General features: G+C 71.7%; 49 protein-coding genes and 3 pseudogenes. 6 read left to right on the top strand and 46 right to left on the bottom strand.

Features of this window, described 5'->3' with window-relative positions; translation table 11 throughout:
- Window positions 1-22: 22 nt before the first annotated feature.
- The 4 genes from JK361_RS32380 to fmt all read right to left on the bottom strand — a co-directional run bounded on the left by JK361_RS32380 (window position 23) and on the right by fmt (window position 4,476).
- Window positions 23-1,066 (bottom strand): sugar-binding transcriptional regulator, encoded by a 1,044-nt coding sequence (locus JK361_RS32380; protein ID WP_201825187.1) that lies wholly within the window; start codon window positions 1,064-1,066, stop codon window positions 23-25.
- A 90-nt stretch (window positions 1,067-1,156) separates the two neighbouring features.
- A complete protein-coding gene (gene rpe, locus JK361_RS32375) occupies window positions 1,157-1,843 on the bottom strand; it encodes a ribulose-phosphate 3-epimerase (protein WP_201825185.1) in 687 nt (228 codons plus the stop codon).
- A gap of 130 nt (window positions 1,844-1,973) precedes the next feature.
- Window positions 1,974-3,392, bottom strand: a complete 1,419-nt coding sequence (locus JK361_RS32370; protein ID WP_201825183.1) for an RsmB/NOP family class I SAM-dependent RNA methyltransferase — start codon at window positions 3,390-3,392, stop codon at window positions 1,974-1,976.
- A gap of 151 nt (window positions 3,393-3,543) precedes the next feature.
- On the bottom strand, window positions 3,544-4,476 hold the full coding sequence (gene fmt, locus JK361_RS32365) for a methionyl-tRNA formyltransferase (RefSeq protein ID WP_201825182.1): 933 nt from the start codon (window positions 4,474-4,476) through the stop codon (window positions 3,544-3,546).
- 279 nt (window positions 4,477-4,755) lie between these two features.
- Here fmt and JK361_RS32360 point away from each other — a divergent pair, with 279 nt between their 5' ends.
- Window positions 4,756-5,298, top strand: coding sequence for a hypothetical protein (locus JK361_RS32360; RefSeq protein ID WP_201825180.1), 543 nt, complete (start codon window positions 4,756-4,758; stop codon window positions 5,296-5,298).
- A 269-nt stretch (window positions 5,299-5,567) separates the two neighbouring features.
- Here JK361_RS32360 and JK361_RS32355 read toward each other — a convergent pair whose 3' ends face one another.
- The 14 genes and pseudogenes from JK361_RS32355 to pyrR form a co-directional block, all read right to left on the bottom strand.
- Window positions 5,568-7,727, bottom strand: coding sequence for a primosomal protein N' (locus JK361_RS32355; RefSeq protein WP_201825178.1), 2,160 nt, complete (start codon window positions 7,725-7,727; stop codon window positions 5,568-5,570).
- 304 nt (window positions 7,728-8,031) lie between these two features.
- Entirely contained in the window at window positions 8,032-9,240 is a 1,209-nt protein-coding gene (metK, locus tag JK361_RS32350) for a methionine adenosyltransferase (protein ID WP_201825176.1), read from the bottom strand.
- Window positions 9,241-9,489: 249 nt separating this feature from the next.
- Window positions 9,490-10,692, bottom strand: coding sequence for a bifunctional phosphopantothenoylcysteine decarboxylase/phosphopantothenate--cysteine ligase CoaBC (gene coaBC / locus JK361_RS32345; RefSeq protein ID WP_201825174.1), 1,203 nt, complete (start codon window positions 10,690-10,692; stop codon window positions 9,490-9,492).
- A gap of 115 nt (window positions 10,693-10,807) precedes the next feature.
- Window positions 10,808-11,080 (bottom strand): DNA-directed RNA polymerase subunit omega, encoded by a 273-nt coding sequence (gene rpoZ, locus JK361_RS32340; RefSeq protein ID WP_005319902.1) that lies wholly within the window; start codon window positions 11,078-11,080, stop codon window positions 10,808-10,810.
- 53 nt (window positions 11,081-11,133) lie between these two features.
- Window positions 11,134-11,724 (bottom strand): annotated as a pseudogene (gene gmk, locus JK361_RS32335) (guanylate kinase); the annotation flags it as partial.
- Between the two features lie 39 nt (window positions 11,725-11,763).
- Complete coding sequence (locus tag JK361_RS32330) at window positions 11,764-12,087, bottom strand: integration host factor (RefSeq protein WP_003977346.1); 324 nt, start codon at window positions 12,085-12,087, stop codon at window positions 11,764-11,766.
- 298 nt (window positions 12,088-12,385) lie between these two features.
- Window positions 12,386-13,240, bottom strand: coding sequence for an orotidine-5'-phosphate decarboxylase (gene pyrF, locus JK361_RS32325; RefSeq protein ID WP_201825170.1), 855 nt, complete (start codon window positions 13,238-13,240; stop codon window positions 12,386-12,388).
- On the bottom strand, window positions 13,237-14,343 hold the full coding sequence (locus JK361_RS32320) for a quinone-dependent dihydroorotate dehydrogenase (RefSeq protein ID WP_201825169.1): 1,107 nt from the start codon (window positions 14,341-14,343) through the stop codon (window positions 13,237-13,239). The genes pyrF and JK361_RS32320 overlap by 4 nt, the downstream gene beginning before the upstream one ends.
- A 52-nt stretch (window positions 14,344-14,395) precedes the next feature.
- Entirely contained in the window at window positions 14,396-17,704 is a 3,309-nt protein-coding gene (gene carB / locus JK361_RS32315; protein WP_201825167.1) for a carbamoyl-phosphate synthase large subunit, read from the bottom strand.
- Entirely contained in the window at window positions 17,697-18,839 is a 1,143-nt protein-coding gene (carA, locus tag JK361_RS32310) for a glutamine-hydrolyzing carbamoyl-phosphate synthase small subunit (protein ID WP_201825165.1), read from the bottom strand. The genes carB and carA overlap by 8 nt, the downstream gene beginning before the upstream one ends.
- Window positions 18,836-19,396: a PH-like domain-containing protein gene (locus JK361_RS32305; RefSeq protein WP_201825163.1), complete on the bottom strand. Its 561-nt coding sequence runs from the start codon at window positions 19,394-19,396 to the stop codon at window positions 18,836-18,838. The genes carA and JK361_RS32305 overlap by 4 nt, the downstream gene beginning before the upstream one ends.
- Window positions 19,393-20,679 (bottom strand): dihydroorotase, encoded by a 1,287-nt coding sequence (locus tag JK361_RS32300; RefSeq protein ID WP_201825161.1) that lies wholly within the window; start codon window positions 20,677-20,679, stop codon window positions 19,393-19,395. The genes JK361_RS32305 and JK361_RS32300 overlap by 4 nt, the downstream gene beginning before the upstream one ends.
- A 5-nt stretch (window positions 20,680-20,684) precedes the next feature.
- Entirely contained in the window at window positions 20,685-21,665 is a 981-nt protein-coding gene (locus JK361_RS32295) for an aspartate carbamoyltransferase catalytic subunit (protein WP_201825159.1), read from the bottom strand.
- 87 nt (window positions 21,666-21,752) lie between these two features.
- Window positions 21,753-22,334, bottom strand: coding sequence for a bifunctional pyr operon transcriptional regulator/uracil phosphoribosyltransferase PyrR (gene pyrR, locus JK361_RS32290; RefSeq protein ID WP_201825157.1), 582 nt, complete (start codon window positions 22,332-22,334; stop codon window positions 21,753-21,755).
- Window positions 22,335-22,608: 274 nt separating this feature from the next.
- On the opposite strand from pyrR, the gene bldD reads away from it, so the two are divergent.
- The gene (bldD, locus tag JK361_RS32285) at window positions 22,609-23,112 is read left to right on the top strand and encodes a transcriptional regulator BldD (protein WP_014671524.1); all 504 of its coding nucleotides are present in this window, start codon (window positions 22,609-22,611) and stop codon (window positions 23,110-23,112) included.
- 212 nt (window positions 23,113-23,324) lie between these two features.
- Here bldD and nusB read toward each other — a convergent pair whose 3' ends face one another.
- The 13 genes from nusB to JK361_RS32220 form a co-directional block, all read right to left on the bottom strand.
- Window positions 23,325-23,753 carry a transcription antitermination factor NusB gene (gene nusB, locus JK361_RS32280; protein ID WP_201825155.1) on the bottom strand — a complete coding sequence of 143 codons (429 nt, stop codon included), beginning with the start codon at window positions 23,751-23,753 and terminating at the stop codon, window positions 23,325-23,327.
- Window positions 23,754-23,755: 2 nt separating this feature from the next.
- Window positions 23,756-24,322: an elongation factor P gene (efp, locus tag JK361_RS32275; protein ID WP_031486831.1), complete on the bottom strand. Its 567-nt coding sequence runs from the start codon at window positions 24,320-24,322 to the stop codon at window positions 23,756-23,758.
- 58 nt (window positions 24,323-24,380) lie between these two features.
- Window positions 24,381-25,487 carry an aminopeptidase P family protein gene (locus tag JK361_RS32270; RefSeq protein WP_201825153.1) on the bottom strand — a complete coding sequence of 369 codons (1,107 nt, stop codon included), beginning with the start codon at window positions 25,485-25,487 and terminating at the stop codon, window positions 24,381-24,383.
- Window positions 25,488-25,983: 496 nt separating this feature from the next.
- Complete coding sequence (locus JK361_RS32265; protein WP_201825151.1) at window positions 25,984-26,895, bottom strand: Pro-rich N-terminal domain-containing protein; 912 nt, start codon at window positions 26,893-26,895, stop codon at window positions 25,984-25,986.
- 311 nt (window positions 26,896-27,206) lie between these two features.
- Entirely contained in the window at window positions 27,207-28,298 is a 1,092-nt protein-coding gene (gene aroB / locus JK361_RS32260; RefSeq protein ID WP_201825149.1) for a 3-dehydroquinate synthase, read from the bottom strand.
- A complete protein-coding gene (locus JK361_RS32255) occupies window positions 28,295-28,777 on the bottom strand; it encodes a shikimate kinase (protein ID WP_201825343.1) in 483 nt (160 codons plus the stop codon). The genes aroB and JK361_RS32255 overlap by 4 nt, the downstream gene beginning before the upstream one ends.
- Before the next feature lie 32 nt (window positions 28,778-28,809).
- Window positions 28,810-29,994, bottom strand: a complete 1,185-nt coding sequence (aroC, locus tag JK361_RS32250; protein WP_201825148.1) for a chorismate synthase — start codon at window positions 29,992-29,994, stop codon at window positions 28,810-28,812.
- Window positions 29,995-30,306: 312 nt separating this feature from the next.
- The gene (locus JK361_RS32245) at window positions 30,307-31,146 is read right to left on the bottom strand and encodes a shikimate dehydrogenase (RefSeq protein ID WP_201825146.1); all 840 of its coding nucleotides are present in this window, start codon (window positions 31,144-31,146) and stop codon (window positions 30,307-30,309) included.
- Window positions 31,127-32,782, bottom strand: coding sequence for an endolytic transglycosylase MltG (gene mltG, locus JK361_RS32240; protein ID WP_236053900.1), 1,656 nt, complete (start codon window positions 32,780-32,782; stop codon window positions 31,127-31,129). Before mltG ends, JK361_RS32245 begins: the two co-directional genes overlap by 20 nt.
- A gap of 122 nt (window positions 32,783-32,904) precedes the next feature.
- Entirely contained in the window at window positions 32,905-33,369 is a 465-nt protein-coding gene (gene ruvX, locus JK361_RS32235; protein ID WP_201825144.1) for a Holliday junction resolvase RuvX, read from the bottom strand.
- A 17-nt stretch (window positions 33,370-33,386) separates the two neighbouring features.
- On the bottom strand, window positions 33,387-36,059 hold the full coding sequence (gene alaS, locus JK361_RS32230; RefSeq protein WP_201825142.1) for an alanine--tRNA ligase: 2,673 nt from the start codon (window positions 36,057-36,059) through the stop codon (window positions 33,387-33,389).
- Window positions 36,059-36,421 (bottom strand): hypothetical protein, encoded by a 363-nt coding sequence (locus JK361_RS32225; RefSeq protein ID WP_201825141.1) that lies wholly within the window; start codon window positions 36,419-36,421, stop codon window positions 36,059-36,061. The genes alaS and JK361_RS32225 overlap by 1 nt, the downstream gene beginning before the upstream one ends.
- Window positions 36,422-36,437: 16 nt before the next feature.
- On the bottom strand, window positions 36,438-36,866 hold the full coding sequence (locus JK361_RS32220; protein ID WP_201825339.1) for a DUF948 domain-containing protein: 429 nt from the start codon (window positions 36,864-36,866) through the stop codon (window positions 36,438-36,440).
- 161 nt (window positions 36,867-37,027) lie between these two features.
- On the opposite strand from JK361_RS32220, the gene JK361_RS32215 reads away from it, so the two are divergent.
- Window positions 37,028-39,253, top strand: coding sequence for an ATP-binding protein (locus JK361_RS32215; protein ID WP_201825138.1), 2,226 nt, complete (start codon window positions 37,028-37,030; stop codon window positions 39,251-39,253).
- Window positions 39,254-39,274: 21 nt separating this feature from the next.
- Here the strand turns inward: JK361_RS32215 and rpsD are convergent, their stop codons facing one another.
- The 3 genes from rpsD to JK361_RS32200 all read right to left on the bottom strand — a co-directional run bounded on the left by rpsD (window position 39,275) and on the right by JK361_RS32200 (window position 42,244).
- Window positions 39,275-39,889, bottom strand: a complete 615-nt coding sequence (rpsD, locus tag JK361_RS32210) for a 30S ribosomal protein S4 (RefSeq protein WP_018570215.1) — start codon at window positions 39,887-39,889, stop codon at window positions 39,275-39,277.
- A 300-nt stretch (window positions 39,890-40,189) separates the two neighbouring features.
- Window positions 40,190-41,545, bottom strand: coding sequence for a replication-associated recombination protein A (locus JK361_RS32205; protein WP_201825136.1), 1,356 nt, complete (start codon window positions 41,543-41,545; stop codon window positions 40,190-40,192).
- A gap of 42 nt (window positions 41,546-41,587) precedes the next feature.
- On the bottom strand, window positions 41,588-42,244 hold the full coding sequence (locus JK361_RS32200) for a vitamin K epoxide reductase family protein (protein WP_201825134.1): 657 nt from the start codon (window positions 42,242-42,244) through the stop codon (window positions 41,588-41,590).
- 145 nt (window positions 42,245-42,389) lie between these two features.
- On the opposite strand from JK361_RS32200, the pseudogene JK361_RS32195 reads away from it, so the two are divergent.
- Window positions 42,390-42,716 (top strand): annotated as a pseudogene (locus JK361_RS32195) (ATP-binding cassette domain-containing protein); the annotation flags it as partial.
- A gap of 66 nt (window positions 42,717-42,782) precedes the next feature.
- Here JK361_RS32195 and hisS read toward each other — a convergent pair.
- Window positions 42,783-44,045 (bottom strand): histidine--tRNA ligase, encoded by a 1,263-nt coding sequence (hisS, locus tag JK361_RS32190; RefSeq protein WP_201825132.1) that lies wholly within the window; start codon window positions 44,043-44,045, stop codon window positions 42,783-42,785.
- Between the two features lie 11 nt (window positions 44,046-44,056).
- A complete protein-coding gene (locus JK361_RS32185; RefSeq protein WP_201825130.1) occupies window positions 44,057-44,764 on the bottom strand; it encodes an MBL fold metallo-hydrolase in 708 nt (235 codons plus the stop codon).
- 168 nt (window positions 44,765-44,932) lie between these two features.
- Between JK361_RS32185 and JK361_RS32180 the strand changes: the two genes are divergently transcribed.
- Together JK361_RS32180 and JK361_RS32175 are read left to right on the top strand one after the other, a co-directional pair.
- A complete protein-coding gene (locus JK361_RS32180) occupies window positions 44,933-45,766 on the top strand; it encodes a peptidylprolyl isomerase (RefSeq protein WP_201825128.1) in 834 nt (277 codons plus the stop codon).
- 189 nt (window positions 45,767-45,955) lie between these two features.
- A complete protein-coding gene (locus JK361_RS32175) occupies window positions 45,956-47,185 on the top strand; it encodes a DUF349 domain-containing protein (protein WP_201825126.1) in 1,230 nt (409 codons plus the stop codon).
- Window positions 47,186-47,248: 63 nt separating this feature from the next.
- Here the strand turns inward: JK361_RS32175 and JK361_RS32170 are convergent, their stop codons facing one another.
- The 10 genes and pseudogenes from JK361_RS32170 to JK361_RS32125 all read right to left on the bottom strand — a co-directional run.
- Window positions 47,249-49,783, bottom strand: a complete 2,535-nt coding sequence (locus tag JK361_RS32170) for a RelA/SpoT family protein (protein WP_201825124.1) — start codon at window positions 49,781-49,783, stop codon at window positions 47,249-47,251.
- A 239-nt stretch (window positions 49,784-50,022) separates the two neighbouring features.
- On the bottom strand, window positions 50,023-50,562 hold the full coding sequence (locus JK361_RS32165) for an adenine phosphoribosyltransferase (protein ID WP_201825122.1): 540 nt from the start codon (window positions 50,560-50,562) through the stop codon (window positions 50,023-50,025).
- Window positions 50,559-51,665, bottom strand: coding sequence for a protein translocase subunit SecF (gene secF, locus JK361_RS32160; protein ID WP_201825121.1), 1,107 nt, complete (start codon window positions 51,663-51,665; stop codon window positions 50,559-50,561). Before secF ends, JK361_RS32165 begins: the two co-directional genes overlap by 4 nt.
- A gap of 3 nt (window positions 51,666-51,668) precedes the next feature.
- The gene (gene secD / locus JK361_RS32155) at window positions 51,669-53,453 is read right to left on the bottom strand and encodes a protein translocase subunit SecD (RefSeq protein ID WP_201825119.1); all 1,785 of its coding nucleotides are present in this window, start codon (window positions 53,451-53,453) and stop codon (window positions 51,669-51,671) included.
- A 142-nt stretch (window positions 53,454-53,595) separates the two neighbouring features.
- Window positions 53,596-54,120, bottom strand: coding sequence for a preprotein translocase subunit YajC (gene yajC / locus JK361_RS32150; protein WP_201825117.1), 525 nt, complete (start codon window positions 54,118-54,120; stop codon window positions 53,596-53,598).
- A gap of 180 nt (window positions 54,121-54,300) precedes the next feature.
- Window positions 54,301-55,395, bottom strand: coding sequence for a Holliday junction branch migration DNA helicase RuvB (gene ruvB / locus JK361_RS32145; RefSeq protein WP_201825115.1), 1,095 nt, complete (start codon window positions 55,393-55,395; stop codon window positions 54,301-54,303).
- Window positions 55,396-55,420: 25 nt separating this feature from the next.
- Entirely contained in the window at window positions 55,421-56,026 is a 606-nt protein-coding gene (gene ruvA, locus JK361_RS32140; RefSeq protein ID WP_201825113.1) for a Holliday junction branch migration protein RuvA, read from the bottom strand.
- Window positions 56,023-56,562, bottom strand: a complete 540-nt coding sequence (ruvC, locus tag JK361_RS32135; RefSeq protein WP_201825111.1) for a crossover junction endodeoxyribonuclease RuvC — start codon at window positions 56,560-56,562, stop codon at window positions 56,023-56,025. Before ruvC ends, ruvA begins: the two co-directional genes overlap by 4 nt.
- A gap of 201 nt (window positions 56,563-56,763) precedes the next feature.
- The gene (locus tag JK361_RS32130; protein ID WP_201825109.1) at window positions 56,764-57,516 is read right to left on the bottom strand and encodes a YebC/PmpR family DNA-binding transcriptional regulator; all 753 of its coding nucleotides are present in this window, start codon (window positions 57,514-57,516) and stop codon (window positions 56,764-56,766) included.
- 49 nt (window positions 57,517-57,565) lie between these two features.
- A pseudogene (locus JK361_RS32125) lies at window positions 57,566-57,671 on the bottom strand (pyridoxal 5'-phosphate synthase glutaminase subunit PdxT); the annotation flags it as partial.

Raw genomic sequence — 57,671 nt, 5'->3', positions numbered from 1 at the left:
ACGACGTCCCCGCGACCCGCGGTCAGACCCCGTCCGGGTCCGCGCGGCTCAGCGCCGGCCTGGGCGTCGGACCGGCCGTCATCAGGTAGTCGGCGGCCGAGGTGTCGGTCACCAGGCTGGTGACCAGCCCGGAACGCAGCACCGCGTCGATCGCGGAGGCCTTGCGCTGACCGCCGGCGATCGCCACGACCTCGGGGACACGGCGCAGCTGGTCGGCCTTGACCGTGATGCACCGCTCCCCCAGGTCCCGTCCGACCCGGCGGCCCTCGGCGTCGAAGAGGTGCGCGGCCATCTCGGCGGCGACACCGAGCGAGGCGTAGTGCGCGCGCTCCTCGTCGCTGAGCATGTCGTGCACCGTCGAGATGCCCGGCTCCCAGGAGCCGATGGAGACACAGGCGACCGTGACCTTGTCGAAGTACTCGTAGGCCCGGGCGATACCGGTCTGGTTGCGCAGCGCGGCCGCGGTGGCCGCGTCCGGCAGCAGCATCGGCGCGTAGATGGGGTGCGCGTCACCGCCCGAGACCTGCGCGGCACGCCGCACCGCCTCGACCGAGCCGCGCTCGGACGTCCCGGCGTCGTACACACCCGTCAGCTGCACCACCGTGCAGGGCGGCAGCCGGTCGAGCGCCGCCGCCATGTGGATGGTGGACCGGCCCCAGGCCAGGCCGAGCACGTCCCCTTCGTTGACGAGCTCGCCGAGCAGGTCGGCGGCGACCTCGCCGAGGTTCTCGGGGTCCGGCGTCTCCTCGGCCTCGGCCGGGGATTCGACCACGACGGCGTGCCTCAGGCCGTAGCGGGCGCGGAGCGCGTCCGAGCGCTCGGCGTCCAGCTCGGCCGGCACACGGATCTCGATGCGTACGAGATCCCGTTCGAGGGCCGTCTCCAGGACCCGGGCCACCTTGAAGCGGCTGACGCCGAACTCCTCCGCGATCTGGATCTTGGACTTGCCCTCGAGGTAGAAGCGGCGGGCCATGGCCGCCGCCTGCACCAGCTCAGCGGGTCCCATCCGCATGGCTGACCGGCCCGCCGACATACCCGACACGGCGATCTCCTCACTGCTGTTCACATTCTGGATTCGCCGTTCATCCTTGCAGATTCGGCGCGACTGATCCGCCCAGATGGGCGCCGTTCATTCAAGCGTTCACTTTGCCGTGGCTCAGTGGCCGCATGCCCAGGACGCCTTGGCGGTGGCCGTCTCCGCCTGTGCGCGCAGGGCACGTACCGCCTCAGCCGGGTCCTTCGCCCCGTAGACGGCCGAGCCGGCGACGAACACGTCCGCTCCCGCGTCCGCGCACCGCTCGATCGTCGAGGCCGAGACACCGCCGTCGACCTGGAGCCACAGCTGCAGGCCGTGCTTGCCGATCAGCTCACGGGTGCGGCGGATCTTCGGCAGCATGATGTCGAGGAACGCCTGGCCGCCGAAGCCGGGCTCGACCGTCATGATCAGCAGCATGTCGAGTTCCGGCAGCAGGTCCTCGAACGGTTCGATCGGCGTGGCGGGCTTGAGCGCCATCGAGGCGCGCGCCCCCTTCGCCCGGATCTCCCGGGCGAGCCGCACCGGGGCGGCCGCGGCCTCCACGTGGAAGGTGACGGACGACGCCCCCGCCTCGACGTACTGGGGCGCCCAACGGTCGGGGTCCTCGATCATCAGATGGCAGTCCAGCGGGGTGTCCGTCGCACGGGCCAGGGACTCCACGACCGGCACGCCGAGCGTGAGGTTGGGGACGAAGTGGTTGTCCATGACGTCGACATGGAGCCAGTCGGCGCCTTGAACCGCCTTGGCCTCCTCCGCGAGGCGGGCGAAGTCGGCGGACAGGATGCTGGGGTTGATCTGCACGGCCATGACCCAAGCCTGCCATGCCGCTGCGCTCGGCTGTAGCCGCGGGCCCTGCGGTCGTCGTTCGGCTGCGGGCCGTCGTGGGTTGCTCGCGCGGTTCCCCGCGCCCCTTCCGGGCGCGGGGACCCTTCCGGCGTCAGGCGGTTCTGCGGATCAGGGCCAGGTACATCGCGTCCGTGCCGTGGACGTGGGGCCACAGCTGGATGTCGGGGCCCTCGCCCAGGTCCGGCACGCCGGTCAGGAGCGGGCGGGCGTCGATCAGCTCGGTGTCCGGGCGCTGCTTGAGGACGTCGGAGACGACGGCGCGGGTCTCCGCCAGGTGCGGGGAGCAGGTGGCGTAGCCGACGACTCCGCCCACGCGCACGGAGTCGAGGGCGGTGCGCAGCAGGGAGCGCTGCAGCGGGGCGAAGTTGTCGAGGTCCTCGGGGCGGCGGCGCCAGCGGGCCTCGGGGCGGCGGCGCAGCGCGCCGAGCCCGGTGCACGGCACGTCCACGAGTACCCGGTCGAAGGAGCCGGGCCGCCACGGCGGGCGGGTGCCGTCGGCGGCGATGACCTGGTACGGCCCGGGGTTGCCGTGCAGCGCCTTCTCGACCAGGCCGGCCCGGTGCGGCTGCTTCTCGGAGGCGAGCAGCGCGGCCCCGCGTGCCGCGGCGAGCGCGCCCAGCAGCGCGGCCTTGCCGCCGGGCCCGGCGCAGCCGTCGAGCCACTTCTCGTCCGGCCCGTCCAGCGGTGCGTTCGCGAGCGCGAGGGCGACCAGCTGGCTGCCCTCGTCCTGCACGCCGGCCCGGCCCTCGCGCACGGCTTCGACGGCACCCGGCTCGCCGCCCTCGGCGAGCCGCACGGCGTACGGCGACCAGCGGCCGGGTACGGCGGCGTCCTCGCGGAGCAGCTCCTCGGTGGTGGCCCGGCCGGGCCGCGCGACGAGCGTCACCTCGGGCCGCTCGTTGTCCGCCGCCAGCAGGTCCTCGATGCCGGCCCGGCCGCCGCCGAGGGAGTCCCAGAGTGCGGAGACGACCCAGCGGGGGTGCGAGTGCACGACGGCGAGGTGGTCCTCGGGGTCCTCGTCGTAGGGCGGCGCGACCTTCTCGATCCACCCCTGGAGATCGTCCTGCGCGACCTTGCGGAGCACGGCGTTGACGAACTTGGCCCGCCCGTCACCGAGCACCACCCGGGCCAGCTCCACGGACGCGGAGACGGCGGCGTGCGTCGGGATCCGCGTGCCGAGCAGCTGGTGCACGCCCAGGCTCAGCACGTCGAGGACCGGCGGGTCGACCTCGCGCAGCGGCCGGTCGACGCAGGAGGCGATGACGGCGTCGTACGTGCCCTGCCGGCGCAGCGTGCCGTACACCAGCTCGGTGGCGAGGGCGGCGTCCCGGGTGTCGAAGTCGCCCTTCTCGCGGGCCTTCCGCAGCAGCGGGGGCAGCACGAGATTGGCGTACGCGTCCCGTTCGTCCACCGCGCGCAGCGCCTCGAAGGCCAGGATGCGGACGGGGTCCTTCTGGGGACGGCGGTAGGGCTTGGCGGGCTTGTGGGGCCGCCGGGACTGCTCGCTCACGAAAAAGGTGCTCCGGGTGTGAAGAAGAGGATGCGTCTCCAGCCTACGTCGGTCCGGCCCCACCGCCGCCGCCCGGGGCACCGGCCGGACCACCGTCCGCCGGGACCGGTCACCACCACGTCCGGCAGGGCCGGCCGTCACCGTGCGGGGGTCAGGTGCCGAGCGTCTCGCCCTCGGCGATGCGCATCCCACGGGCCCAGTCGGCGGCGCGCATCGGCTTCTTGCCCTGGGCCTGCACCCACAGCAGCTCGACGGCGTACGAACCGGTGCCCACGTGCACGCTGTTCTTGCCCACGACGAGCCGGCCGGGGGCGAGGTCCGTCCGCTCGGGCACGGGCGTGACCTGGATGAGCTTGAGCCGCTCGCCGCGGAAGGTGGTCCAGGCGCCGGGCGCCGGGGTGCAGCCGCGCACGACCCGGTCCACGCGCAGCGCGGGCGCCGCCCAGTCCACCTGGGCGTCCTCGACGGTGATCTTCGGCGCGACGGTGATGCCGTCGGCGGGCTGCGGTACGGCCTTCAGGGTGCCGTCCTCGATCCCGTCCATGGTCGCGGCGAGCAGCCCGGCGCCGGCGAAGGCGAGCCGGGTCAGCAGGTCACCGCTGGTGTCGCTGGGGCGGACCTGTTCGGTCACGGTCCCGTAGACGGGGCCGGAGTCGAGCCCTTCCTCGATGAGGAAGGTGGAGGCGCCCGTGATCTCGTCCCCCGCCATGATCGAGTGCTGCACGGGCGCGGCGCCCCGCCAGGCGGGCAGGAGGGAGAAGTGCAGGTTGACCCAGCCGTGGGCCGGGATGTCCAGGGCGGCCTTCGGCAGCAGGGCGCCGTAGGCGACGACCGGGCAGCAGTCCGGGGCGATCTCCTTCAGCCGCTCCAGGAACTCCGCATCCCGCGGCTTCAGGGGCTTGAGCACCTCGATGCCGGCCTCCTCCGCCCGCTCGGCCACGGGCGACGCGACCAGCCTGCGCCCGCGCCCGGCCGGTGCGTCGGGCCGCGTGACGACGGCGGCCACCTCGTGCCGCCCGGAGGCGAGCAGAGCGTCCAGAGCGGGAACGGCGACCTCGGGGGTACCGGCGAAGACGAGCTTCATGGGCGGGATCGGGCCTCTCGGGCGGGGGTTGGGCGGGCAGCGCACCAGTCTATGACCACACGCGAAAGGCCGCCGACGGCGAACCACCACCCACCGGCCGCCCCGCGCCCTGCCGACCGCGGGCGGCGGCGCGCGGGTGGGCGGGCGGCGTACGCATATGCCCGCACGCCCCCACCCCGTGACCAGCGGAGCGCAAGCGCGTTGGTCAAGAAAGAGTTGACCACACCGGGCCGCTTTCGCGGCCCGATTCCTTTCAACGCCGGTTCGAGAGGCTTGTTCATGGCCGACCACGCAACCCACGACGCCCAGGCCCGGGCCAGCCTGCACTTGCTGGTGCGGGACATCGAGCGGGTCCGCCGGCAGGTGGACGCGCTCCGCACGCTCACCGCCCAGTTGGGCAACGTCTACCGCCCGCGCCGCTCCGGCCCCTCCACGGGCTTCGTCGTCTACGGACGGGCGCCCGCCCCCACCGTGCGCCTCGCCCAGGAACTCCGGGACAGCGTCGAAACCCTGGTCACGGCCGCCGTGGACTTCGACCGCTCGCTCGGCTTCTCGTGGGATGCGGTGGGCTCGGCGCTCGGGGTCACCAAGCAGGCGGTGCACCGCCGCTACGGCGCCCGCCGCGCCGCGGCCCAGGCGGCCGCCGAGGCGGAGCGGACGACGGAGCCGTCCGGCTCCCGCACGATCAACGTGAACACCGGGCTGCCCACCGTGCCCACGGTCCCCGCGGCCCGCTCCATGCCCACCCAGCCGACCGCCGGCAGCCCCACGCTGCGCGACGACGTCCGGCCGACCGCCTTCCCCGGCCCGCGCAACGGCTGACCGCGCCCGCACCGCCCGCCCTCCCGGACCGCCCGGGAGGGCAGCCGTATGCCGGCGCCCGCGACGGCGACGCCCTCGGCGGCAACTCCCGCGTCGCCGGCGGCAACCTGTCCCGCCCTCCTGGCGGCCGCGCCTCCGGCGCCCCTGCCAGCGGCCCGCCCGGCGCCACCGGCGGGAGAGTCCCGGCACTGCCGCGCGCGAAAAGCACTGCCGCCCGCGGAGGACACCGCCGGCTGCCCAAGGCCCGGCGCACCCACGACGACGGCGGATCAGCCGATGTCCGGCGGGTCGATCCGAATCCGCACCGCCTCACCGCTCCCCCGGGCCATGCGCGCGGCCTGGGCGGTCTTCAGGGCGGTGGCCAGCGCGGCGCCGCTGCCCGGCGGTACCCGGACCAGTGCCCGCTCCCAGTGCTCGCCGGGCGGCGGAGCGCCGGGCCTGCGCGGCCCGCCGGGCGGCGGGGGCGGTACCGGTACCGGCCCCAGCACCTCGGCGTCCGGCGGCAGTCCGGCCGCCGTCAGGAACTCGGCGACGGCCGCGGGCGGACCGGACACGGCCGCCATCCGCGACACCGGCGGGAAGCCCAGCTCGGCCCGCTCCGCCAGTTCCCGCACGGCATGCCCCACGGGGTCCCAGCGCACCAGCGCCTGCACGGGCCGCAGGGTCGGCTCCGCCACCACGACCACGGTGCCCCCCTCGGCCTGGGGCCGCACCAGCGCGCCGGCCGCGATCCACCTGCGCAGCGCGTCCTCACCGGCCCGCAGGTCGGGTCGGACGAGCATGGCCCAGCCGTCCAGCAGCAGGGCCGCCGCGTAACCGCCCTCGGCGACCGGTTCCGCGCCCGGCGTGCTGACGACCAGCGCGGGCGTGTCCGGGACGGTGTCCAGCACATGCTCCCGCCCCGAGGTGCGCACCGGTACGGCGGGGAAGGCCCGCCCCAGTTCCTCGGCGGTGCGGCGCGCGCCCACGACCTGGGCGCGGAGCCGGAAGCCGCCGCACTCCGGGCAGTGCCAGGCGCTCTCCTCACGCCCGCACCACCCGCAGCGCAGCACCCCCCCGTCGTGTCCCGCGAGCGGGCCGGAGCAGTGCCGGCAGCGGGCGGGTGCCCGGCACCGGGCGCAGGCCATGCGGGGCGCGTAACCGCGCCGGGGCACCTGCACCAGCACCGGCCCGTGCCGCAGCCCCTCGCGGGCCGCCTGCCAGGCGAGCGTGGGCAGCCGGGCGGCACGCGCGGCCTCGTCGCGCGCGAGGTCGTCGTCCCCGACCGTCCGGACGAGGGGCGCCGTGCGGCGCACCTGCTCCCGCCCGGCGACCAGGGGCCGGGCCCAGCCGCTCTCCACGAGCTGGGCCGCCTCCACGGTGCAGCTCCAGCCCCCCAGCAGAAAGGCGCACTTGTCCTGCGCGGCCCGCAGCAGGAGCACGTCGCGGGCGTGCGGCTGCGGGGCGTGCAGCTCGCTGTGGCTGTCGTCCCCGTCGTCCCAGACGGCGACGAGTCCCAGATCCTGCACGGGTGCGAACATGGCCGCCCGCGTCCCGACGACGGCTCGGACGGCTCCGCGCCGCACCGCCAGCCACTGTGCGTACCGCTTCTCGGGACCGGCGTCGGCGGTGAGCAGCGCGTGCCGGCCCGGGCCGAGCAGTGCGGTCAGCGCGGCGTCCACGCGCGCGGCGGCCCGCCCGTCCGGTACGACGACGAGGGCGCCGCGTCCGGAGGCGAGGGTGGCGGCCACGGCCCGGGCGAGTTCCTCGCTCCACAGCTGTCCGGGCAGCGCGTTCCACACGGCCCTGGGCGCCCCGTTCGAGGCCAGCGCGTCGAGGAAGGCGCGCCCGTGCTCGTACCGCGCCCAGGAGCCGGGGTCCGGCGCCTTCGGCGGGGGCAGCGGCTCCGGGGACGGCCGTTGCTCGGCGCGGGCGCTGCGCGGCGGGACGGCGAGCTGGAGCACGTCGGCGAGGCTGCCCGCGTACCGGTCGGCGACGGCCCGCGCGAGGCCGAGCAGTTCCTCGCTCAGCACCCGCTCCGGCGACACCACCTGGGCCAGCGCGGCCAGCGGTCCGGAGTAGTCGGACTCGGCCCGCCGCTCGACGAGGAAGCCGTCGATGAGCCCGCCGCCCTCCCGGCGTCCCTCGCGCACCCGGTGCCGCCCGGCGCCGAACCGCACCCGCACCCGGACACCGGGCTGTGCCTCGGCGTCCAGTTCCTCGGGCACGGCGTAGTCGAAGTACCGGTCGAGGTGCAGGACGCCCTTGTCGACCAGCACCCGCGCGACGGGCAGCTCCTTGGCGAGCGCGGCCCCCCGCCAGGTGCGCGGCTTGGCCCGGGGCACCTTGGCCCGGCGCACGCTCTCCCGGATGAGCGCGAGCTGTTCCGGCGGCGCCTCCTCGGCCCCGCCGTCCCCTTCCGCCCGGGGCGACCCGTTCTCGCTGCTCACGCTTGCATTCTTACCAAAGGGCACCGACAACCGGAGTCCGCCCGCGATCGGCCCGGCCGCGGTACGGGTGCCGGCGGACCCGGCCGGGTCACGCAGACGCGAGGGCCGGTGCGGACCGACCGCCACGCCACCGCCTGCTCGGCGCCGAGCGCGGAAGCGCCGTGCCGGGGACGGCGTCCCAGGTGCACCCGTTCGGTGTCCCCGCACCGATCGACGCCGGGCCCCCGCGTCCGGTCTGCCGCACGCCGAGGCCCGGCCTCCCCGTCACGGGGAAGCCGGGCCTCGGCGAGAGGAGTCGGGGGACCTACAGGCCGGCGGCCTTGCGCAGGGCGTCCACGCGGTCCGTGCGCTCCCACGTGAAGTCGGGCAGCTCGCGGCCGAAGTGGCCGTACGCCGCCGTCTGGGAGTAGATCGGGCGCAGCAGGTCGAGGTCGCGGATGATCGCGGCCGGGCGGAGGTCGAAGACCTCGTCGATCGCCTTCTCGATCTTCTCCACGTCGACCTTGGCGGTGCCGAAGGTCTCCACGAACAGACCGACCGGCTCGGCCTTGCCGATCGCGTAGGCGACCTGGACCTCGCAGCGGGAGGCCAGGCCGGCCGCCACGACGTTCTTGGCGACCCAGCGCATCGCGTAGGCGGCCGAGCGGTCCACCTTGGACGGGTCCTTGCCCGAGAAGGCGCCGCCACCGTGGCGGGCCATGCCGCCGTAGGTGTCGATGATGATCTTGCGGCCGGTCAGGCCGGCGTCGCCCATCGGGCCGCCGATCTCGAAGCGGCCGGTCGGGTTGACCAGCAGGCGGTAGCCCTCGGTCTCCAGCTTGATGCCCTCGTCCAGGAGAGCCTTCAGCTCCGGCTCCACGACGAACTCGCGGATGTCGGGAGCGAGCAGCGACTCCAGGTCGATGTCGGAGGCGTGCTGGGAGGAGACGACCACCGTGTCGAGGCGGACGGCCTTGTCGCCGTCGTACTCGATGGTGACCTGCGTCTTGCCGTCGGGGCGCAGGTAGGGGATGGTGCCGTTCTTGCGGACCTCGGAGAGGCGCTTGGACAGCCGGTGCGCCAGGAAGATCGGCAGCGGCATCAGGGTCGGCGTCTCGTCGGAGGCGTACCCGAACATCAGGCCCTGGTCACCCGCGCCCTGCCGGTCCAGCTCGTCCTCGTCGCCCTCGACCCGGGACTCGTACGCCGTGTCGACACCCTGCGCGATGTCCGGGGACTGCGCGCCGATGGACACCGAGACGCCGCAGGAGGCACCGTCGAAGCCCTTCTTGGAGGAGTCGTAGCCGATCTCCAGGATCTTGCCGCGGACGAGCGTCGCGATGTCCGCGTACGCCTTCGTCGTCACCTCGCCGGCCACGTGCACCAGGCCGGTGGTGATGAGCGTCTCCACGGCGACCCGGGAGGTCGGGTCCTCGCGCAGAAGCGCGTCGAGAATGGTGTCGCTGATCTGGTCAGCGATCTTGTCGGGGTGACCCTCGGTCACGGACTCCGAGGTGAACAGGCGACGGGACACAACGCTCCCTGTGGTTGCAGCGGCTGCTGGCTGATCATTTGCGGAGGACACGGGGCTGCGCCCGGCGTCGACCTTGAAACAGTTTATCGGTCGCACTCGGCCGATGGGCCACCGTCTCGCCTCTCGGGAGCGCTGTGACCTGCGGCACGGGCATTCTGCACAATGGCGAGCGGCCTTGGCCAGGGCCGCCACACCCGATTTGAGCCTCGCTCGACCCGATGCCGAGTTCGCCCGATCGCGGGTCGGACGTTAGCCCAGTCGGCCCGCGACCAGATCCCAGACGGTGTCGGCAAGGGCTTCCTTGGGGCCGTGCGGGACGGGGGTCTCGCTGCCGTCGGCACCCAGCACGACGGCCTCGTTCTCCTCGGAACCGAAGGTCTTGCGCTCCCCCACCTCGTTGACCACGAGCAGATCGCAGCCCTTGCGGGCGAGCTTGGCCCGGCCGTTGGCGAGGACGTCGTCGGTCTCGGCGGCGAAGCCGACGACGACCTGTCCGGGGCGGGCCCGGTCGGCGGAGATCTCCGCGAGGATGTCCGGATTTCGCACCAGGACGATCGGGTCCGGGTCCTGGCCGTCCTTCTTCTTGATCTTCCCGCTGGCATAGGCGGCCGGGCGGAAGTCGGCGACGGCGGCGGCCATGACCACGGCGTCGGCGTCCGCGGCGGCCTTCAGGACGGCCTCGCGCAGCTGTACGGCGGTGCCGACCCGGACGACGTCCACGCCCGCCGGGTCGGGCAGGCCGGCGTTGGCCGAGACAAGGGTCACACGGGCGCCGCGGGCGGCGGCGGTGCGTGCGAGGGCGTAGCCCTGCTTGCCGGAGGAGCGGTTGCCGAGGAAGCGGACCGGGTCGAGCGGCTCACGGGTGCCGCCCGCGGAGACGACGACGTGCCGGCCCCGCAGGTCGGGCTCCGCGACGCCGCGGGCCAGCACCCGGCGGCAGACCTCGAAGATCTCCGCCGGGTCGGGCAGCCGCCCCTTGCCGGTGTCGACGCCGGTGAGGCGCCCGACGGCGGGCTCGACGACGACGGCACCGCGGCGGCGCAGCGTGGCCACGTTCTCCTGGGTGGCGGGGTGCTCCCACATCTCGGTGTGCATGGCCGGTGCGAAGACCACCGGGCAGCGGGCGGTGAGCAGGGTGTTGGTCAGCAGGTCGTCGGCGAGGCCGTGGGCGGCCTTGGCGAGCATGTCGGCGGTGGCCGGCGCCACGACCACCAGGTCGGCGTGCTGGCCGATGCGGACGTGCGGGACCTCGTGGACGTCGTCCCAGACCTCGGCGGAGACCGGGTTGCCGGACAGCGCGGACCAGGTGGCGGCGCCGACGAAATGCAGCGCGGAGGCGGTGGGCACCACGCGCACGTCGTGGCCCGACTCCGTGAACCTTCTCAGCAGCTCACAGGCCTTGTAGGCGGCGATGCCACCACTGACCCCCAGCACGATCCTCGGCTTGTCCACCGTGTCTCCCCGGACTCGAAAACGTACGACGAAACCGTACGACTCCATGACACACCACAGGCCCGGCAGCTCGGCTGCCGGGCCTGTGGGTCAAGTCAACCGCAATCTGAAGGCACTACTGCGCCGGGCCCTCGATGGCCTCGGAGGTCAGCAGGCCGGCGTTGATCTCGCGCAGGGCGATGGAGAGCGGCTTCTCGTGGACGTGGGTGTCGACGAGCGGACCGACGTACTCGAGGAGGCCCTCACCGAGCTGCGAGTAGTACGCGTTGATCTGGCGGGCACGCTTGGCCGCGTAGATCACGAGGCTGTACTTCGAGTCGGTGGCCTCGAGAAGCTCGTCGATCGGCGGGTTGATGATGCCCTCGGGCGCGGTGATGGAAGAGGACACGCTCTACCTTCCGATGGATGGGAAAGAATCAGACATCGTGATCACAGTCACGATCACACAACGTCCATCAAGGCTAGCAGCTCGCGGGCCACGTCCTCGACGGAGGTGTTGACCAAGGTCGTATCGAACTCCGGCTCGGCCGCCAGCTCGGTCCTGGCCGCCTTCAGACGGCGTTCGATGACCTCCGGCGGCTCGGTGCCCCGGCCGGTGAGCCTGCGCACCAGCTCCTCCCAGGAGGGCGGAGCCAGGAACACCAGCTGGGCGTCGGACATGGACTCCCGGACCTGGCGGGCGCCCTGGAGGTCGATCTCCAGCAGGACGGGCTCGCCGTTCTCCAGCCGCTCCAGCACGGCCGCGCGGGGCGTGCCGTAGCGGTTGCCGGCGAACTCGGCCCACTCCAGCAGCTCGCCGTTGGCGATCAGCTTGTCCATCTCCTCGTCGGTGACGAAGAAGTAGTGGACTCCGTGCTGCTCGCCGGGGCGCGGCTTGCGGGTGGTCGCCGACACCGAGAGCCAGACCTCGGGGTGTTCCTTGCGCATATGGGCGACGACCGTGCTCTTGCCGACCCCCGAGGGGCCGGAGAGCACGGTCAGCCGCGGACGTTCGCTCATGCAGCGATTATTCCAGCAATCCCGGAGTGCCCGGGACTCCCGGTCCGGCTCCCCTTGTGCGGGGAGGCGGACTCAGGAGCCGGTGCTGCCGAACTCACGCTCCAGGGAAGCGATCTGGTTGGAACCGAGACCGCGCACGCGGCGGCTCTCGGAGATGCCCAGACGCTCCATGATCTGCTTGGCGCGGACCTTGCCCACGCCCGGCAGGGACTCCAGCAGCGCAGAGACCTTCATCTTGCCGATGACGTCGTTTTCCTGGCCCTGCTTGATGACCTCGTGCAGGGAGGCGCCGGAGTGCTTGAGTCGATTCTTGACCTCGGCCCGCTCCCGGCGAGCCGCGGCGGCCTTTTCGAGCGCGGCTGCGCGCTGTTCAGGGGTAAGGGGCGGAAGAGCCACGCCTACGTCACCTCGGATGTCGAACTGTCGGATACGGACCGGTGAGGAACCTAGTCGCCCCACACCTGGGGAGCTACGAGCAACACGCTGCCCGTTCTCCCCCACTGCCTGAAGGGCGTGGGAGGTGCCCCCACTGCTCGGAGACTAGCGGGCAAGTCCGCCAGAGTCAGCGAGAACAGCGGAAAAGTCCTGGTCAGCCTCCGTCAGGCCGGACATTTCAGACATACTGCCCTCGATTTGAGCATGTATTCACGCTCAAGTCGGCGCGAGACCGCTCAGCCGAGCACCTGCCCGGACCTCACGCACCTGCCACGGCCCCCTGGATCTCCTGCGCGAACCGCTCGGCCGCCCCGCGCAGCGCGCTGACGTCGGGACCGTGACGCAGAACACCCCGGCTGACGTTGGGCACGACATTGCGGACGGCCGCGCCGAAGACGCCGGGAAGATCGGCGGGAGTCGCGCCCTGAGCGCCGATGCCGGGGGCGAGGAGCGGGCCGTTGACGTCCAGGTCGTAGGAGGACAGGTCGCCGAGCGTGGCGCCGACCACCGCGCCGAAGGAGCCCAGCGGCTCCTCCCCCGCGTTCTCGGCCGCCAGGTGGGCCAGCATGGTCGCGCCGATGTTCCGGCCGTCCGCGCGGACCGCGTGCTGCACCTCCCCGCCCTCCGGGTTCGAGGTCAGCGCCAGCACGAACAGGCCGGCGCCGCTCTCCCGGGCCAGGGCGACGGCCGGGCTCAGCGAGCCGTAGCCGAGGTACGGCGAGACGGTCAGGGCGTCGGAGAACAGCGGGGCGTCCGGGCGCAGGAACGCCTCGGCGTAGGCGGCCATGGTCGAGCCGATGTCGCCGCGCTTGGCGTCCATCACGACCAGGGCGCCGGCCGCGCGCGCCTCCTGGACCGACTTCTCCAGGACGGCGAGACCGCGCGAGCCGAACCGCTCGAAGAAGGCGCTCTGCGGCTTCAGGACGGCGACCCGGTCGGCCATGGCCTCGACGACCGTGCGGCTGAACCGCTCCAGGCCGGCGATGTCGTCGTCCAGGCCCCACTCGGCGAGCAGGGAGGCGTGCGGGTCGATGCCGACGCACAGCGGCCCGCGCTCGTCCATGGCGCGGCGCAGCCGGGCACCGAAGGGCTCCAACGGGCTGGTGCTGGTCATCGGGGCGTCCTCACGTCGGCGCCGACCGCGTCGGCGAGGGTGGCGTACGGGCTGGTGCGCAGGCGGGCGGCGAGGCCCTTGTGGATCGCGCGGCACCAGAAGGGGCCCTCGTAGACGAAGGCGCTGTAGCCCTGGACCAGCGTGGCACCGGCCAGGATGCGCTGCCAGGCGTCCTCGGCGGTCTCGATGCCGCCGACGCCCACCAGGGTGATCCGGTCGCCCACGCGCGCGTACAGGCGGCGCAGGACCTCCAGGGAGCGCGCCTTGAGCGGGGCCCCGGACAGTCCGCCGGTCTCCTTCACCAGCTCGGCGGCGGACCGCAGGCCGAGGCCCTCGCGGGCGATGGTGGTGTTGGTCGCGATGATGCCGTCCAGGCTCAGCTCCACGGCGAGGTCGGCGACCGCGTCGATGTCCTCGTCGGCGAGGTCCGGGGCGATCTTCACCAGCAGCGGGACGCGCCGGTTCGCCACCGTGCGGTCGGCGGCCTCGCGGACGGCGGTGAGCAGCGGGCGCAGGTGGTCCACGGCCTGGAGGTTGCGCAGGCCGGGCGTGTTCGGCGAGGAGACGTTGACGACCAGGTAGTCCGCGTACGGCGCGAGACGTTCGGCGGACTTCACGTAGTCGGCGACGGCCTCCGCCTCCGGGACGACCTTGGTCTTGCCGATGTTGACGCCGACGACCGTCCGGAAGACCGGCTCCCGGGTGGCCAGGCGGGCCGCCACGGTGAGCGAGCCGTCGTTGTTGAAGCCCATGCGGTTGATCAGGGCGCGGTCCGCGACCAGCCGGAACAGCCGCTTCCTTGGGTTGCCGGGCTGCGGCTCCCCCGTCACCGTGCCGATCTCGACGTGGTCGAAGCCCAGCATCGACATGCCGTCGATCGCGACGGCGTTCTTGTCGAAGCCGGCGGCGAGCCCGAACGGGCCGTGCATCCGCAGCCCGAACGCCTCGGTGCGCAGCTCCTTGTGGCGGGGCGCGAGGGCGGCCGCGGCGAAGGTGCGCAGCACGGGGATCCGGGCGGCGAGGCGGATCCAGCGAAAGGCCAGGTGGTGGGCCTTCTCGGGATCCATGCGCTTGAAGACGAGATTGAAGAAGATCTTGTACATGGGTGTCCTCGTGAAGAGGGGGACACCGTTTCCGGTGTCCCCCTCAGGGCTGCTAGTCGCGGGCCGCGGTCAGGTGTTCCGCGTGTTCCTGGAGCGAACGGACGCCCACGTCACCGTGGTTGAGGGCGTCGATGCCCTGGACGGCCGCCGCGAGCGCCTGGACGGTCGTCAGGCACGGCACGGAGCGGGCCACCGCGGCCGTACGGATGTCGTAGCCGTCGAGGCGGCCGCCGGTGCCGTACGGGGTGTTGACGATGAGGTCGACCTCGCCGTCGTGGATGAGCTGGACGATGGTCCGCTCGCCGTTCGGACCGGTGCCCTCGGACTGCTTGCGCACGATGGTGGCGTTGATGCCGTTGCGCTTGAGGACCTCGGCGGTGCCGGAGGTGGCGAGCAGCTCGAAGCCGTGGGCGACCAGCTCGCGCGCCGGGAAGATCATCGAGCGCTTGTCGCGGTTGGCGACCGAGATGAAGGCGCGGCCCTTGGTGGGCAGCGGGCCGTAGGCACCCGCCTGCGACTTGGCGTACGCCGTGCCGAAGACGGAGTCGATGCCCATGACCTCGCCGGTGGAGCGCATCTCCGGGCCGAGGACGGTGTCGACGCCGCGGCCCTGGATGTCGCGGAACCGCGACCAGGGCATGACGGCCTCCTTGACGGAGATCGGCGCGTCCAGCGGCAGTTCGCCGCCGTCGCCGTCCTTGGGCAGCAGGCCCTCGGCGCGCAGCTCGGCGATGGTCGCGCCCAGCGAGATCCGGGCGGCGGCCTTGGCGAGCGGCACCGCGGTCGCCTTCGAGGTGAAGGGGACCGTACGGGAGGCGCGCGGGTTGGCCTCCAGCACGTAGAGGATGTCGCCGGCCATCGCGAACTGGATGTTGATCAGGCCGCGCACGCCGACGCCCTTGGCGATGGCCTCGGTGGAGGCGCGCAGGCGCTTGATGTCGAAGCCGCCGAGGGTGATCGGGGGCAGGGCGCACGCCGAGTCGCCGGAGTGGATGCCGGCCTCCTCGATGTGCTCCATGACGCCGCCGAGGTACAGCTCCTCGCCGTCGTAGAGGGCGTCGACGTCGATCTCGATGGCGTCGTCGAGGAAGCGGTCGACGAGGACCGGCCGGGAAGGGCTGATCTCGGTCGACTCGGCGATGTAGGCGGCGAGGCGGGTCTCGTCGTAGACGATCTCCATGCCGCGTCCGCCGAGCACGTACGAGGGCCGGACCAGGACCGGGTAGCCGATCTCGTCGGCGATGGCCTTGGCCTCCGCGAAGGTGGTGGCCGTGCCGTGCTTCGGGGCCGGCAGGCCCGCCTCCGCGAGGACCCGGCCGAAGGCGCCGCGGTCCTCGGCCGCGTGGATGGCCTCGGGGGACGTGCCGACGATCGGCACGCCGTTGTCCTTCAGGGCCTGCGAGAGACCGAGCGGGGTCTGGCCGCCGAGCTGGACGATCACACCGGCGACAGGTCCGGCGAGGGACTCCGCGTGGACGATCTCCAGCACGTCCTCCAGCGTCAGCGGCTCGAAGTACAGCCGGTCGGAGGTGTCGTAGTCGGTGGAGACCGTCTCCGGGTTGCAGTTGACCATCACGGTCTCGTACCCGGCGTCGGACAGCGCGAAGGAGGCGTGGACGCAGGAGTAGTCGAACTCGATGCCCTGCCCGATGCGGTTCGGGCCCGAGCCCAGGATGATCACCGCGGGCTTGTCGCGGCGGGCGACCTCGGTCTCCTCGTCGTAGGAGGAGTAGAAGTACGGCGTCCTGGCGGCGAACTCGGCGGCGCAGGTGTCGACCGTCTTGTAGACCGGGCGGACGCCGAGGGCGTGCCGGACCTCGCGGACGACGTCCTCGCGCAGGCCGCGGATCTCACCGATCTGCTGGTCGGAGAAGCCGTGCCGCTTGGCCTCGGCGAGCAGGTCGCCGGTCAGCTCGGACGCCTCGGCCAGCTCGTCCGCGATCTCCTTGATCAGGAAGAGCTGGTCCACGAACCACGGGTCGATCTTCGTGTACTCGAAGACCTCCTCGGGCGTGGCACCCGCGCGGATGGCCTGCATGACGGTGTTGATCCGGCCGTCGGTGGGGCGCACGGCCTCGCGCAGCAGGGTTTCCTTGTCACCGGGGTCGCCGACGAAGGTGAACTGGCTGCCCTTCTTCTCCAGCGAGCGCAGCGCCTTCTGGAAGGCCTCGGGGAAGTTGCGGCCGATGGCCATGGCCTCGCCGACCGACTTCATGGTGGTGGTCAGCGTGGAGTCGGCCTGCGGGAACTTCTCGAAGGCGAAGCGAGGGGCCTTGACGACCACGTAGTCGAGCGTGGGCTCGAAGGAGGCCGGGGTCTCCTGGGTGATGTCGTTCGGGATCTCGTCAAGGGTGTAGCCGACGGCCAGCTTGGCGGCGATCTTGGCGATCGGGAAGCCGGTCGCCTTGGAGGCGAGGGCCGAGGAGCGCGACACGCGCGGGTTCATCTCGATGACGATCACGCGACCGTCGTCGGGGTTCACCGCGAACTGGATGTTGCAGCCGCCGGTGTCGACGCCGACCTCGCGGATGATCGCGATGCCGACGTCGCGCAGCACCTGGTACTCGCGGTCGGTGAGCGTCATCGCCGGGGCGACGGTGATCGAGTCGCCGGTGTGCACGCCCATGGGGTCGAAGTTCTCGATGGAGCAGACGACCACGACGTTGTCGTGCTTGTCGCGCATCAGCTCCAGCTCGTACTCCTTCCAGCCGAGGATGGACTCCTCCAGGAGCACCTCGGTGGTCGGGGAGAGCGTGAGGCCCTGGCCGGCGATACGGCGCAGCTCGTCCTCGTCGTGCGCGAAGCCGGAGCCGGCGCCGCCCATGGTGAAGGACGGGCGGACGACGACCGGGTAGCCGCCGAGGGTCTCGACGCCCTTGAGGACGTCGTCCATGGTGTGGCAGATGACCGAGCGGGCGGACTCGCCGTGCCCGGTCTTGCGGCGGACCTCCTCCACGACGTCCTTGAAGAGGTCGCGGTCCTCGCCCTTGTGGATGGCCTCGGGCTTGGCGCCGATCAGCTCGACGCCGTACTTCTCCAGGACGCCGTTGTCGTGCAGCGCGATGGCGGTGTTCAGGGCCGTCTGGCCGCCCAGGGTGGGCAGCAGGGCGTCGGGGCGCTCCTTGGCGATGATCTTCTCGACGAACTCCGGGGTGATCGGCTCGACGTAGGTGGCGTCGGCGATCTCCGGGTCGGTCATGATCGTCGCCGGGTTGGAGTTGACGAGGACCACGCGCAGGCCCTCGGCCTTGAGCACGCGGCACGCCTGGGTGCCGGAGTAGTCGAACTCGGCGGCCTGGCCGATGACGATCGGGCCGGAGCCGATGACCAGGACGGACTGGATATCGGTGCGCTTAGGCACGCTGGCCCTCCATCAGGGAAACGAAGCGGTCGAACAGGTAGGCGGCGTCGTGCGGGCCCGCTGCCGCTTCGGGGTGGTACTGGACGGAGAAGGCGGGCTGGTCGAGCAGCTGGAGCCCCTCCACGACGTCGTCGTTCAGGCAGACGTGCGAGACCTCGGCGCGGCCGAACTTCGTCTCGCTGACCTTGTCGAGCGGCGCGTCCACGGCGAAGCCGTGGTTGTGCGCGGTGACCTCGACCTTGCCGGTCGTACGGTCCTGGACCGGCTGGTTGATGCCGCGGTGGCCGTACTTCAGCTTGTAGGTGCCGAAGCCGAGGGCGCGGCCGAGGATCTGGTTGCCGAAGCAGATGCCGAACAGCGGCGTCTTGCGCTCCAGGACGGTGCTCATCAGCGCGACCGGGCCGTCGGCGGTGGCCGGGTCGCCGGGGCCGTTGGAGAAGAACACACCGTCGGGGTTGACGGCGTAGACCTCGTCGGCGGTGGCGGTGGCGGGCAGGACGTGCACCTCGATGCCGCGCTCGGCCATGCGGTGCGGGGTCATGCCCTTGATGCCGAGGTCGATGGCGGCGACGGTGAACCGCTTCTCGCCGATCGCCGGGACGACGTACGCCTCCTTGGTCGCGACCTCCTCGTAGAGGCTCGCGCCCTTCATGTGCGGCTGGGCCTGCACGCGCTCCAGCAGCTCCGCCTCGGGGGCGATCGCCTCGCCGGAGAAGATGCCGGCGCGCATCGAGCCGCGCTCGCGCAGGTGGCGGGTGAGGGCGCGGGTGTCGATGCCGGAGATCCCGACCACGCCCTGCCGCTCCAGCTCGTCGTCCAGGGAGCGCCGGGACCGCCAGTTGGACGGCACGCGCGCGGGGTCGCGCACGACGTAGCCGGAGACCCAGATGCGGCCCGACTCGTCGTCCTCGTCGTTCCAGCCGGTGTTGCCGATCTGGGGGGCGGTCGCGACGACGATCTGGCGGTCGTACGACGGGTCGGTGAGGGTCTCCTGGTAGCCGGTCATGCCGGTGGAGAACACGGCTTCGCCGAAGGTCTCCCCCACGGCCCCGTAGGCGCGGCCGCGGAAGGTGCGGCCGTCCTCCAGGACGAGTACGGCGGGAGTCTTCGCGGCTCCCCTGGTGGAGGTCGTCATCGTGCGCCTTCCGTGTCGTTGGTCATCTGGTTCAGGGTGTCGACCCACTCGGTGTGCTCGGCCGCGTGGTCGGAGCGGAAGCCCGAGTCGATCAGCTTGTCGCCGTGCGCCCAGGTCACCACCAGCAGCCCGCCCTCGGTGAGGACCTTGCCGGCGATGCCCTTGTCCAGGCGGGCTCCGCGCAGCGCGGCCGTGGGGACGAAGAAGTCGGTCGCTCCGGGGCGCTCGACCTCCAGGCCCGCGTCGGTCAGGGTGAGCCCGGCCCGGCTGCGGGTGCCCAGGCCGTGGGCCACGATCCGGTCCAGCCACTGCCCGGCGGTGGTGGAGCCGTGGTAGCGGCCGCTCATGCTCAGTCTGGCCGGGCCGGTCTCCTCCGGCGCGCTGGGCAGCGCCGGCAGGTCGCCCTGGAGGGTGCCGCGCCACTTCCAGCCCTCGCGCATCAGCCAGTAGACGAGCGCGATGAACAGGACCAGTCCGACGAGCCAGCCGATGCGGGCCCCCCAGTCGGTGACCTCGGCGGACTTCTTCGCCTCGGCCAGCAGGATTACAGGTGTCACGTGAGCTTCCCGTCGACGAGCGTGGCCTTGCCCCGCAGCCACGTGTGCGTCACACGGCCCGGCAGCTCCCGCCCCTCGTAGGGGGTGTTGCGGCTGCGCGAGGCGAAGCCCGCGGGGTCCACCTGGCCACGGTATTCCGTGTCGACGAGGGTGAGGTTGGCGGGCTCACCAGCCGAGACGGGACGGCCGTGCCCGGCGGCCTGTCCGATCTGCGCGGGTTTGACGGACATGCGGTCGGCGACGCCGGCCCAGTCCAGCAGACCCGTTGCGACCATGGTCTCCTGGACCACCGACAACGCGGTCTCCAGGCCGACCATGCCCATGGCGGCGGCGGCCCACTCGCAGTCCTTGTCCTCGTGCGGGTGCGGGGCGTGGTCGGTGGCGACGATGTCGATCGTGCCGTCGGCGAGCGCCTCGCGCAGCGCCATGACGTCGCGCTCGGTGCGCAGCGGCGGGTTGACCTTGTAGACGGGGTTGTAGCTGCGCACCAGCTCGTCGGTGAGGAGCAGGTGGTGCGGGGTGACCTCGGCGGTGACGTCGATGCCGCGGGACTTGGCCCAGCGGACGATCTCCACGGAGCCGGCGGTCGAGAGGTGGCAGATGTGGACGCGGGAGCCGACGTGCTCGGCGAGCAGCACGTCCCGGGCGATGATCGACTCCTCGGCGACGGCCGGCCAGCCGCCCAGGCCCAGCTCGGCGGAGACGACGCCCTCGTTCATCTGGGCGCCCTCGGTCAGGCGCGGTTCCTGCGCGTGCTGGGCGACGACACCGCCGAAGGCCTTCACGTACTCCAGCGCCCGGCGCATGATCACGGCGTCGTCGACGCACTTGCCGTCGTCGGAGAAGACGGTGACGCCGGCGGCGGACTCGTGCATGGCGCCCAGCTCGGCGAGCTTCCTGCCCTCCAGGCCGACGGTGACGGCGCCGATGGGCTGCACGTCGCAGTAGCCGTGCTCCCGGCCGAGGCGGTAGACCTGCTCGACCACGCCCGCGGTGTCGGCGACGGGGAAGGTGTTGGCCATGGCGAAGACGGCCGTGTAGCCGCCGCTCGCCGCGGCGCGGGTGCCGGTGAGGACGGTCTCGGAGTCCTCGCGGCCCGGCTCGCGCAGGTGGGTGTGCAGGTCGACCAGGCCCGGCAGCAGCACCTTGCCGCCGGCCTCGACGACCTCCGCGCCCTCGGCGGACAGTCCGGTGCCCACCTCGGCGATGGTCTCGCCGTCGATCAGGACGTCCTGCGGCTCGCCGCCGAGCACCTTCGCGCCACGGATCAGGATCTTGCTCATGCTGGTTACTTCTCCTCGGAACCGGTGGGGCGGGTGACGGCGGGCTCATTGCCGCCGAGCAGCAGGTACAGGACGGCCATGCGGATGGACACGCCGTTGGAGACCTGCTCGACGGCGGTGCAGCGGTCGGAGTCGGCGACCTCGGCGGTGATCTCCATGCCGCGGACCATCGGCCCGGGGTGCATCACGATGGCGTGCTCGGGCAGCCGCGCCATGCGGTCGCCGTCGAGGCCGTAGCGCCGGGAGTACTCGCGCTCGGTCGGGAAGAACGCGGCGTTCATCCGCTCGCGCTGGACCCGCAGCATCATCACGGCGTCGCACTTGGGCAGGGTGCTGTCGAGGTCGTAGGACACCTCGCAGGGCCAGTTCTCGACGCCGACCGGCACCAGGGTGGGCGGGGCGACCAGGGTGACCTCGGCGCCGAGGGTGTGCAGCAGGTCGACGTTGGAGCGGGCGACCCGGCTGTGCAGGACGTCCCCGACGACGGTGATCCGCCTGCCGGACAGGTCCTGGCCGAGCCCGGCGTCGCGGCCGATCAGCCGGCGGCGCATGGTGAAGGCGTCCAGCAGGGCCTGGGTGGGGTGCTGGTGGGTGCCGTCGCCGGCGTTGATGACGGCCGCGTCGATCCAGCCGGAGTTGGCGAGCCGGTAGGGGGCCCCGGAGGCGCCGTGCCGGATGACCACGGCGTCCACGCCCATGGCCTCCAGGGTCTGGGCGGTGTCCTTCAGGGACTCGCCCTTGGACACCGACGAGCCCTTGGCGGTGAAGTTGATGACGTCCGCGGACAGCCGCTTCTCGGCGGCTTCGAAGGAGATGCGCGTACGCGTGGAGTCCTCGAAGAAGAGGTTGACGATCGTCCGGCCGCGCAGGGTCGGCAGCTTCTTGATCGGCCGGTCGGCGACCCGGGCCATCTCCTCGGCGGTGTCGAGGATGAGGACGGCGTCGTCGCGGGTGAGGTCGGCGGCCGAGATGAGATGACGCTGCATCTGTCAGGCTCCGTAAGGCAGTTCAATCGGGAGAATTAGGGCAAACCGGGCGCATCGCGGCACGCCGAAGCGGCCGGGGCCGGCTTGCTAGTGGCCGGCCGGCTTGGCACCGAGCAGCACGGTGTCGCGACCGTCCTCCTCGGCGAGCTGGACCTTGACCGTCTCCCGCAGCGACGTGGGGAGGTTCTTGCCGACGTAGTCGGCGCGGATCGGCAGTTCACGGTGGCCGCGGTCGACCAGGACCGCGAGCTGCACCGCGCGCGGGCGCCCGATGTCGTTCAGGGCGTCGAGGGCGGCGCGGATCGTGCGGCCGGAGAAGAGCACGTCGTCGACGAGGACGACCAGCCGGCCGTCGATGCCGTCACCGGGGATCTCGGTCCGGGCCAGCGCACGCGGCGGATGCATGCGCAGGTCGTCGCGGTACATCGTGATGTCGAGCGAGCCGACCGGGACCGTGCGGTCGGTGATCTGCTCCAGCTTGGCGGCGAGCCGCTGGGCGAGGAAGACGCCCCGGGTCGGAATGCCGAGGAGCACCACGTCGTCGGCGCCCTTGGCGCGCTCGACGATCTCGTGGGCGATGCGGGTCAGCACCCGCGCGATGTCGGGGCCCTCGAGAACGGGCCGCGCATCGGACGCCTGCGGATTCGCCTGCGTGTCGTGCTTGTCCATACGAAACGGACCCCCTTCTCCGCCTCACGGGACGGATCTTAAAGGACGTCGGAATTGCGCCATCCACCGTAGCAGGTCACCGGTCAGGCCCCCGTCACCCCCCTGGCATCCGCCTTTCACCCCCTTGGCCCAGCCGGCGACCGCTACCACGGAAGAGTCGGTGTGGACCATTCGGCTTGACGCACAAGAGTCACGCTGCGTAACCTCACAGTGAGTTACCAGCCGCGCGGCGGGAAAACAGCCGGCCGCGTCGACACAGTGTCCGGGGAGCTATATGTCCAGCGAATACGCCAAACAGCTCGGGGCCAAGCTCCGGGCCATCCGCACCCAGCAGGGCCTTTCCCTCCACGGTGTCGAGGAGAAGTCCCAGGGTCGCTGGAAGGCCGTGGTGGTCGGTTCGTACGAGCGCGGCGACCGTGCCGTGACCGTGCAGCGCCTTGCCGAGTTGGCCGATTTCTATGGCGTCCCGGTGCAGGAGCTCCTGCCGGGCACCACGCCTGGCGGCGCCGCCGAGCCGCCGCCGAAGCTGGTCCTCGACCTTGAGCGGCTGGCCACCGTGCCGGCCGAGAAGGCGGGACCCCTCCAGCGCTACGCGGCGACGATCCAGTCCCAGCGCGGCGACTACAACGGCAAGGTGCTCTCGATCCGCCAGGACGACCTGCGCACACTCGCCGTCATCTACGACCAGTCCCCCTCGGTCCTCACCGAGCAGCTGATCAGCTGGGGCGTGCTGGACGCGGACGCGCGCCGCGCGGTGGCCACGCACGAAGAGGCGTAACCGCTTCCCAGCTCAGCAGAAACGTGCCGCCGGGGTGGCCGGAACCATGCGGTTCCGGCCACCCCGGCGGCTTTTGCACGAGGGGTCAGGCTGCTCCCGGGGCCGGGGCGCGCGGACATGACGAAGGGGCGCGGGGAACCGCGCGACCGGCCACGGGCGACCCGTAGCCGCCGCAGCAACGTTCCCCGACGCCCCTCTCGCGGCCTTTTCGGCTAGCCCCGGCGCAGCGTGGGCTTGAGTTCCTTCAGCCGGCCCAGCAGGCCGTTGACGAACGAGGGCGACTCGTCGGTCGAGAACTCCTTCGCCAGCTGCACCATCTCGTCCAGGACGACGGCGTCCGGGGTCTCGTCGACCCAGATCAGCTCGTACGCGCCCAGCCGCAGGATGTTGCGGTCGACGACCGGCATGCGGTCCAGCGTCCAGCCCACCGCGTACTGGGCGATCAGCTCGTCGATCCGCGTCGCGTGCTCCGCATAACCCTCGACCAGCTGCATCGTGTACTCGCTGACCGGCGGCTGCCGGGTGTCGGACCGGGAGAGCCGGATCCAGTCCGCGAGGACGGTCAGGACGTCGGCGCCACGCTGGTCGCCCTCGAAGAGGATCTGGAAGGCGCGCTTGCGGGCCGTGTTGCGGGCAGCCACGGTTAGCTGTTCACCCGGCCGAGGTAGTCGCTGGTGCGGGTGTCGACCTTGATCTTCTCACCGGTGGTGATGAAGAGCGGGACCTGGATCTGGTGACCGGTCTCCAGGGTGGCGGGCTTGGTGCCACCGGTGGAGCGGTCCCCCTGGACGCCCGGCTCGGTCTCCTGCACGACCAGCTCGACGGCGGCCGGCAGCTCGACGAAGAGCACCTCGCCCTCGTGCTGCGCGACGGTGGCCGTGAAGCCCTCGATCAGGAAGTTGGCGGCGTCGCCGACGGCCTTGCGGTCGACCATCAGCTGGTCGTAGGTCTCCATGTCCATGAAGACGAAGTATTCGCCGTCCATGTAGGAGAACTGCATGTCGCGCTTGTCGACGGTGGCCGTCTCGACCTTGACGCCGGCGTTGAAGGTCTTGTCGACGACCTTCCCGGACAGCACGTTCTTGAGCTTGGTGCGCACGAAGGCCGGTCCCTTGCCGGGCTTGACGTGCTGGAACTCGACGACGGACCAGAGCTGGCCGCCTTCGAGCTTGAGCACCATGCCGTTCTTGAGGTCGTTCGTGGAAGCCACGGTTGCGGAATCTCCTGGACTGACGTGGACGACCACGGGGCAGGCGCACAGCTCAGGGCTAGAGCGCGAGCAGCTCCTTGGTCGTGATGGTGAGTAGCTCGGGTCCGCCGTCCGCCTCGGGGCGCACGACGAGCGTGTCATCGATCCGGACACCGCCCCGGCCCGGGAGGTGGACCCCCGGTTCGACGGTGACCGGCACGCAAGCGTCCAGTTTACCCATTGCCGCGGGCGCCAACTGCGGGTCCTCGTCGATTTCGAGTCCGACACCGTGTCCGATCAGCGGTGGGAGTGCCTCCGCATAGCCGGCGGAGTCCAGCACCTGCCGGGCCGCGCGGTCGACGTCACGGTAGGCGGCGCCGGGTGTCAGGAACTCGCGACCGGCGCGCTGAGCGGCGAAGACGAGGTCGTACAGCTCGATCTGCCAGTCGGCGGGCGAGGTGCCGATGACGAAGGTACGGCCGATCTCGCAGCGGTAGCCGCGGTAGGTGGCGCCGAGGCAGACGGAGAGGAAGTCCCCCTCTTCCACGCGCCGGTCGGTGGGGCGGTGGCCGCGGCGCCCGGCGTGCGGGCCCGTGGCCACGGAGGTGGGGAACGCCGGGCCGTCGGCGCCGTGATCGACCAGGCGCCGCTCCAGCTCCAGCGCGAGGTGCCGTTCGGTGCGGCCGACCAGGATGGACTCCAGCAGCTCACCGAGGGCCTGGTCGGCGATCTCGGCGCCGATGCGCAGGCAGGAGATCTCCTCCTCGTCCTTGACCACCCTGAGCTGCTCGACGGCGCCGCCGAGGTCGGTCAGGCGGAGCGTCGGGGTCACGGAGGCGAGGGCTCTGTGGCGGGCCACGGTGAGGTGGTGTTCCTCGACCGCCAGGGAGTCGGCGCCCTGGGCCGCGGCGAGCCCGGCCGCGGTGACCGCGGCGTCGCCGCCGTTCGCCGGGAGGACGTGCAGGCGCACGTTCTCGTCCGGCTTGCCTTCGTAGGGGCGGTCCTCCGGCGGGCCGGCGCAGACCAGGAGGTCCTCGCCTCTGCCGAGCAGCAGGACGGAGCCCTGCGGGGCTGCGGCGGCGAGGTAGCGGACGTTGGCCGGGCGGGTGACGAGCGCTGCCGCGGTGCCGGCCGCGTTGACATGGTCCCTCAGCCGGGATCGGCGGTTCGCGTACACCTCTGACATGAGATGAGCGTAGGAGTTTTGTGCGGTTTGTGCCGGTTGGGTGGGGCCGAGTGGGGTCGGCGAGGGCGGTACCGCCGGGGGCGGCCCTGTGAGGGGGCGCGCGGTCGGGGATCGCGGGCGGGCCGCGAGGCGTGGTGCCGCCGGGGGCGGGGGTGGGCCGGCGAGGGTGGTGCCGCCGGGGACCCGGGGCGGGCCAGTGAACGTGGTGCCGCCGGGGGCCGGGGGTGGGCCGGTGAGGCGTGGTGCCGCCGGGGACCGGGGGCGGGTCAGTGACTGTCGTGCCGCCGGGGACCGGGGCCGGGTCAGTGACCGTCGTGCCGCCGGGGGCGGGGGTGGGCCGATGAGGCGTGGTGCCGCCGGGGACCCGGGGCGGGCCAGTGAACGTGGTGCCGCCGGGGGCCGGGGGCGGTGCGTCCGTGGACCGGGGGCGGTGCGTCCGGGTCGGGCGCGCGGTTGCCCGCGCCCCGTGTCGCGCGCCCGGGGACGTCCCCTCCGCTCACCAGCTCGGCGGGCTCGCTATGGCCCTCGCCAGGACCTCGTCCAGGACGCGGGCCGTGCCCGGGACGTCCAGCTGGGAGTTGTCGACGATCGGGAGGCCCGACCCGTACCAGCCGGCCATGCGGCCGTGGATCCGGGCCACCTCCTCGTCCGTGAGGCGGCGGTTGCCGGTGCGTTCGGCGTTGCGCTCCAGGACGATGTCCAGGCCCGGGAGCAGGACCACCGGGAGCAGGCCGGGGCCCACGTGCCGCTTCCAGCCGCCGAGCCCCACGACCGGGCGGTCCGGGAAGACGGCGTCGTCCAGGATGCAGGAGATGCCGTTGGCCAGGAAGTTGCGGGCCGCGAACCCGCAGGTCCGGCGGGCCAGGCGGTACTGGGCCTCGGAGTTGTCGTTCCAGCCGGACTGGGGGTCGGCGAAGCCCGAGCGGACCCATTCGCGGACATCGTCCAGGCTGATGTGGGCCGTGGGGACGCGGCGGTGCTCCGCCCAGTACTTGGCGACGCTGGTCTTGCCCGCGCCGGCCGGACCGATGAGGAGGACGGCGAGGGTGGTGGCCGTGGGGTCCGGGACCGCGGCCGCGGCGGGCGGCGCCGCGGGCACGCCGACCGGGCCACCGGGTGGCAGCGGCACATGCCCGGTGGTATCGGGGGCGACCGGGCCGGCGGCGTGCGGCGCGGGCGGGGGCGGCGACGCCGGGTGGGAGGGGGCCGGCGGCTGCTGCGGCGCGGGCGGCACGGGGCCCGACGGGGCCGGGAAGCCCGGCGCCGCCGGCGGGGGCACGGGGGCGGCCGGCCCCTGGGCGGCTCCCGGGTGCGGGCCCGGGTGGTGTGCGGCCGACGCCCAGCCGGCGTGCGGCCCCTGCCCCGGCTGGTGGGGCGGCGGCAGCGGAGACCCCACTGCGTGCTGCATCCGTTGCCACTCCGTCTCGTACAGGCGCTTTGGTGCCGGCAGCGGGAGCACGCCCCCACCGCCTACCGAACGGTACCGTCCCCGGCCGTCGTTTGGTGAAACGGCCGGGGGCGGCCCGAAGTGCCCGGTCCGGGAGGGGAATCGGACGGACGGAACAGTCGGGGACTTACTGCCCGACCTCGCCGTACGCGGCGAGACGGAACAGCCCGCGACCTACTGCCCGACCTCGCCGGACGCGAGGCGAGACGGAACAGCCCGCGACCTACTGCCCGACCTCACCGGACGCGAGGCATGACGGAACAGCCCGCGACCTACTGCCCGACCTCGCCGTACGCGGCGAGGAGGACCGCCGGGTCCGGGCCCTCCAGGACGGTCGGCTTCCCCAGACCGTCCAGGACGATGAAGCGCAGCAGGTCGCCGCGGGACTTCTTGTCGACCTTCATCGTCTCCAGCAGCTTGGGCCACTGGTCGTAGCGGTAGTGCAGCGGCAGGCCGACGGCCTCGAGGATGGTGCGGTGCCGGTCGGCCGTCGCGTCGTCCAGCCGGCCGGCCAGGCGGCCCAGTTCGGCGGCGAAGTGCATGCCGACCGAGACCGCGGCGCCGTGCCGCCACTTGTACCGCTCGTTCTTCTCGATGGCGTGGCCGAGCGTGTGGCCGTAGTTGAGGATCTCCCGCAGGCCGGACTCCTTCAGGTCCGAGGAGACGACCTCGGCCTTGACCCGGATCGACCGCTCGATCAGCTCGGCCGTGTGCGGGCCCGCCGGCGTCCGGGCGGCCTCGGGGTCGGCCTCGATCAGGTCCAGGATGACCGGGTCGGCGATGAAGCCCGCCTTGATGACCTCGGCCAGACCGGAGACGTAGTCGTGCACCGGGAGGGAGTCCAGCGCCGCCAGGTCGCACAGGACACCGGCGGGCGGGTGGAAGGCGCCGACCAGGTTCTTGCCCTCCGCGGTGTTGATCCCGGTCTTGCCGCCGACCGCCGCGTCCACCATCGCCAGCACGGTGGTCGGGATCGCGATCCAGCGCACGCCGCGCAGCCAGGTCGCGGCGACGAAACCGGCGAGGTCAGTGGTCGCGCCTCCGCCCACGCCGACCACCACGTCGGTACGGGTGAAGCCGGACTGGCCCAGCGCCTTCCAGCAGTAGGCGGCGACCTCGGCGGTCTTGGCCTCCTCCGCGTTCGGCACCTGGATCGCGACGGCCTCGTACCCCTGCTCGGCCAGATCGGCCCGCAGCGCCTCACCGGTCTCGGCCAGCGCCTCCGGGTGGACCACCGCGACCCGCTTGGCCCGCGGCCCGATCAGGGAGGGCAGCTCGCCCAGCAGCTGCCGGCCCACCAGCACCTCGTACGCGTCCGTGCCCGCGGTCGCGCCGATCCGGATCCGGGTGACTGACTCGCTCATCCTTGCTTCAACTCCAGTGCGTCCAGCACGTCTTGGGTGACCTCTTCCGGGCCGCGGCCGTCCGTCGCGACGACGGTGGTGGCGACCTCCTCGTACAGGTGCCGGCGCGCGTCCATCAGTTCCCGCCACTGCTTGCGCGGGTTGACCGCGAGCAGCGGGCGGGCCACGTTCAGACCGGTGCGCTTGACGGCCTCCTCGACCTCCATCGAGAGGTAGACCACCCGCTGCCCGGCCAGCAGCGCCCGGGTGTCCGGGTCCATGACCGCTCCGCCGCCCAGGGCGACGACACCCTCGTGCTCGGCGAGCGCGGCCCGCACGGCCGCCTTCTCCTTCACGCGGAAGGCGGGCTCGCCCTCGTCCAGGAAGATCTCGGCGATGGTGCGGTCCTCGGCGGCGACGATGTCCTCGTCGGTGTCCCGGTAGCCGACGCCGAGGTGCTCGGCGAGCAGCCGCCCGACGGTGGACTTGCCCACGCCCATCGGGCCGATCAGCACGACCACGGGCCTGACGCTCACCTGATGGCCAGGTTGTCGAGGTACGCCTGGACGTTGCGCCGGGTCTCGGTCACCGAGTCGCCGCCGAACTTCTCGGCGACCGCGTCCGCGAGGACGAGCGCCACCATGGCCTCGGCGACGATGCCGGCGGCCGGCACGGCGGACACGTCGGAGCGCTGGTGGTGGGCCTGGGCCGCCTCGCCCGTGGACACGTCCACGGTCTTCAGGGCCCGCGGCACGGTCGCGATCGGCTTCATCGCGGCCCGCACCCGCAGCAGTTCACCAGTGGTCAGACCGCCCTCGGTGCCGCCGGAGCGGCCGGAGACGCGGCGGATGCCCTCCGGCGTGTTGACGATCTCGTCGTGCGCCTTGGAGCCGGGCACCCGGGCCAGCTCGAAGCCGTCGCCGATCTCGACGCCCTTGATCGCCTGGATGCCCATGAGGGCACCGGCCAGCCGGGCGTCCAGCTTGCGGTCCCAGTGCACGTGCGAGCCCAGGCCGACGGGGACTCCGTAGGCGAGGACCTCGACCACACCGCCGAGCGTGTCGCCGTCCTTGTGCGCCTGGTCGACCTCCGCGACCATCGCCTTCGACGCGTCCGCGTCGAGGCAGCGCAGCGGGTCGGCGTCCAGCTTCTCGACGTCGGCCGGGGTGGGGTACACGCCCTGCGGGGCCTTCACGGAGCACAGCTCGACGACGTGCGAGACGATCTCGACGCCGGCCGTCTCCTTCAGGTACGACCGGGCCACCGCGCCCAGCGCCACGCGGGCCGCGGTCTCCCGGGCGGAGGCGCGCTCCAGGATCGGGCGGGCCTCGTCGAAGCCGTACTTCTGCATGCCGGCGAGGTCGGCGTGGCCGGGCCGGGGGCGGGTCAGCGGCGCGTTGCGGGCGAGGTTGGCCAGCACCTCCGGGTCGACCGGGTCGGCCGCCATGACCTGCTCCCACTTGGGCCACTCGGTGTTGCCCACCATGATCGCCACCGGGGAGCCCATGGTCAGACCGTGCCGGACACCGCCCAGGAACGTGACCTCGTCCTGCTCGAACTTCATCCGCGCACCGCGGCCATAGCCGAGCCGCCGCCGCGCCAGGTGATCCGCCACCATCTCCGTGGTGACCGGCACGCCGGCGGGAAGACCCTCCAGCGTCGCGACAAGTGCGGGACCGTGGGACTCCCCCGCGGTCAGCCAACGCAGCCTGCTCAACGGTGCTCCTCACTGCTCGCGCCCGGTACTGCCCTGCGTACGCGCCTGCTCGCGTACGGCGACGGCGCCACCGGGTGCGCGACCCCGGTCCGCCACCTCCGATCATCCCACGTTCGGCGGCGGTGTCCGGCCGCCGGTCCAGCAGGCGGACGCGGGCCGGACCCCGTGGGCCGGTGCGCGACACCGGCGGACCGTGCGGAGGCACCGGCGGGCAGCACGCGGGCACCGGCGGGCCCTGCGGAAGCACCGGCGGGCCCTGCGGAGACACCGGCGGGCCGTGTGCCGGGCGGGCTGGGTGCGGTGAGCGGGGTGTCAGCGGGCCGCGAGCGCCTTCTCCCCGGCGTGCCGCATGGCGTCCATCGGGCCCGGACGGTGCCCGGTCATCTGCTCGAACTGGAGCACGGCCTGGTGGACCAGCAGGTCGAGACCGCTGACCACCGCGCCGCCGAACATGGACCAGCGGGCCGCCAGCTCGGTCGGCCAGGGGTCGTAGAGCACGTCGAAGAGGGTGGCGGGGCGTTCGGGCACGGCGGTGGCGAGGGCGTCGGTGGTCCCGGCGGGCGTGGTGGCGATCACCAGCGGCGCGCGCATCGCCTGGGCGGCGTCCGACCAGTCCGCGGTGCGGACCTCCACGTCGAGCCGTTCGCCCCACTGCCGCATCTCGGCGGCGCGGGCCTCGCTGCGGACGTAGGCGACGACCTCCCCGGTGCAGATCCGGGCCAGCGCGGCGAGCGCGGAGGAGGCGGTGGCGCCGGCGCCCAGGATGGCGGCGGAGTCGACCTGTTCGATGCCGTGCTCGCGCAGCGCGGCCACCATGCCCGGGATGTCGGTGTTGTCGCCGAGCCGGCGTCCGTCCTCGGTGAAGACGAGCGTGTTGACCGCGTCGACCGAGGCCGCCGTGTCACTGATCTCGTCCACCAGCGGGATGACCGCCCGCTTCAGCGGCATGGTCAGTGACAGTCCCGCCCACTCGGGCCCGAGCCGGTCCAGGAAACCGGGCAGCGCGGCCTCGTCCACCTCGAAGCTGTCGTACGACCAGCCGGTGAGTCCGGCCGCGTCGTACGCGGCCCGGTGCAGCACCGGGGAGAGGGAGTGGGCGATCGGCGAACCGAGCACGGCGGCCCGGCGGCCGTCAGTTGCCCGAGCTGGCATTGAACTTGTCCTTGAGTTCTTGGAATTCGGCGTAGGTCTTGGCGAACTCGGTGTTGCTCGTGCCGTCGGTCGCCACGAAGTAGATCCAGCCGTCGTCCGTCGGGTTGAGTGTCGCCTTCAGCGCGTCCTCGCCCGGGTTGCCGATCGGGCCGGGCGGAAGTCCCTTGTGGGTGTACGTGTTGTACGGGCTCGGGTTGCTGTTGATCTCCTTCTCGGAGATGTGGATGTTGCTCTTGCCCAGGAGGTAGTTGTAGGTCGAGTCGAACTGGAGCAGCCGGTTGGTCTCGGTGTTGGTGGGCTTGAGGCGGTTGTAGACCACCTCGGCCATCTTGCGGAAGTCGTCGTGCGTCTTGCCCTCGGCCTGGACCAGGCTCGCGACCGTGACCAGCTCGAACGCGTTGTCCAGGCCGAGTTCCCTGGCCTTGCCGTCGAGACCGTAGGCGGCGTACTTCTGCTTGGCCTGGGTCACCATCTGCTTCAGGATCGCCTCGGGCTTCATGCCCTTCGCGGCCGGGTACGTGGCCGGCCAGAGGAAGCCCTCCAGCGGGTCGATGATGTCGCCGTTGTTCTCCGCCCACGCCGGCAGGCCGAGGCTCTTGTACTGCTTCCGGGCGATCTTCTTGGTGCTGCCGGCGGGCAGGTCGAGCTTCTTGTCGATGGCCGCGTAGACGCCCGAGTTGCGCTCGCCCTCGGTGACCACCACGTTGTTCTGGCTGCGCGGGTCCAGCATGAGCTTGACGGCGCTGGCGGCGGACATCTCCTTCTTCAGGAGGTAGGCGCCGGCCTGGATCCCGTCGCCGCCCGGCGTCTGACCCTGGGCGTGGACGAACGCCTCGGCGCTCTTGACTACCCCGGCCTCCTTCAGGCGGCGGCCGATCTCCCAGCCGCCCGCGCCCTTGGGGATCTCCACGGTCACCGTCCGGCTGGTGCCCTCACCCGCGAAGTCCGGGGCCGTGCCGAAACGATTTTGGTAGAACTTGTAGCCGAAATATCCGACTCCGCCGAGGCCGCCGCCGAACACCAGGACGACCACCATGCAGGCGCAGCCGGTACGCCGCTTCTTGCTCTTGACCGGCTTGCGGCCCTTGCCGCGCCGCTCGCGCCGGCCCTGGAGCTCGTGCTCCTCGTCGTCCTCGTCGTCTCCGGCGAGGACGTCGGCCTCCCCCTCGGCGTCGGCCGCCGGCTCCGGACCGGGCTCGGGACGCCTGCGGCCGGGCGGCTCCGGCGGCGGGTAGGCGTCCTCGGTGCCGTAGAAGTCGGGCTGCTCCCCGCCGTAGGCCACGGGCTGCTGACCGTACGGGTCGCCGGGGTCGGCGGCGTACGGCACCTGGCCGTGCGTGCCGGTCGCGTCCCATCCGCCCTGGTGGAACTGCTGCTGGGGGTGACCGGCGAACTGCTGGTCGTACTGCGGCTGACCGGACACGTCGTACTGCTGGTGCTGCTGCTCGCCGTACCCGGGCTGCTGCCCCTGGGTCCAGTCACCGTGCTGCGACGCCTGGGGATAGTGCTGCGGCCGCCCGTCGTAGGGGGACTGCGGGCCCGTCTGTGCCTGCTGCCCTCCCCATCCGCCGTCCCCGTACAACGGGTCCTCCGGATGCCACGGTTCGGAGCCTTGGCCCCGGCCATACTCAGTCATCGATCCCCTAGAGCCGCGAGGCCGACGTTCACGCGGCCGGTGGGCCGGCTTCCGTTCCGCCTCTTGCTGTGCCCCGGCTGTTCGAACACCGGCGCATCGCGCGGAACGTTACCGTATCGCGATCAGATGACCACTTCGACGCCCTCGCCGGGTGCTTTGCCTGACACCCGTTCGGATTCCAGGGCCTGCTGCAGAATGACGACGGCCGCCGCCTGGTCGATGACCGAGCGGCCCTTCTTGGACCTGACGCCCGAGGCGCGCAGTCCCTGACTGGCCGTCACGGTCGTCATCCGCTCGTCCACCAGGCGCACCGGCACCGGCTTGATGCCCTGGGCCAGTTCCTGGGCGAAGGCGCGGACCTTGACCGCGGCCGGGCCCTCGCCCCCCTTGAGGGAGCGGGGCAGGCCGACGACGACCTCGATCGGTTCGTACTCCTCCACCAGTTGCCCGAGCCGGCGGTGAGCGGCGGGGATGTCCCGGCCGGGGACGGTCTCCACCGGGGTGGCGAGGATCCCGTCGGGGTCGCACGAGGCGACCCCGATCCGGGCGTCCCCGACGTCGATCGCGAGCCGACGTCCTCTGCGCATGATTCCTCGACCGTTCCCTACTTGGCGGTCTCGGCGACGAGCCGCTCGACGGCATCGACGGCATCGCCGACGGCGGCCGGGTTCTGGCCGCCGCCCTGGGCGACGTCCGGCTTGCCGCCACCGCCGCCGCCGAGCGTCTTGGCGGCGGTACGGACCAGGTCACCGGCCTTTAGGCCGCGCTCACGGGCGGCGTCGTTGGTGGCGATGACCGTCAGCGGCTTGCCATTGTTGACCGTGAAGAGGGCGACCACGGCGGCGCGTCCGCCCTGGATGCGGCCGCGCACGTCGAGGACCAGCTTGCGCAGGTCGTCCGGGGTGGTGCCGTCCGGCACCTGTCCGGTCACCAGGGCCACGCCCCGCACGTCCTTGGCGGACTCGGCGAGGCCGGCGGCGGCCTGGAGCACCTTCTCGGCGCGGAACCTCTCGATCTCCTTCTCGGCGTCCTTCAGCTTGCCGAGCATGGCGGAGACCTTCTCCGGCAGCTCCTCCGCGCGGCCCTTGAGCAGCTCGGTCAGCTGGTTGACGACCGTGTGCTCGCGGGCGAGGAAGTTGTAGGCGTCCACACCGACGAGGGCCTCGATACGGCGGACACCCGAGCCGATGGAGGACTCGCCGAGCAGCTTCACGAGGCCCAGCTGGGCGGTGTTGTGCACGTGGGTGCCGCCGCACAGCTCCTTGGAGAAGTCGCCGATGGTGACCACGCGGACGCGCTCGCCGTACTTCTCGCCGAACTCGGCGATGGCGCCCTGCTTCTTGGCCTCGTCGATGCCCATGACCTCGGCGTGCACGTCCAGGTCGCGGGCGAGCACCTCGTTGATCTTCTGCTCGACGTCGGTCATCACGGCCGTCGGGACGGCGGACGGGGAGCCGAAGTCGAAGCGGAAGCGGCCGGGCTGGTTCTCGGAACCGGCCTGGGCGGCCGTCGGGCCGAGGGCGTCGCGCAGCGCCTGGTGGGTCAGGTGGGTGGCCGAGTGGGCGCGGGCGATGGAGTGGCGGCGGCGGGCGTCGATCGAGGCGTGGGCCTTGGCACCGACGGTGACCTCGCCGACCTGGACGACGCCCTTGTGGACGTACACGCCCGGGACCGGCTTCTGGCAGTCGCGGATCTCGATGACGGCGCCGGTGTCGACCTTGATGCGGCCGGTGTCGCCGATCTGGCCGCCGCCCTCGGCGTAGAACGGGGTGCGGTCGAGGACGACCTCGACCTCGTCGCCCTCGGTGGCGGCCGGGGAGGAGACGCCGTCGACCAGCAGGCCGACGATCGTGGACTCGCCCTCGGTGTCGGTGTAGCCGATGAAGTCGGTCTCGCCGGCGGCGTCCGCGATCTCGCGGTAGGCGCCCATGTCGGCGTGGCCGGTCTTCTTGGCCTGGGCGTCGGCCTTGGCGCGCTCCCGCTGCTCCTTCATCAGGCGGCGGAAGCCCTCCTCGTCCACGGAGAGGCCCTGCTCGGCGGCCATCTCCAGGGTGAGGTCGATCGGGAAGCCCCAGGTGTCGTGGAGCAGGAACGCCTTGTCGCCGGAGAGGACCGTGCCACCGGTCTGCTTGGTCTCGGTGACGGCGGTGTCGAGGATGTTGGTGCCGGCCTTCAGCGTCTTGAGGAAGGCGTTCTCCTCGGCGACGGCCACCTTCTCGATGCGCTCGCGGTCGGTGATCAGCTCGGGGTACTGCTGCCCCATCATGCCGATCACGGTGTCGATCAGGTCCTTGACGACCGGACCGGTGGCGCCCAGCAGCCGCATGTTGCGGATGGCGCGGCGCATGATGCGGCGCAGCACGTAGCCACGGCCCTCGTTGCCGGGGGTGACACCGTCGCCGATGAGCATGGTGGAGGTGCGCATGTGGTCGGTGACCACACGGAGGGACACGTCCGATTCGTGGGCGTCGCCGTAGCGGACACCGGTCAGCTCGGTGGCCTTGTCGATGACGGCCATGGAGGTGTCGATCTCGTACATGTTCTGCACACCCTGCAGAATCATGGCGAGACGCTCCAGGCCGAGGCCCGTGTCGATGTTCTTGCTCGGCAGCTCGCCGAGGATCTCGAAGTTGTCCTTGCCGATGCCCTCGCCGCGCTCGTACTGCATGAAGACGAGGTTCCAGATCTCCACGTACCGCTCGTCGTTGACGGCGGGGCCGCCCTCGGCGCCGAACTCGGGGCCGCGGTCGTAGTTGATCTCGGAGCAGGGGCCGCAGGGGCCGGGGACGCCCATGGACCAGTAGTTGTCCTTCATGCCGAGGCGCTGGATGCGCTCCTTCGGCACCCCGACGACCTCGTGCCAGATGCGCTCGGCCTCGTCGTCGTCCTGGTAGACGGTGATCCACAGGCGCTCGGGGTCGAGACCGTAACCGCCCTTGTCCTGGGCGCTGGTGAGCAGCTCCCAGGCGTGCTTGATGGCGCCTTCCTTGAAGTAGTCGCCGAAGGAGAAGTTGCCGCACATCTGGAAGAACGTGCCGTGGCGGGTGGTCTTGCCGACCTCTTCGATGTCGGGCGTGCGCACGCACTTCTGCACGCTGGTGGCGCGCGGGAAGGGCGGCTTGACCTCACCCAGGAAGTACGGCTTGAAGGGAACCATGCCGGCGGGGACGAGGAGCAGAGTCGGGTCGTCCGCGATGAGCGACGCCGAAGGGACGACGGTGTGCCCGCGCTCCTCGAAGAAGCTCAGCCAGCGGCGGCGAATCTCGGCCGACTCCATCAGTGGTCCTCATTCCGGTTGTACGAGTGCTTCGTCTGCGAAGACATCGGGGCCTCGATGTACTTCGGGTTGCTGTGGTCGTTCTCGATGGCGGCGTACCGCCGGGCCACCGCGAGTTCGGGGTCCTCGTGGATGCCGAGGGCCTCCCCCAGTTCGGCCTCCCGCTGGGCCATGTTGTCGCGGACTTCGAGCGCGAAGCCGACCGCGCGGTCCTTCAGGCGCTGGCCGGTCTCCAGGGCCTTGTTCGCCGCGGTGGCGGCGAGGCTCTCCGGGGTCAGCTGCCTCAGCTTGCGGTTGACCTTGGTGGTGGCCCACACGCCGGCGGCGACACCGGTGCTGAACCAGAACGTACGGCGGAACATCGCTCGGTCTCAGTCCTTACTTCCGCTTGCGTCGTGCGGCGGGGACCGTGCGGCCCACGATCACGTTACGCCGGGGCGACTTCCCGGGCACGTCCTCCTCCTTGCGGCCGCCGAGGGCCCGGCGGACGCCGTAGCCGAAGGCCGCGACCTTGACCAGCGGCCCGCCGAAGGTGGAGGCGACGGTGGTCGACAGCGCCGAGGCGTTCGACGTGACCTCCTGGACGTCGGAGGCGATCGCGTCGACCCGGTCGATCTGGGTCTGCGCGGAGCGCACCGCCTGGGAGGCGTCGGCCAGCAGGGGAACCGCCTGGTCGGTCACGTCCGCGACGAGCTTGGTGGTCGCCTTGAGCGTCTGGGCCAGCCTCACCAGTGCGACGGCGAGGAAGGAGACCAGGATCGCCCAGAAGACGGCCACCAGGATCCCGGCCACCTCTCCACCGGACACTGTGCGCACCCGCTCCCTGAAACGTGCCTGAGCATCGAAAAAGTCGTGTGCCGAGCCTATCGCGCCAGGCGGAGGCTCCGTACCGGATTACCGGCCGGTGCGAGCGGAGTTGCGGGAAGCGATTGTACGGAATGAACACGGTTCAGTACGCTCCGTGTCCCATGCGAGGTCCTCACAGCGCCGGCTCCTGGACGGACGGCGATCCGCCCCTCGAACTCACCGCCTTCGTCGGGCGCTCGGCCGAGCTGGCCGAGCTGACGGCCGCGCTCGGCCGGGCGCGGCTGGTGACCGTGACCGGGGTCGGCGGGGTCGGCAAGTCCCGGCTGGCGGTGCGGGCGGCGGCACGGTGGGCGTCCGGTGACCCCACGCGTGGCGTGCCCGCGGCGGACCTGGGGCGGGTGGAGCTGGCGCCGGTGCGTGATCCGCAGTTCGTGGAGTACGCGGTCGTGGAGGCGCTGGGGCTGACCGACCACACCACCCGCACGCCCCGCCAGACGCTGCTGGAGCATCTGGCCGGCCGCCGGGTCCTGCTGGTGCTGGACGGCTTCGAGTACCTGGTGACGGCCTCGGCGGACCTGGTGGCGGAGCTGCTGCGGAAACTGCCGGAGCTGCGCGTGCTGGCCACGGGCCGGCGCCCGCTGGGCCTCGCGGGCGAGCGGCTGTTCCCGCTGGCGCCGCTCGGCGGGGACGAGGCGGTGGAGCTGTTCACGGACCGGGCCCGTTCGCAGGGGGTGCCGGTCGCCGACGGCGCCGAGGTGCGGGAGGTGTGCCGCCGGCTGGAGGGGATCCCGCTGGCGCTGGAGCTGGCGGCCGGGCGGCTGCGGGCACTGTCCCCGGCGCAGTTGCTCCAGCGCCTCGACGACCGGTTCCGGCTGCTGACCGGCGGCGGCCGGGACGCCCTCCCCCGGCACCAGACGCTGCGCACGGCGATCGGCTGGAGCCACGAGCTGTGCACGCCGGCCGAGCGGCTGCTGTGGGCGCGCCTGTCGGTGTTCGCGGGCTCCTTCGACCTGGAGGCGGCCGAGTACGTGTGCAGCGGGGAGGGACTGCCCGCCGAGGACGTGCTGGACGTGCTGGCGGAGCTGCTCGCCCAGTCGGTCGTCTCCCGCGACGAGGCCCAGGCGGGCCCCCGTTACCGGATGCTGGACACCGTCCGGGAATACGGCGCCGACTGGCTGGCGGCGACCGGGGACGCGGACCGGCTGCGCAGACGGCACCGGGACTGGTACCTGGGCCTGGCGACCTGGTGCGAGCTGGAGTGGTTCTCGCCCCGGCAGCGGGAGGTGGCCGCGCGGGTGGATGCCGAGCTGCCGAATCTGCGCACCGCGCTGGACTTCTGTCTGACCGTGCCGGACGAGGCGCACCTCGGCCAGCATCTGGCCGGTTCGCTGTGGTTCTGCTGGGTCGGCTGCGGCCGGCTCTCCGAGGGCCGGCGCTGGCTGGAGCGCAGCGTGGAGCTGGATTCGGAGTACGACCAGTCCCGGCTGAAGGCGCTGTGGGTGCTCGGCTACGTGGCGATCCTCCAGGGCGACACGGTGCCGGCGCTCCAGGCACTGCGGGCGTGCCGTGAGCAGGCGGAACGGTCGGCAGACCCGACGGCGGTGGCGTACGCCGAGCACCGCAGCGGCTGTCTGGCCCTGGTCACGGATGACATGGCCCGCGCAGAAACGCTGCTGCGGTCGGCGCTGGACCGCTACCGGGAGATCGGCGAGCTGAACAGCAACGTCCTGATGGGCCAGGTGGAGCTGGCGATGGCGCGGGCGTTCCAGGGGGATCTGCCGGACGCGGTCCGGCTGTGCGAGGACGTGCGCCAGGTCTGCGAGGACCACGGGGAGCGCTGGGCACGGTCGTACGCGCTGTACGTGCTGGCGTACGCGGCCTGGCTCGGCGGGGACCCGGCCGGCGCGCGGGCACTGCTGGCGGAGTGCCTGGGCGACGCGCACGCCTTCCGCGACCTGCTGGGCTCGGTGCTGTCGATCGAGCTGATGGCGCTGGTGACGGTGACGCAGGGGGATCCGGTGGAGGCGGCGGTGCTCCAGGGCGCCGCGGCGCGGTTGTGGCCCTCCGTCGGACTGCCGCTGTTCGGTTCGGCTTACTACAACGCCCCGCACGAGCAGTGCGAGGCCGCCGCACGGCAGGCGCTGGGCGACGCCCGGTACGCGGAGTGTGTGCGGGAGGGCGCGGGGCTGGACCGGGAGGCGGCGGTGGCCCGGGCGCTCAGGCACCGGGAGGTGGGGGCGCTGTCCGCGCTGCCGGCGCCGCGTGGGCCGGTGGTCCAGGGCGGCGGGGAGGCCGGGACGCAGGGGGAGCCGGGAAAGCGGGGTGAGGCGGGGAAACGCGAACCCGCCGCCTCGCCCACCCGGAAGGGCGGGGAGACGGCGGGCTGAGGTGCTGCGCCTGGGCTGGGGTCAGCGGGCGTAGTACTCGACGACGAGCTGCTCGTCGCAGATCACCGGGATCTCCTTGCGGTTCGGCTCGCGGTCCAGGCGGAACGCCAGGGCCTTGAGGTTCACCTGGAGGTAACGCGGGGTCTCACCCTCGGGGGCGAAGCCACCCTCACGGGCGATCGTGAAGAGCGTCTTCTCCTTGGAGCGGTCGCGGACCTGCACGACGTCGTCCGGACGGACACGGAAGGACGGCTTGTCGACCTTCTGGCCGTTGACCTGGATGTGGCCGTGGACGACCATCTGGCGGGCCTGGTAGATCGTGCGGGCGATGCCCGAACGCAGGACCAGCGCGTCGAGACGGCGCTCGAGCTCGATGATCAGGGCCTCACCGGTCTTGCCCTGGACCTTGGAGGCACGCTCGTAGGCGCGGACGAGCTGGCGCTCGGACACGTCGTACTGCGCGCGCAGACGCTGCTTCTCGAGCAGACGGACCTTGTAGTCCGAGTTCTGCTTGCGGCCACGGCCGTGCTCACCCGGCGGGTAGGGGCGGGCCTCGAAGTACTTGACGGCCTTCGGCGTCAGCGCGATGCCGAGGGCACGCGACTTCTTGACCTTGGGGCGGGACTGGTTCGCCACTTGTTCTTCTCTTTCGTAGTTTCCGGCTTGCCAGAGTTAGGGAGGTCGCATCCGCAGCCGGGAAAACCCGTCGGGTCCGCAGGGGACCTGCCGGGCAGCCGCTTCCCTGGTCTGGGCACATACGTGCAGCACGCGAGTGGCCCACCGACCGTCCCGGGATTCGGGTGGTGGTGGGCTGCCCGCGACACCGTTCGACGGTGCGCGACGCTCCTGGAGCCGGTCCGCGAGGACCGGTTCTCCGGCCGGCTGTCCCGCTCTGACGGCACGGGACTCGGCACTTCGGGGCAGTCTACAGGGTGCTCAGGACCGCCTGCGACCGAGGTGCTTGCGGGTCCATTCCACGGCGTCGGCGTATCTGGCCTCGGCGCCGTGCCGGCCCGGCGTGTAGTACTCGCGGTCCTTCAGGGCGTCCGGGGCGTACTGCTGCTCGGCGATGCCTTCCGGCAGGTCGTGCGGGAACACGTACCCCTGGGCGTGGCCGAGCTTGGCGGCGCCTTTGTAGTGGCCGTCGCGCAGATGCGGGGGCACGGGGCCGGCCAGGCCCTTGCGGACGTCCTCCATGGCGGCGCCGATCGCGGTCGTCGCCGAGTTGGATTTGGGGGCGAGGGCCAGGGCGATGGTGGCGTGGCTGAGGGTGAGGGCGGCCTCGGGGAAGCCGATCATGGCGACGGCCTGCGCCGCGGCGACGGCGATCGGCAGCGCGTTCGGGTCGGCGAGGCCGATGTCCTCGCTGGCGGAGATCATCAGGCGGCGGGCGATGAACCGGGGGTCCTCACCGGCCTCGATCATGCGGGCGAGGTAGTGCAGGGCCGCGTCGACGTCGGAGCCGCGGATGGACTTGATGAGGGCGCTGGCGACGTCGTAGTGCTGGTCGCCGTCGCGGTCGTACTTCACCGCCGCCCGGTCGACGGTCTGCTCCAGCGTCTGGAGGGTGATCTCGCTCTCGCCCTGGTCCAGGGCGGCCCCGGCGGCGGCCTCCAGGGCGGTCAGGGCGCGGCGGGCGTCGCCGCCGGCGATCCGCAGCAGGTGCTCCCCGGTGTCCTCGGGGAGCGTGACGGCGTTCCGCAGGCCGCGTTCGTCGGCGAGCGCGCGCTTCAGCAGGCCCCGGACGTCGTCGTCGGTGAGGGGTTCGAGGGTGAGCAGGAGGGAGCGGGACAGCAGGGGGGAGATCACCGAGAAGTACGGGTTCTCCGTGGTGGCCGCGATCAGGGTCACCCAGCGGTTCTCGACGGCGGGCAGCAGGGAGTCCTGCTGGGCCTTGCTGAAGCGGTGGATCTCGTCGAGGAAGAGGACGGTCTCCTTGCCGAAGCCACCGGTGGCGCGGCGGGCGCCGTCGATGACCGCGCGGACCTCCTTGACGCCCGCGGTGATCGCGGACAGCTCCACGAACCGCTTGTTCGTGGCCTTGGAGACCACGTAGGCGAGGGTCGTCTTGCCGGTGCCGGGCGGGCCCCAGAGGATCACCGAGGAGGGCCCGGCGGGACCGCCGCTGCCCTCGCCGACCAGGCGGCGGAGCGGGGAACCGGGCCCCAGGAGGTGCTGCTGGCCCACGACCTCGTCGAGCGTGCGCGGGCGCATGCGCACCGCCAGGGGACTGCCTGCCGGGTCCTTCTCCTGTCGTTCTTCTGCTGCTGCGGTGAAGAGGTCGGGTTCCACGCTGAAACCCTAAAACACCGCACTGACAATCCCGTCCGGACGTCAGCTGATCCAGAAGTCCCACCAGCGGGTCAGGACCAGCATGCCGATGACGCCGACGTGCAGGACCGGCAGCACCCAGGTGAACTCGCCGAAGAAGGACTTCAGCCATCGCGGGGCCGGCAGGAAGTCGTTGCGGATGTTGAACGAGGTGACGTACCAGAACATGGTGATCGTGGCGACCCAGGCCAGCGAGCACCACAGGCACAGCGCGTTGATCCGGTACAGGGACTGGAACTGGAGCCAGGCGCAGAAGACGACGCCGAAGAGGCAGCCGAAGTTGAAGGTCAGCCAGTACCAGCGGGGGAACCGCGCGCGGGCCAGCAGGCTCATGCCGACGCAGATCACGATGCCGTAGCAGACCAGGCCGAGCATCGGGTTCGGGAAGCCGAAGGCGGCCGCCTGCTTGCTCTCCATGACGCTGCCGCAGGAGACCACCGGGTTGAGGCTGCATGAGGGGGTGAAGGTCTTGCCCGCGACCTTGGCCTCGAGGATCTTGAACTTGTCGATCGTGATGACCCAGGCGGCCAGCAGTCCGGCCGCGCCCGTGATCACCAGCAGGATGGCGAGGGCACGGCTGCCGCCCACCGCGCGCGGGGCGTCGGCGGCGCGCTCCGGACCGGGCTCCGCGGAGACGTCGTTCAGTGTCGTCTTGCTCATCACGCCGATTCCGTCACTTGAGAGTTGGACCTTCTTCGGGCACGGGCCATTGTGCCGCACAGGCCTGTGCGTCCACCGTTCGGTGGACATAAGGAGGTACGCACGGTGGGCCCGGACCGCTCGGTTCCGGCCGAGGTTGGAGAGCATGACAACACACGCGAGCGAACTCGCGGTGGATGTGCGGGGGCTGCGCAAGCGGTACGGGGACCGGTCCGCGGTGGACGGTGTCGATCTCGCGGTCCGACGCGGCGAGGTCTTCGGCCTGCTCGGATCCGATGGCGCGGGCAAGACCACCACGGCGGAGGGCCTCCGGGGCGACCGCTCACGGGGCGCCGGCGAGGTCAACGTCCTGGACACCGGCCCGGCGACGGGCACGCGCGCGTGGAGATCCCATGTGGGGATCGTCCGGCAGGGCGAATCCGCACCCGCCTGGTTGACGGTCCGCGAGAGGGTACCGATTCCGCCCGCTGCCAGGCAGCGGGCGGGACTGCCCGACCGCTGCGGAGGGCGCCGGTTTCGGCCGGCGCCCTCGCGGCGGCTAGCCGAGCCGCGACTCCAGTTCCGCCACGATCTCGTTGACGCCGATCGCCGTCTGCTCGCCGGACTCCATGTCCTTGAGCTGGACGACGCCGTCGGCGAGGTCGCGTTCGCCGGCCACGATCGTGTAGCGGGCGCCCGAGCGGTTGGCGTTCTTCATTGCGCCCTTGAGGCCCTTGCCGCCGTAGGCGAAGTCCGCCGCGATGCCCACCTTGCGCAGCTCGGTGATCTTCGCGAACAGCACCCGGCGGGCCTCCTCGCCGAGCGGGACGGCGAAGACGCTGGTCGTCGACGGGAGGTCCGGTTCGATTCCCTCGGCCTCCAGGGCGAGGACCGTGCGGTCGACGCCGAGCGCCCAGCCGACGGACGGCAGCGCCGGGCCGCCGATCATCTCGGACAGGCCGTCGTACCGGCCGCCGCCGCCCACCGCGGACTGCGAGCCGAGGCCGTCGTGCACGAACTCGAAGGTGGTCCGGGTGTAGTAGTCCAGGCCGCGCACCAGCTTCGGGTCGTCCTCGAAGGAGACGCCCGCCGCGGTGATCAGCTCGCGGACCTCCTCGTGGTACGCCTTGCAGGCGTCGCACAGGTAGTCGCGCAGCAGGGGCGCGCCGGTCAGCTGCTTCTGCACCGACTCGCGCTTGTCGTCGAGCACGCGGAGCGGGTTGATGTCCACGCGCCGGCGGGTGTCCTCGTCCAGGTCCAGGCCGCCCAGGAAGTCCTGGAGCGCGGCCCGGTACACCGGGCGGCACTCCTTGTCGCCCAGGCTGTTCAGCAGGATGCGGAAGTTCCGCAGGCCCAGCGAGCGGTACGCCTGGTCGGCCAGGATGATCAGCTCGGCGTCGAGCGCCGGGTCCTCCGCGCCGATCGCCTCGGCACCGACCTGGGAGAAGTGACGGTAGCGGCCCTTCTGGGGGCGCTCGTAGCGGTACTGGGAGCCCGAGTACCAGACCTTCACCGGGAGGTTGCCCGTCTTGTGCAGGTTGGCCTCCAGGACCGCGCGCAGCACGGGGGCGGTCGTCTCCGGGCGCAGGGCCAGCCTGTCGCCGCCCTTCGTCTCGAAGACGTACATCTCCTTCGTCACGATGTCGGTCGACTCACCGACACCGCGCGCGAACAGCTCGACGTTCTCGAAGCCGGGCGTCTCGATGTAGCCGTAGCCGGAGCTGCGCAGCGGCGCGGCGATCGCCTCGCGGACGGCGAGGAACTTGGCGCTGTCCGGCGGCAGCAGGTCGTACGTGCCCTTGGGGGCCTTGAAAGTGCTCACGGAAATTCTCGTCACATTCCTCGTCGGGGAGCCTGCACGGCTCCCTGGCCGGCGGCCACCTGCCGCAGGTAGGGGTTGGTGGCGCGCTCACGGCCGATGGTCGTGTGCTCGTTGTGACCGGGCAGCACCACGGTGGAGTCGTCGAGCGGCAGGCACACGCGGGCCAGCGAGTCGAGCATGTCCTCCATGGAGCCACCGGGCAGGTCGGTGCGTCCGATGGAGCCGGCGAACAGCAGGTCGCCCGAGAACAGGACCGGCGGGATGTCCGCCGCCTGGGGCAGGCCGAAGGTCACCGACCCCTTGGTATGGCCCGGTGCGTGCGCGACGGAGAACTCCAGCCCGGCGAGTTCCAGCCTGGCGCCGTCGGTCAGCTCCCTGACGTCGTCCGGCTCCCCCACGGTCAGCTCGCCCAGCAGCGGCATCCCGAACGACCGGCCGATCGCCTTCTCGGGGTCGCTCATCATGTACCGGTCCTCGGGGTGGATCCAGGCCGGTACGCCGTGCGCTCCGCAGACGGGGACGACCGAGGCGACGTGGTCGATGTGGCCGTGGGTGAGGACGACGGCGACGGGCTTGAGCCGATGCTTCCTCAGTGCTTCCTCGACGCCTTCGGCGGCCTGGTGGCCGGGGTCGATGATCACACACTCCTCACCGGCGGCGGGGGCGACGAGATAACAGTTCGTCCCCCAGGCCCCGGCGGGGAACCCGGCAATGAGCACGATCGTCCTTCGTAATGTCGACTACTGGCGGCTTCAGCTGCTCTCAGAGCCTACCGGCGCTGCCGTTTCCTCAGCGAACCCATATACGGTACGGGGCTACACGCAGCGGTCGGCCCACGAGGACGTACGCGTCCCGCCCGACACACGACACGCATAGGAGAGAACCCGGTGGTCAGCCAGGAGCAGCGGCGGCGTCAGCTCGCCCGGGAGAAGTTCTTGCGGCAGCAGCAGCGGCGCACCGAGGCGCGGCGCAAGTCCCGTCTGCGCAACTCCGTGATCGCGTCGGTCCTGGGCGTTGTCGTGATCGGCAGTGTCGCCCTGTACACGACCGGGGTGCTCAAGGACGACGACAAGAAGACCAACGCGAGCGCCGAGACCACGCCGGGCGCCACCCCGAGCGCCTCGCCGAACGACAAGCCTTCGGACCCGTGCAAGAAGGCGGCGGCCGGCTCGGTGAAGAAGCTGAGCTGGAAGAAGGAGCCGGCGATGTCGGTCGACACGTCGGCGAAGTACACGCTGAAGCTCGCGACGACGTGCGGTGACATCGGCATCGCGCTGAAGACGTCCGCCGCCCCGCACACGGTCAACTCGTTCGACTTCCTCGCGGGTGAGGGCTACTTCGACCACACCAAGTGCCACCGCCTCACCACGCAGGGCATCTACGTCCTGCAGTGCGGCGACCCCCAGGGCACCGGCACCGGCGGTCCCGGCTACACGCTCCCGGACGAGAACCTCAAGGACAAGAGCCTGAAGAACAACACGTACCCGGCGGGCACGGTGGCGATGGCCAACACCGGCCAGGCGCACACCGGCGGCAGCCAGTTCTTCCTCGTCTACAAGGACAGCCCGCTGCCGCCCAGCTACACGCCGTTCGGCACCATCGACGCGGCGGGCATGAAGGTGCTGGACAAGATCGCCAAGGCCGGCGAGAACACGGGCGGCGGGGACGGCGCGCCGAACGCTACGGTCGTGATCGACAAGGCCACGGTCGCCAAGTCCTGAACGCCCGTCCCGCACCTGCCGGCCGGGACCGATACCCGCACGTGGAAGTCTGCACGGCAGGCAGCGGAATTTCGGTCGCGCTGGATGCGGACAGGCAACCCGCTGGTCGCCTATGTTGGCCGTGACGAAACTGTGGACGATGCCCGGGGGTGCTGAGGCCCCCCGCAGGCATCATGTGGAGGAGGCGCTGTGAGCAGCGACCCGTGGGGCCGCGTCGACGAGACGGGGACCGTGTACGTGCGTACGGCCGACGGTGAGCAGGTCGTCGGTTCCTGGGCGGCCGGCTCCCCTGAGGAGGCGCTGGCCTACTTCGAGCGCAAGTACGAGGGCCTGGTTGTCGAGATCGGCCTCCTCGAAAAGCGAGTGCAGACGACCGACCTGTCGGCGAAGGACGCCCAGACCGCGATCGACCACCTGCGCGAGCAGGTGGACGCGCATCACGCGGTCGGCGACCTGGCCGCGCTGCGGGAGCGCCTGGACAAGCTCGTGAAGACCGTCGAGGCGCGTCGCGAGGAGCGCAAGGCGCAGCGGGCCAAGCAGTCCGACGAGGCCCGCAAGGCCAAGGAGGACCTGGTCACCGAGGCCGAGCAGCTGGCGCAGTCCGACCAGTGGCGGGCAGCCGGTGAGCGGCTGCGGGCGCTGGTGGACACCTGGAAGGGGCTGCCCCGTCTGGACCGCAAGTCCGACGACGAGCTGTGGCACCGCTTCTCGCACGCCCGGTCGGCGTTCTCCAAGCGTCGCAAGGCGCACTTCGCGCAGCTGGACGCGCAGCGCGAGGAGGCCCGCCGGACCAAGGAGCGGCTGGTCGCCGAGGCGGAGGCACTGTCGGGTTCGACGGACTGGGGTCCGACGGCGGCCCGTTACCGCGAGCTGATGTCGGAGTGGAAGGCCGCGGGCCGCGCCCAGCGCGAGCACGAGGACGACCTGTGGAACCGCTTCCGCGGCGCCCAGGACGTGTTCTTCGCCGCGCGCAGCTCGGTGTTCGCCGAGCGGGACGCCGAGCAGTCGGAGAACCTGAAGCTGAAGGAGGAGCTGGCCGAGGAGGCCGAGAAGCTCCTGCCGATCAGCGACCTGAAGTCCGCGCGGGCCGCCTTCCGCTCGATCAACGAGCGCTGGGAGGCCATCGGTCACGTCCCGCGGGACGCGCGACCGAAGGTCGAGGGCCGGATGCACGCCGTCGAGCGGGCGCTCCAGGAGGCCGAGGAGACCGAGTGGCGCCGGACGAACCCGGAGGCGCGGGCGCGTGCCGAGGGCCTCACCGGTCAGCTTCAGGCCGCCGTGGACAAGCTGAGGGCGCAGATCGAGCAGGCACGCGCCCAGGGCAACAACGCCAAGGCCGACAAGCTGGAGCGGGAGCTGGAGGGCCGCCAGGCGCTTCTGGACCAGGCGCTGAAGGGTCTCCAGGAGTTCGGCGGCTGAATCTGCCCGTCGCCCATGTGAAAGGGCCCCGTACGGTCGTACGGGGCCCTTTCACATGGGTGCCTACGACCGGGTGCGGCCGGACGTCACGCGGTAGACGTCGTACACACCCTCGACGCCCCGCACGGCCTTCAGGACGTGACCGAGGTGCTTGGGGTCGCCCATCTCGAAGGTGAAGCGCGAGGTGGCCACCCGGTCCCGGGACGTCTGGACGGCCGCCGAGAGGATGTTCACGTGCTGGTCGGACAGCACCCGGGTGACGTCCGACAGCAGGCGGGAGCGGTCCAGGGCCTCCACCTGGATGGCGACCAGGAAGACCGACGACTGGGTGGGCGCCCACTCGACGTCGAGGATGCGCTCCGGCTCGCGGGACAGCGAGTCGACGTTGACGCAGTCGCTGCGGTGAACCGATACGCCACTGCCGCGCGTGACGAAACCGATGATCGGGTCGCCGGGCACCGGCGTGCAGCAGCGGGCCAGCTTGACCCACACGTCGTCGACGCCCTTGACGACGACACCCGGGTCGGCGCTGGAGCGCCGCTTGCGGCCGCGGGTGCGGGACGGCGGGACCGCCTCGTCGATCTCCTCGGTCGCGGCCTCCTCGCCGCCCAGGGCCTGGACGAGCTTCTGCACGATGTTCTGCGCGGAGACGTGCCCCTCGCCGATGGCCGCGTACAGCGCGGAGATGTCCGAGTAGCGCATCTCGTGGGCGAGCGTGACGAGGGAGTCGCCGGTGAGGATCCGCTGGATCGGCAGGTTCTGCTTGCGCATCGCGCGGACGATGGAGTCCTTGCCCTGCTCGATCGCCTCGTCCCGGCGCTCCTTGGAGAACCAGGCCCGGATCTTGTTGCGCGCCCGCGGCGACTTGACGAAGCCGAGCCAGTCCCGGGACGGGCCGGCGCCGGGGGCCTTGGAGGTGAAGACCTCCACCAGATCGCCGTTGTCCAGGGTGGATTCGAGCGGTACGAGACGTCCGTTGACCCGCGCCCCTATGGTGCGGTGGCCGACCTCGGTGTGGACGGCGTACGCGAAGTCCACCGGTGTCGCCCCGGCCGGCAACGCGATGACATCGCCCTTGGGGGTGAAGACGAAGACCTCGTTGCGGGACAGGTCGAAGCGCAGGGACTCCAGGAACTCGCCCGGGTCCTCCGTCTCCTTCTGCCAGTCCAGCAGCTGGCGCAGCCAGGCCATGTCGTTGAGGTGGTCGTCCTTCTTGCCGGCCTTCGGCACGTCGGTGCGGACCTTGGAGGCGCCGGCGACGGCCTCCTGCTTGTACTTCCAGTGCGCGGCGATGCCGTACTCGGCGCGGCGGTGCATGTCGAAGGTGCGGATCTGGAGTTCGACCGGCTTGCCGTTGGGACCGATGACCGTCGTGTGCAGCGACTGGTACATGTTGAACTTGGGCATCGCGATGTAGTCCTTGAACCGGCCGGGGACCGGGTTCCATCGCGCGTGCACCGTGCCGAGGGCGGCGTAGCAGTCGCGGACCGTGTCGACGAGGACGCGGATGCCCACCAGGTCGTAGATCTCGGCGAAGTCGCGGCCTCGCACGATCATCTTCTGGTAGACGCTGTAGTAGTGCTTCGGGCGGCCGGTGACGGTCGCCTTGATGCGGGCGGCGCGCAGGTCGGCCTGGACCTCGTCGGTCACTATGGCCAGGTACTCGTCACGCTTCGGTGCCCGCTCGGCCACCAGCCGTACGATCTCGTCGTACATCTTGGGGTAGAGGATCGCGAACGCGAGGTCCTCCAGCTCCCACTTGATGGTGTTCATGCCGAGGCGGTGGGCGAGCGGCGCGTAGATCTCCAGCGTCTCGCGCGCCTTCTTCTCCTGCTTCTCGCGCTTGAGGTAGCGCATGGTGCGCATGTTGTGCAGGCGGTCGGCGAGCTTGATGACCAGGACGCGCGGGTCCTTGGCCATGGCGACGACCATCTTGCGCACGGTCTCGGCCTGCGCGGCCTCGCCGAACTTGACCTTGTCCAGCTTGGTGACGCCGTCGACGAGCAGGGCGACGGTGTCGCCGAAGTCGCGGCGGAGCTGGTCGAGGCCGTACTCGGTGTCCTCGACGGTGTCGTGCAGCAGACCGGCCATCAGCGTGGCCGGGTCCATGCCCAGCTCGGCGAGGATGGTGGTGACGGCGAGCGGGTGCGTGATGTACGGGTCGCCGCTCTTGCGCTTCTGGCCGCGGTGCCAGCGCTCGGCGACCTGGTAGGCGCGCTCGATCTGGCGCAGCGTGGAGTTCTCGATCTTGGGGTCGTTGCTGCGCACTATCCGCAGCAGCGGTTCCAGGACCGGGTTGTACGGGTTGGCGCGCTGGACGCCGAGGCGGGCGAGGCGGGCCCGGACGCGGTTGGAGGAGCCGGAGCGGGCCGGCTGCGCGGCGGGCTGGCGCACCACCGGGGGCTGCGTCGGGCGCTCGGGCGGGGCCGGCTTGGGGCGCGAGGCGTCGGCGCTCTTCTCGACGGGAGCGGACTGGGCGTGCTCGACCGTCCCACGGGAGTCGTTCTTCACGTGGGATGCGCTCGGCGCGGGCTTCGCCGCGGCGGCCGAGGCGGGCTCGGGCTTGGCGGCGGTCAGTGGCTGGGCCTCGTCTGGCAAGAGGACTCCTCGTGCGCGATCCGGGTCCCCCGGTCAGGCTCCGGAGACCCCATGGTAGCGATCCTGCGCCCGGTCATCGCCTGCAGTGGGCTGTGAGGACCGACTACCCGTGAAACGCGCGGGGCTCCCGTGGGATTCCGGGAGGTTTCCGCGGGGGGTTCTCCACGTGTGCCGCGCGCGTCCGTACGGCGACGGCCGCCCCGGGGATCCCGGGGCGGCCGTGGCTCGGTGCGCAGGGGTCAGACCTGGAGGAGGGCCTCCAGCGGAGCCACGTCCAGCGCCGGCTCCAGGCGGGCCCGGCCGCCCAGGAAGCCCAGCTCCATCAGGACCGCGAGGCCGCACACCTCGGCGCCCGCGCGCTGGATGAGCTGGATCGCGGCCTCGGCGGTGCCGCCGGTGGCCAGGACGTCGTCCACGATCAGGACGCGGTCGCCCGCGGCCAGGTCTTCGGCGTGCACCTCGATCTCCGCCGAGCCGTACTCCAGGTCGTACGCCTGGCGCAGGGTGGCCCCGGGCAGTTTGCCCGCCTTGCGGACCGGGATGAAGCCCAGGCCGGCGCGGACGGCGACCGGGGCGCCCAGGATGAAGCCCCGGGCCTCCAGGCCGACGACCTTGGTCGCGCCGGTGTTGGCGGCGATCCCGGCGAGCGCGTCGGTGAGCGTGGTGAAGGCCGCCGGGTCGGCCAGCAGCGGGGTGATGTCCTTGAACATCACCCCGGGCTCCGGGTAGTCGGCGACGTCGCGGATGCGGCTGAGCAGCAGCTCCTGGATGCCGGTCATCGGCGCTTCCCCGAGGTCCGGCCGCGGCCCCGGTTGCGGGACGCGGGCTGGTTGCGCGGGCCCACGACGGCGGGGGCCGCGTCGTCGGCGTCGTCTCCGGCACCGCGGGTCTGGGCGAGGTCCTCACCCGCGGCGGCCTGGGCGCGCTTGGCCAGGACCCGCTTGGTGAGGGCCTTCATCGCCGGTTCCCGCTCCTTGAGGTCGGCGACGAGCGGCGTGGCGATGAAGATCGACGAGTAGGCGCCGGCCGCGAGGCCGACGAACAGCGACAGCGAGATGTCGTTGAGCGTGCCCGCGCCGAGGAAGCCGCCGCCGATGAAGAGCAGACCGGCCACCGGCAGCAGGGCGACGACCGTGGTGTTGATCGAGCGGACCAGGGTGCCGTTGATCGACCGGTTGGCGATGTCGCTGTAGGTGAACCGGGTCTGCTTGGTGATGTCCTTCGTCTGCTCCTTGAGGCTGTCGAAGACGACGACCGTGTCGTAGAGCGAGTAACCGAGGATGGTCAGCAGACCGATGACCGTGCCGGGCGTGACCTCGAAGCCGACCAGGGCGTAGATGCCGGTCGTGATGGTGATGTCGTGGATCAGCGCGACGAGTGCCGCGATGGCCATGCGCCACTCGAAGGCGATCGCCAGGTAGATCACCACGAGGACCATGAAGATCGCCAGGCCCTCCCAGGCCTTGTTGGCGATCTGCTCGCCCCAGCTCGGGCCGACCAGGTCGGCGGCGAGCTTCTCCGGGTCGAGGTCGAGGTCCTTGGCCAGCTCCTGCTTGATCTTGTCGGACTGGCCGGTGTCGATGCCCGCGATCTGGATGCGCAGGCTGCCGTTGCCCAGCTTCTGCACGACCGCCTGGTGGCCGGAGGCGTTGTCGGCGTACTCCTCCGCCTTCGCCACCGACGTGCTCATCTTCGTGGGCGTCGTGAAGACCGCGCCGCCCTGGAACTCGATGCCCATGTTCAGGCCGCGCACCGCCAGGCCGACGATGGCCGTGATGGTGATCAGGATCGAGATGCCGTACCAGATCTTGCGCTTGCCGACGAAGTCGTAGGAGATCTCGCCGCGGTGCAGTCGAGCGCCGAGGTTGCCGAGTTTGGACATCGCTCACGCCTCCTTCGGGTCGACGGGGCCGGCGGGACCGGCGGGACGGCGGGTGCGGCGCAGCGGAGGCTTGGCGCCCAGACCCTTCGGGTCGAGGCCGGACCACTTGTGGCCTTCGGCGAAGAACTTGCGGCGCGCGAGGACCGTCATCAGCGGCTTGGTGAAGAAGAAGACGACGACCACGTCGAGCAGGGTGGTCAGGCCGAGCGTGAACGCGAAGCCCTGGACCTTGCCGACGGTGACGACGAACAGCACCGCGGCGGCCAGGAACGACACGAAGTCGGAGACCAGGATGGTGCGCCGGGCGCGCGGCCAGGCCCGCTCCACGGCGGGGCGCAGGGAGCGGCCCTCGCGGATCTCGTCCCGGATGCGTTCGAAGTACACGATGAACGAGTCCGCCGTGATACCGATCGCGACGATGGCACCGCAGACGGCCGGCAGGTTCAGCGCGAAGTTGATGGCCGGTCCGAGCAGCGTCATGATCAGGTAGGTGAGGATCGCGGAGACCAGCAGGGACGCCATGGCGACGACCGACAGACCGCGGTAGTAGACCACCAGGTAGATCACGACCAGCGCCAGACCGATGGCGCCGGCGAGCAGACCGGCGTGCAGCTGCTCACCGCCGAGCGCGGCGGTGACGGTGGTGACGGACTGCTCCTGGAAGGAGAGCGGCAGGGCGCCGTACGACAGCATGTTGGCGAGGCTCTGCGCCTCCTCCTGCTTGAAGCTGCCGGAGATCTCCGCCTGGCCGCCGGTGATGGCCTGCCGCACGAACGGGCTGGAGACGACCTCGCCGTCCAGGACGATGCCGAACTCGTTCTGCGGCTGCTGGTTCTTGGCCAGCTGGCCGGTGACGTCCGCGAACTTGTCGGCGCCGCTCTTGGTGAAGGTCATCTGGACCTGCCAGCCGGAGGCGCCCTGGGTGTCGAAGACCGCCTGGGCCTTCTTCACCTCGGTGCCGTCCACGCCGGCCGGGCCGAGCAGGTACTTGTACCAGACCTTGTCGTTCTGGCCGCAGGCCACGATGGTGTCGCCGGGCTTGGCGTTCTTGCCGGCCTTGGCGCGGTCGGTGGGCTTGGTGCAGTCCAGGGCGGCGTACTGCGCCTGGAGCTTGGAGGTGTCCGTGCCCGAGCCGCTGCCCTTGGAGGCCGAGGGGGTGGGCGACGGCTTGCCGGAGGCGGAGCCGCTCGGCGAGGGGGTGGAGCCGGCCTTCAGCGCGTCGGTGACGGCGCGGCCCTGGGAGGTCGCGGTGGCCGTCGGGGACGGGGAGCCGGACGAGGAGGCCTTCTCCTTCGAGGAGGCGCTCGACGAGGGGCTCGCGCCCGGCTTCGGCGAGGAGCTGGCGCCGGAGGACGCGCTCGGCGAGGGGCTCTGCGTGGCGGCGCCGCTGGGCTCGCTGGCCAGGACCGGCCGGAAGTACAGCTTGGCGGTGGTGCCGACCTGCTCCTGTGCCTCCTTGGAGTTGGTGCCCTTGGGGATGTTGACGATGATGTTGTCGTCCCCCTGGGTCTGCACCTCCGCCTCGGAGACGCCAAGGCCGTTGACGCGGCGGTTCATGATGTCGACCGCGGTGTCCATGTTGGCCTTGTTGATCGCGGACCCCTGGTCGGCCTTCGCCTTGAGCGTGATGCTCGTACCACCGGCGAGGTCGATGCCGAGACGCGGAGTCTTGTGCCCGGAGGCGAACATCCCTCCGGTGAGCGCCACGATGGCGATCAGGATGAGGGCCAGCGAGCGCCCTGGCTTGCTCTGGGCGCTCGCGCTTCGGCCCCTCTTAGGTGCTGCCACCTTCTCGTACTCCCTCTCGGGCCGCCCCGCGCCCGGTCGGCGCGGTCGGCCATGACATGGTGTCGGGCTCCCGTGCGGGGAACAGACGCGCCCGGGACACGCGGGGCGCCATCATGCCGCCGCCGCGCCTCCCGGGGCGTGACTACTTCGCGTCGGAGTCGCCGTCGGTCTTCTTGGACTCGTCCTCCGCCTTGGCCTCGGCCGCGTCGGCCTTGTCCTCGGCGGCCTGGACCGCGTCCGCGCCGCGCTCGTCGGCGTCCTTCTTACCGAGGTCGATCTTGTCGTCGGCGGCGGCAGCGGCGGCGGAACCGTCGGTCTCGTCGGTCTCGGTGAGGGAGGAGGCGTCGTCCGGGACGAGGCCGGCGTCGGACTTCAGGTCGTGCTCGATGCCGTGGACGATGCGGTTGTACTCGTCGTCGGTGAGGACGGCGCCGATGGCGTTCTTGGCGAAGAGGAGCTCGACGCCCGGTCCGGCGTCGAGGAGGACAGTGTCCTCGTTGACCTCCTTGACCGTCGCGTACATCCCCCCGATCGTGCGGACACCGGAACCGGGCGCCATCTCGTTGCGCATCTGGGCGGCCTGCTGCTGCTTCTTCTTGGCCGAACGCGTCATCAGGAACATGGCCGCGATGAGCACGATGAACGGGAGAAGGGTATAGGCATTCACGGGACGGAATTTCCTTCGCGCGACCGCGCGGGTGAGCGGCCTGTTGGATGGGGGTGTGGGTCGGCGCCGCCCGCAAGGGCGGCATCGGCGGAGTCTAAGCGAGTCCGCTTGTATGGAACAACGCTCAGCATGGCACCTGGGTTCCTGCTGGGCCATCGCCCTCGCCGCGCGCGGCGGCCATCACGTCCCGAACAGGTCCTGTTGTCCCTTTCCCCCGGCCGCCGGGCGCGGCGGGGTCAGGCCGAGATGCGACCATGCCGCGGGAGTGGCGACCCGGCCGCGGGGGGTGCGGGCGAGCAGGCCCTCCCTGACCAGGAACGGCTCGGCGACCTCCTCCACGGTCTCCCGCTCCTCCCCCACCGCGACGGCGAGCGTGGACAGTCCGACCGGTCCGCCGCCGAACAGCTTCAGCAGCGCCTCCAGGACCGCCCGGTCGAGCCGGTCGAGGCCGCGCGCGTCGACCTCGTAGACGGCGAGGGCGGCGGCCGCGATCTCACGGGTGATCACCCCGTCCGCCTTGACCTGCGCGTAGTCGCGGACGCGGCGGAGCAGACGGTTGGCGATGCGGGGGGTGCCCCGGGAGCGGCCGGCGATCTCGGCGGCGCCGTCCGGATCGATCTCGACGTCCAGCAGGTGCGCCGAGCGGTGGACGACGCGCTCCAGCTCGTGCGGTTCGTAGAACTCCATGTGCGCGGTGAAGCCGAAGCGGTCGCGCAGCGGGGGCGGCAGCAGGCCCGCGCGCGTGGTGGCGCCGACCAGGGTGAACGGGGGCAGCTCCAGGGGGATCGCGGTGGCGCCGGGGCCCTTGCCGACGATGACGTCGACGCGGAAGTCCTCCATCGCCATGTACAGCATCTCCTCGGCGGGCCGGGACATCCGGTGGATCTCGTCGAGGAAGAGCACCTCGCCCTCCTGGAGGGAGGAGAGGATCGCGGCGAGGTCGCCGGCGTGCTGGATGGCGGGGCCGGAGGTGATGCGGATGGGGGCGCCCATCTCGGCCGCGATGATCATCGACAGGGTGGTCTTGCCGAGGCCGGGCGCGCCGGAGAGCAGCACGTGGTCGGCGGTGGCGCCGCGCGCGCGTGCGGCGCGCAGGACCAGGTCGAGCTGTTCGCGGACCTTCTCCTGGCCGATGAACTCGTCGAGATCCTTGGGGCGCAGGGCGGCCTCGACGGCCTGGTCCTCCCGGTCGGCGACGGAGCCCACCAGCCGCTCCGCGGCGGGGCCGACGGGCCGCTCCTCGGCGGAGGGGTCGGTCGTGTCGTCCCAGTTCATGAATGTGCCTCGTCAGTGGTCGGGATCAGCGGGCGCGGTTCAGGGTCTGGAGGGCCGCCTTCAGCAGCTGCCCCACCTGCGGGGTGCCGCCGGCGGCCTCGGCCTGGGGCGCCACGGCGGACACGGCCTCGTCGGCCTCGCGGGTGGCGTAGCCGAGGCCGATCAGGGCCGCGTGCAGCTGGTCGCGCCAGCCCTGGGTGACGGGTGCGCCGACGGCCGGGGCGCCGACGGGCTCGCCGAGCCGGTCCTTCAGCTCCAGCAGCAGCTTCTGGGCGCCCTTCTTGCCGATGCCGGGGACGGCGGTCAGCGCCTTCTCGTCGCCGGTGGCCACCGCGCGGCGCAGCGCGTCCGGGGTGTGCACGGCGAGCATGGCCTGGGCGAGGCGGGGGCCGACGCCGCTCGCGGTCTGGAGCAGTTCGAACACCTGGCGTTCGTCGTCGTCGGCGAAGCCGTACAGGGTGAGCGAGTCCTCGCGGACGACCAGGGAGGTGTGCAGCTTGGCGGGCTGGCCGATCCGCAGCGTGGACAGGGTGTTCGGCGTGCACTGGACGGCCATGCCGACGCCGCCGACCTCGACGACCGCGGCGTCGGGGGCGAGTGCGGCTACCGTGCCGCTGACGAAGGCGATCATGCCGTACGGCCTTTCGTTGCGTGGACTGCGTGCCGGGCGACGGCCTGCTGGAGTCGGTTCTGGGCGGGGGCCCGCCAGATGTGGCAGATGGCGAGCGCGAGGGCGTCGGCGGCGTCGGCCGGTTTCGGCGGTGCGGCGAGCCGCAGGAGCCGGGTGACCATGGCGCCGACCTGCGCCTTGTCGGCGCGTCCGCTGCCGGTGACGGCGGCCTTGACCTCGCTCGGGGTGTGCAGGGCGACCGGGATGCCGCGGCGGGCGGCACAGAGCATCGCCACGGCGCTGGCCTGGGCGGTGCCCATGACCGTGCGCACGTTGTGCTGGCTGAAGACGCGCTCGACGGCGACGTATTCGGGCCGGTGCTCGTCCAGCCACTGCTCGATGCCCTGCTCGACGGCGAGGAGGCGGAGGCTGAGTTCCGCGTCGGCGGGTGTCCTGACGACCCCGACGCCGACCATGGTGAGCGGACGGCCCGCGACCCCCTCGACGACACCGACCCCGCACCGGGTCAGGCCGGGGTCCACCCCCAGTACGCGCACGCGCCCCTCCCCTCCGTGCGGCGACCGCCGCCGCTTCCGCCCCCGCCGGGCGCCGTCGTGGTTCCCCGGCCGGTGGCCTGCGGTCCGTGGACGGTGGTCCACGGATGACGCCAGGCTAACCGCCGCCACTGACAATGACGGCGGGCCGGTGGGACGTGTCCCCACCGGCCCGCCGTACAGCTCGCTGCGCCCGCGACGGCGTTACGCGTCGACCTTCTCCATGACCTCGTCGCTGACGTCGAAGTTGGCGAAGACGTTCTGCACGTCGTCGCTGTCCTCGAGCGCGTCGATCAGCTTGAAGATCTTCTTGGCGCCCTCCTCGTCCAGCTCGACCTGGACGGACGGCACGAAGCTGGAGTCCGCGGAGTCGTAGTCGATGCCGGCCTCCTGGAGGGCGGTGCGGACCGCGACCAGGTCGGTGGCCTCGCTGAGGACCTCGAAGGACTCACCGAGGTCGTTGACCTCCTCGGCGCCCGCCTCGAGGACCGCGGTGAGGACGTCGTCCTCGGTCAGCTCGCCCTTGGGGACGATGATGACGCCCTTGCGGCTGAACATGTACGACACGGAACCGGGGTCGGCCATGTTGCCGCCGTTGCGGGTCATGGCGACGCGGACGTCGGAGGCGGCGCGGTTGCGGTTGTCGGTGAGGCACTCGATGAGCACCGCGACACCGTTCGGGCCGTAGCCCTCGTACATGATCGTCTCGTAGTCGGCGCCGCCGGCCTCGAGGCCGCCGCCGCGCTTGATGGCAGAGTCGATGTTCTTGTTGGGAACCGACTGCTTCTTGGCCTTCTGGACGGCGTCGTAGAGCGTCGGGTTGCCCTCGAGGTCGACGCCGCCCATCCGCGCCGCGACCTCGATGTTCTTGATCAGCTTCGCGAAGAGCTTGCCGCGCTTGGCGTCGATCACGGCCTTCTTGTGCTTCGTCGTAGCCCATTTAGAGTGGCCGGACATCTGCCTGTCTCCTTCGCGTAACCCAACTCTGTAACGAACCCCAGAGATCCTACAAGGACTCGGGGGTCCGGTTGGCGCGCACCATGTCGACGAACAGGGCGTGCACGCGGTGGTCGCCGGTGAGTTCCGGGTGGAACGACGTGGCGAGCGCGTTG

The sequence above is a fragment of the Streptomyces musisoli genome (genome assembly GCF_016741855.1).
GTDB classification, from domain to species: Bacteria; Actinomycetota; Actinomycetes; order Streptomycetales; family Streptomycetaceae; genus Streptomyces; species Streptomyces musisoli.
This window is presented reverse-complemented; position numbering and strand designations above follow the sequence as displayed.

Excerpts from the sequence above, each read along its gene's own strand:
- JK361_RS32130 (WP_201825109.1), bottom strand. The coding sequence starts at position 57,516 with ATGTCCGGCCACTCTAAATGGGCTACGACGAAGCACAAGAAGGCCGTG.
- JK361_RS32320 (WP_201825169.1), bottom strand. The coding sequence starts at position 14,343 with ATGTACAAGATCTTCTTCAATCTCGTCTTCAAGCGCATGGATCCCGAG.
- pyrR (WP_201825157.1), bottom strand. The coding sequence starts at position 22,334 with ATGGACAAGCACGACACGCAGGCGAATCCGCAGGCGTCCGATGCGCGG.
- JK361_RS32270 (WP_201825153.1), bottom strand. The coding sequence starts at position 25,487 with ATGTCAGAGGTGTACGCGAACCGCCGATCCCGGCTGAGGGACCATGTC.
- JK361_RS32215 (WP_201825138.1), top strand. The coding sequence starts at position 37,028 with ATGCGAGGTCCTCACAGCGCCGGCTCCTGGACGGACGGCGATCCGCCC.
- ruvX (WP_201825144.1), bottom strand. The coding sequence starts at position 33,369 with ATGCGCAGAGGACGTCGGCTCGCGATCGACGTCGGGGACGCCCGGATC.
- pyrF (WP_201825170.1), bottom strand. The coding sequence starts at position 13,240 with ATGACCAGCACCAGCCCGTTGGAGCCCTTCGGTGCCCGGCTGCGCCGC.
- bldD (WP_014671524.1), top strand. The coding sequence starts at position 22,609 with ATGTCCAGCGAATACGCCAAACAGCTCGGGGCCAAGCTCCGGGCCATC.
- ruvA (WP_201825113.1), bottom strand. The coding sequence starts at position 56,026 with ATGATCGCCTTCGTCAGCGGCACGGTAGCCGCACTCGCCCCCGACGCC.
- JK361_RS32300 (WP_201825161.1), bottom strand. The coding sequence starts at position 20,679 with ATGAGCAAGATCCTGATCCGTGGCGCGAAGGTGCTCGGCGGCGAGCCG.
- mltG (WP_236053900.1), bottom strand. The coding sequence starts at position 32,782 with ATGACTGAGTATGGCCGGGGCCAAGGCTCCGAACCGTGGCATCCGGAG.
- JK361_RS32165 (WP_201825122.1), bottom strand. The coding sequence starts at position 50,562 with ATGACCGGCATCCAGGAGCTGCTGCTCAGCCGCATCCGCGACGTCGCC.
- JK361_RS32245 (WP_201825146.1), bottom strand. The coding sequence starts at position 31,146 with ATGCCAGCTCGGGCAACTGACGGCCGCCGGGCCGCCGTGCTCGGTTCG.
- JK361_RS32295 (WP_201825159.1), bottom strand. The coding sequence starts at position 21,665 with ATGCAGCGTCATCTCATCTCGGCCGCCGACCTCACCCGCGACGACGCC.
- fmt (WP_201825182.1), bottom strand. The coding sequence starts at position 4,476 with ATGAAGCTCGTCTTCGCCGGTACCCCCGAGGTCGCCGTTCCCGCTCTG.
- secF (WP_201825121.1), bottom strand. The coding sequence starts at position 51,665 with ATGTCCAAACTCGGCAACCTCGGCGCTCGACTGCACCGCGGCGAGATC.
- aroB (WP_201825149.1), bottom strand. The coding sequence starts at position 28,298 with ATGAGCGAGTCAGTCACCCGGATCCGGATCGGCGCGACCGCGGGCACG.
- JK361_RS32265 (WP_201825151.1), bottom strand. The coding sequence starts at position 26,895 with ATGCAGCACGCAGTGGGGTCTCCGCTGCCGCCGCCCCACCAGCCGGGG.
- ruvB (WP_201825115.1), bottom strand. The coding sequence starts at position 55,395 with ATGAACTGGGACGACACGACCGACCCCTCCGCCGAGGAGCGGCCCGTC.
- JK361_RS32360 (WP_201825180.1), top strand. The coding sequence starts at position 4,756 with ATGGCCGACCACGCAACCCACGACGCCCAGGCCCGGGCCAGCCTGCAC.
- JK361_RS32200 (WP_201825134.1), bottom strand. The coding sequence starts at position 42,244 with ATGAGCAAGACGACACTGAACGACGTCTCCGCGGAGCCCGGTCCGGAG.
- rpe (WP_201825185.1), bottom strand. The coding sequence starts at position 1,843 with ATGGCCGTGCAGATCAACCCCAGCATCCTGTCCGCCGACTTCGCCCGC.
- carA (WP_201825165.1), bottom strand. The coding sequence starts at position 18,839 with ATGACGACCTCCACCAGGGGAGCCGCGAAGACTCCCGCCGTACTCGTC.
- alaS (WP_201825142.1), bottom strand. The coding sequence starts at position 36,059 with ATGGAGTCGGCCGAGATTCGCCGCCGCTGGCTGAGCTTCTTCGAGGAG.
- JK361_RS32255 (WP_201825343.1), bottom strand. The coding sequence starts at position 28,777 with ATGGGCGTGGGCAAGTCCACCGTCGGGCGGCTGCTCGCCGAGCACCTC.
- JK361_RS32225 (WP_201825141.1), bottom strand. The coding sequence starts at position 36,421 with ATGTTCCGCCGTACGTTCTGGTTCAGCACCGGTGTCGCCGCCGGCGTG.